This window comes from Paenibacillus chartarius (assembly GCF_042432825.1).
GTDB classification, from domain to species: domain Bacteria; phylum Bacillota; class Bacilli; order Paenibacillales; family NBRC-103111; genus Gordoniibacillus; species Gordoniibacillus chartarius.
In genome coordinates, this window is the sequence record NZ_JBHLWN010000077.1 from 1 (window position 1) to 57541 (window position 57541).

At 57.5% G+C, this 57541-nt stretch carries 55 protein-coding genes (1 of these 55 cut by a window edge); 4 read left to right on the plus strand and 51 right to left on the minus strand.

What is annotated here, in order from left to right:
* Positions 1–971 precede the first annotated feature (971 nt).
* The 6 genes from ACFFK0_RS19755 to ACFFK0_RS19780 form a co-directional block, all read right to left on the minus strand.
* A complete protein-coding gene (locus ACFFK0_RS19755) occupies positions 972–1355 on the minus strand; it encodes a PaaI family thioesterase (RefSeq protein ID WP_377472428.1) in 384 nt (127 codons plus the stop codon).
* Positions 1356–1447: 92 nt separating this feature from the next.
* Entirely contained in the window at positions 1448–3118 is a 1671-nt protein-coding gene (locus tag ACFFK0_RS19760; protein ID WP_377472042.1) for a long-chain-fatty-acid--CoA ligase, read from the minus strand.
* Between the two features lie 51 nt (positions 3119–3169).
* Complete coding sequence (locus ACFFK0_RS19765; RefSeq protein ID WP_377472043.1) at positions 3170–4948, minus strand: acyl-CoA dehydrogenase FadE; 1779 nt, start codon at positions 4946–4948, stop codon at positions 3170–3172.
* A 37-nt stretch (positions 4949–4985) separates the two neighbouring features.
* The gene (locus ACFFK0_RS19770; protein WP_377472044.1) at positions 4986–6170 is read right to left on the minus strand and encodes an acetyl-CoA C-acyltransferase; all 1185 of its coding nucleotides are present in this window, start codon (positions 6168–6170) and stop codon (positions 4986–4988) included.
* Positions 6171–6192: 22 nt separating this feature from the next.
* A complete protein-coding gene (locus ACFFK0_RS19775; protein ID WP_377472045.1) occupies positions 6193–8598 on the minus strand; it encodes a 3-hydroxyacyl-CoA dehydrogenase/enoyl-CoA hydratase family protein in 2406 nt (801 codons plus the stop codon).
* 33 nt (positions 8599–8631) lie between these two features.
* Positions 8632–10803, minus strand: a complete 2172-nt coding sequence (locus ACFFK0_RS19780) for a (Fe-S)-binding protein (RefSeq protein ID WP_377472046.1) — start codon at positions 10801–10803, stop codon at positions 8632–8634.
* Positions 10804–11050: 247 nt separating this feature from the next.
* Here ACFFK0_RS19780 and fadR point away from each other — a divergent pair, with 247 nt between their 5' ends.
* From fadR to ACFFK0_RS19800, 4 genes are all read left to right on the plus strand, one after another.
* Complete coding sequence (gene fadR / locus ACFFK0_RS19785) at positions 11051–11635, plus strand: fatty acid metabolism transcriptional regulator FadR (RefSeq protein ID WP_377472047.1); 585 nt, start codon at positions 11051–11053, stop codon at positions 11633–11635.
* Positions 11636–11663: 28 nt separating this feature from the next.
* On the plus strand, positions 11664–12434 hold the full coding sequence (locus ACFFK0_RS19790; protein WP_377472048.1) for an electron transfer flavoprotein subunit beta/FixA family protein: 771 nt from the start codon (positions 11664–11666) through the stop codon (positions 12432–12434).
* A 23-nt stretch (positions 12435–12457) separates the two neighbouring features.
* Complete coding sequence (locus ACFFK0_RS19795; protein ID WP_377472050.1) at positions 12458–13438, plus strand: electron transfer flavoprotein subunit alpha/FixB family protein; 981 nt, start codon at positions 12458–12460, stop codon at positions 13436–13438.
* Positions 13439–13548: 110 nt separating this feature from the next.
* Positions 13549–14319 carry a stalk domain-containing protein gene (locus tag ACFFK0_RS19800; RefSeq protein ID WP_377472052.1) on the plus strand — a complete coding sequence of 257 codons (771 nt, stop codon included), beginning with the start codon at positions 13549–13551 and terminating at the stop codon, positions 14317–14319.
* Positions 14320–14334: 15 nt separating this feature from the next.
* Here ACFFK0_RS19800 and ACFFK0_RS19805 read toward each other — a convergent pair whose 3' ends face one another.
* From ACFFK0_RS19805 to ACFFK0_RS20025, 45 genes are all read right to left on the minus strand, one after another.
* Positions 14335–14985 carry an S-layer homology domain-containing protein gene (locus ACFFK0_RS19805; RefSeq protein WP_377472053.1) on the minus strand — a complete coding sequence of 217 codons (651 nt, stop codon included), beginning with the start codon at positions 14983–14985 and terminating at the stop codon, positions 14335–14337.
* A gap of 39 nt (positions 14986–15024) precedes the next feature.
* Positions 15025–15969 carry an alpha/beta hydrolase gene (locus tag ACFFK0_RS19810; RefSeq protein ID WP_377472054.1) on the minus strand — a complete coding sequence of 315 codons (945 nt, stop codon included), beginning with the start codon at positions 15967–15969 and terminating at the stop codon, positions 15025–15027.
* Positions 15970–15993: 24 nt separating this feature from the next.
* A complete protein-coding gene (locus tag ACFFK0_RS19815; RefSeq protein ID WP_377472055.1) occupies positions 15994–16506 on the minus strand; it encodes a TetR/AcrR family transcriptional regulator in 513 nt (170 codons plus the stop codon).
* A 154-nt stretch (positions 16507–16660) separates the two neighbouring features.
* On the minus strand, positions 16661–17419 hold the full coding sequence (locus ACFFK0_RS19820) for a response regulator (RefSeq protein WP_377472056.1): 759 nt from the start codon (positions 17417–17419) through the stop codon (positions 16661–16663).
* A 2-nt stretch (positions 17420–17421) separates the two neighbouring features.
* Positions 17422–20361: an ATP-binding protein gene (locus tag ACFFK0_RS19825; protein WP_377472057.1), complete on the minus strand. Its 2940-nt coding sequence runs from the start codon at positions 20359–20361 to the stop codon at positions 17422–17424.
* On the minus strand, positions 20358–21644 hold the full coding sequence (locus ACFFK0_RS19830; RefSeq protein WP_377472429.1) for an adenylate/guanylate cyclase domain-containing protein: 1287 nt from the start codon (positions 21642–21644) through the stop codon (positions 20358–20360). Before ACFFK0_RS19830 ends, ACFFK0_RS19825 begins: the two co-directional genes overlap by 4 nt.
* Positions 21580–22344: a response regulator gene (locus ACFFK0_RS19835; RefSeq protein ID WP_377472058.1), complete on the minus strand. Its 765-nt coding sequence runs from the start codon at positions 22342–22344 to the stop codon at positions 21580–21582. The genes ACFFK0_RS19830 and ACFFK0_RS19835 overlap by 65 nt, the downstream gene beginning before the upstream one ends.
* A 116-nt stretch (positions 22345–22460) precedes the next feature.
* Complete coding sequence (locus tag ACFFK0_RS19840; RefSeq protein WP_377472060.1) at positions 22461–22673, minus strand: YezD family protein; 213 nt, start codon at positions 22671–22673, stop codon at positions 22461–22463.
* Between the two features lie 51 nt (positions 22674–22724).
* The gene (locus tag ACFFK0_RS19845) at positions 22725–23552 is read right to left on the minus strand and encodes an alpha/beta hydrolase family protein (protein WP_377472062.1); all 828 of its coding nucleotides are present in this window, start codon (positions 23550–23552) and stop codon (positions 22725–22727) included.
* Between the two features lie 23 nt (positions 23553–23575).
* Entirely contained in the window at positions 23576–24637 is a 1062-nt protein-coding gene (locus tag ACFFK0_RS19850; protein ID WP_377472064.1) for a sulfate/molybdate ABC transporter ATP-binding protein, read from the minus strand.
* On the minus strand, positions 24634–25545 hold the full coding sequence (gene cysW / locus ACFFK0_RS19855) for a sulfate ABC transporter permease subunit CysW (protein ID WP_377472065.1): 912 nt from the start codon (positions 25543–25545) through the stop codon (positions 24634–24636). Before cysW ends, ACFFK0_RS19850 begins: the two co-directional genes overlap by 4 nt.
* A 12-nt stretch (positions 25546–25557) precedes the next feature.
* On the minus strand, positions 25558–26394 hold the full coding sequence (gene cysT / locus ACFFK0_RS19860; protein WP_377472066.1) for a sulfate ABC transporter permease subunit CysT: 837 nt from the start codon (positions 26392–26394) through the stop codon (positions 25558–25560).
* Between the two features lie 47 nt (positions 26395–26441).
* Positions 26442–27542, minus strand: coding sequence for a sulfate ABC transporter substrate-binding protein (locus tag ACFFK0_RS19865; protein WP_377472067.1), 1101 nt, complete (start codon positions 27540–27542; stop codon positions 26442–26444).
* A 276-nt stretch (positions 27543–27818) separates the two neighbouring features.
* Complete coding sequence (locus ACFFK0_RS19870; protein WP_377472069.1) at positions 27819–28604, minus strand: TIGR00266 family protein; 786 nt, start codon at positions 28602–28604, stop codon at positions 27819–27821.
* A 69-nt stretch (positions 28605–28673) separates the two neighbouring features.
* Positions 28674–28889, minus strand: coding sequence for a hypothetical protein (locus tag ACFFK0_RS19875; protein WP_377472070.1), 216 nt, complete (start codon positions 28887–28889; stop codon positions 28674–28676).
* Between the two features lie 92 nt (positions 28890–28981).
* Positions 28982–29314, minus strand: a complete 333-nt coding sequence (locus ACFFK0_RS19880) for a hypothetical protein (RefSeq protein WP_377472071.1) — start codon at positions 29312–29314, stop codon at positions 28982–28984.
* A gap of 112 nt (positions 29315–29426) precedes the next feature.
* Positions 29427–30122, minus strand: coding sequence for a hypothetical protein (locus tag ACFFK0_RS19885; RefSeq protein ID WP_377472072.1), 696 nt, complete (start codon positions 30120–30122; stop codon positions 29427–29429).
* Between the two features lie 133 nt (positions 30123–30255).
* Entirely contained in the window at positions 30256–30414 is a 159-nt protein-coding gene (locus tag ACFFK0_RS19890; protein ID WP_377472073.1) for a hypothetical protein, read from the minus strand.
* A gap of 62 nt (positions 30415–30476) precedes the next feature.
* Entirely contained in the window at positions 30477–30947 is a 471-nt protein-coding gene (locus ACFFK0_RS19895; RefSeq protein WP_377472074.1) for a hypothetical protein, read from the minus strand.
* Positions 30948–30950: 3 nt separating this feature from the next.
* On the minus strand, positions 30951–32033 hold the full coding sequence (locus ACFFK0_RS19900; protein ID WP_377472075.1) for a Gfo/Idh/MocA family protein: 1083 nt from the start codon (positions 32031–32033) through the stop codon (positions 30951–30953).
* Between the two features lie 31 nt (positions 32034–32064).
* Positions 32065–32472 carry a kinase-associated lipoprotein KapB gene (gene kapB / locus ACFFK0_RS19905; RefSeq protein ID WP_377472076.1) on the minus strand — a complete coding sequence of 136 codons (408 nt, stop codon included), beginning with the start codon at positions 32470–32472 and terminating at the stop codon, positions 32065–32067.
* 2 nt (positions 32473–32474) lie between these two features.
* Positions 32475–32795 carry a thioredoxin family protein gene (locus ACFFK0_RS19910; RefSeq protein ID WP_377472077.1) on the minus strand — a complete coding sequence of 107 codons (321 nt, stop codon included), beginning with the start codon at positions 32793–32795 and terminating at the stop codon, positions 32475–32477.
* Positions 32792–33331 carry a hypothetical protein gene (locus tag ACFFK0_RS19915; RefSeq protein WP_377472078.1) on the minus strand — a complete coding sequence of 180 codons (540 nt, stop codon included), beginning with the start codon at positions 33329–33331 and terminating at the stop codon, positions 32792–32794. The genes ACFFK0_RS19910 and ACFFK0_RS19915 overlap by 4 nt, the downstream gene beginning before the upstream one ends.
* Positions 33332–33441: 110 nt before the next feature.
* On the minus strand, positions 33442–35055 hold the full coding sequence (locus ACFFK0_RS19920) for an ABC-F family ATP-binding cassette domain-containing protein (protein ID WP_377472080.1): 1614 nt from the start codon (positions 35053–35055) through the stop codon (positions 33442–33444).
* A gap of 156 nt (positions 35056–35211) precedes the next feature.
* Positions 35212–37134, minus strand: coding sequence for an ABC-F family ATP-binding cassette domain-containing protein (locus tag ACFFK0_RS19925; protein WP_377472082.1), 1923 nt, complete (start codon positions 37132–37134; stop codon positions 35212–35214).
* Between the two features lie 19 nt (positions 37135–37153).
* The gene (locus ACFFK0_RS19930; protein ID WP_377472083.1) at positions 37154–38203 is read right to left on the minus strand and encodes a M42 family metallopeptidase; all 1050 of its coding nucleotides are present in this window, start codon (positions 38201–38203) and stop codon (positions 37154–37156) included.
* Positions 38204–38256: 53 nt separating this feature from the next.
* On the minus strand, positions 38257–39879 hold the full coding sequence (locus ACFFK0_RS19935) for a DUF6382 domain-containing protein (RefSeq protein ID WP_377472085.1): 1623 nt from the start codon (positions 39877–39879) through the stop codon (positions 38257–38259).
* A gap of 16 nt (positions 39880–39895) precedes the next feature.
* On the minus strand, positions 39896–40402 hold the full coding sequence (locus ACFFK0_RS19940; protein WP_377472087.1) for an A24 family peptidase: 507 nt from the start codon (positions 40400–40402) through the stop codon (positions 39896–39898).
* Between the two features lie 16 nt (positions 40403–40418).
* Positions 40419–41087 (minus strand): TadE/TadG family type IV pilus assembly protein, encoded by a 669-nt coding sequence (locus tag ACFFK0_RS19945; RefSeq protein ID WP_377472088.1) that lies wholly within the window; start codon positions 41085–41087, stop codon positions 40419–40421.
* A gap of 16 nt (positions 41088–41103) precedes the next feature.
* Positions 41104–43350, minus strand: coding sequence for a hypothetical protein (locus tag ACFFK0_RS19950; protein WP_377472089.1), 2247 nt, complete (start codon positions 43348–43350; stop codon positions 41104–41106).
* Positions 43337–44347, minus strand: coding sequence for a hypothetical protein (locus ACFFK0_RS19955; RefSeq protein ID WP_377472091.1), 1011 nt, complete (start codon positions 44345–44347; stop codon positions 43337–43339). The genes ACFFK0_RS19950 and ACFFK0_RS19955 overlap by 14 nt, the downstream gene beginning before the upstream one ends.
* Positions 44308–44535 (minus strand): Flp1 family type IVb pilin, encoded by a 228-nt coding sequence (locus tag ACFFK0_RS19960; RefSeq protein WP_377472092.1) that lies wholly within the window; start codon positions 44533–44535, stop codon positions 44308–44310. Before ACFFK0_RS19960 ends, ACFFK0_RS19955 begins: the two co-directional genes overlap by 40 nt.
* A gap of 15 nt (positions 44536–44550) precedes the next feature.
* The gene (locus ACFFK0_RS19965; RefSeq protein ID WP_377472094.1) at positions 44551–45417 is read right to left on the minus strand and encodes a type II secretion system F family protein; all 867 of its coding nucleotides are present in this window, start codon (positions 45415–45417) and stop codon (positions 44551–44553) included.
* Between the two features lie 21 nt (positions 45418–45438).
* Entirely contained in the window at positions 45439–46305 is an 867-nt protein-coding gene (locus ACFFK0_RS19970; RefSeq protein WP_377472095.1) for a type II secretion system F family protein, read from the minus strand.
* Positions 46302–47558 carry a TadA family conjugal transfer-associated ATPase gene (locus ACFFK0_RS19975; RefSeq protein WP_377472096.1) on the minus strand — a complete coding sequence of 419 codons (1257 nt, stop codon included), beginning with the start codon at positions 47556–47558 and terminating at the stop codon, positions 46302–46304. The genes ACFFK0_RS19970 and ACFFK0_RS19975 overlap by 4 nt, the downstream gene beginning before the upstream one ends.
* Complete coding sequence (locus ACFFK0_RS19980; RefSeq protein WP_377472097.1) at positions 47540–48679, minus strand: CpaE/TadZ family protein; 1140 nt, start codon at positions 48677–48679, stop codon at positions 47540–47542. Before ACFFK0_RS19980 ends, ACFFK0_RS19975 begins: the two co-directional genes overlap by 19 nt.
* Before the next feature lie 212 nt (positions 48680–48891).
* Positions 48892–50484: a serine/threonine protein kinase gene (locus ACFFK0_RS19985; RefSeq protein WP_377472098.1), complete on the minus strand. Its 1593-nt coding sequence runs from the start codon at positions 50482–50484 to the stop codon at positions 48892–48894.
* Between the two features lie 209 nt (positions 50485–50693).
* On the minus strand, positions 50694–51347 hold the full coding sequence (locus tag ACFFK0_RS19990) for a class I SAM-dependent methyltransferase (RefSeq protein ID WP_377472100.1): 654 nt from the start codon (positions 51345–51347) through the stop codon (positions 50694–50696).
* Between the two features lie 9 nt (positions 51348–51356).
* Positions 51357–52412, minus strand: a complete 1056-nt coding sequence (locus tag ACFFK0_RS19995) for a 23S rRNA (cytidine(2498)-2'-O)-methyltransferase RlmM (RefSeq protein WP_377472101.1) — start codon at positions 52410–52412, stop codon at positions 51357–51359.
* Positions 52409–53197 carry an ABC transporter ATP-binding protein gene (locus ACFFK0_RS20000; RefSeq protein ID WP_377472102.1) on the minus strand — a complete coding sequence of 263 codons (789 nt, stop codon included), beginning with the start codon at positions 53195–53197 and terminating at the stop codon, positions 52409–52411. The genes ACFFK0_RS19995 and ACFFK0_RS20000 overlap by 4 nt, the downstream gene beginning before the upstream one ends.
* 61 nt (positions 53198–53258) lie before the next feature.
* Positions 53259–53597, minus strand: a complete 339-nt coding sequence (locus ACFFK0_RS20005; RefSeq protein ID WP_377472103.1) for a cyclic-phosphate processing receiver domain-containing protein — start codon at positions 53595–53597, stop codon at positions 53259–53261.
* 25 nt (positions 53598–53622) lie between these two features.
* Complete coding sequence (locus ACFFK0_RS20010) at positions 53623–54486, minus strand: deoxyribonuclease IV (RefSeq protein WP_377472104.1); 864 nt, start codon at positions 54484–54486, stop codon at positions 53623–53625.
* Between the two features lie 13 nt (positions 54487–54499).
* Positions 54500–55315: an Fpg/Nei family DNA glycosylase gene (locus ACFFK0_RS20015; RefSeq protein WP_377472430.1), complete on the minus strand. Its 816-nt coding sequence runs from the start codon at positions 55313–55315 to the stop codon at positions 54500–54502.
* Positions 55316–55381: 66 nt separating this feature from the next.
* Positions 55382–56953, minus strand: a complete 1572-nt coding sequence (locus ACFFK0_RS20020; RefSeq protein ID WP_377472105.1) for a ribonuclease H-like domain-containing protein — start codon at positions 56951–56953, stop codon at positions 55382–55384.
* Between the two features lies 1 nt (position 56954).
* Positions 56955–57541: the 3' portion of a DEAD/DEAH box helicase gene (locus ACFFK0_RS20025; protein ID WP_377472106.1), read on the minus strand. 1693 nt of this gene lie beyond the right edge of the window; 587 of the gene's 2280 nt are visible here — the last part of the coding sequence; its start codon lies off the right edge, out of view — the gene reads right to left on this strand; it ends in the stop codon at positions 56955–56957.

Below are 57541 nucleotides of genomic sequence, written 5' to 3' on the forward strand. Positions count from 1 at the left end.
AATATATCAAACAAATGTTCGCATGTGAAGGATTTGCTGAGGCAACTTGATATTCAAATTTTTTATTAAACGATCTCCCTGCCCTACGAAGCCCAAGCAAATTGTGACGGTTCATTAGGTACTTGGAAACTTCATTTGCGAAAAAACTCGTCAAATTGCACACCAAGTCCTTCCAACCATAGTCCCGCCGCATTGGACAATGATTAGCCCTAACGTCTCATTTTTCGAATCCTTCTCGTATGGAATGCGGAAAACCTTGTGAGCTTTAACGGTTTCCGGAACCGTTATTTGGCTCGAGACTTGATGCCCTACAGTAAGTCCCTCCAAATCCGTTAACGAACGCATCAGCCACGCCAAACCTCTGTAGAAAAAAGTCGTGGTCATATGACGACCTGCCAGTGAACATGTGTCTTTCTTCATAATGGAAAAGCCGAAAATGGAAAGTCGGGTCACCGGGTATTGAGGCGTATCGCCGTTGTCCCAATCAAGTTCCCGTTTGGTTTCCTTGTAGGTGCCGTCTTCAAAAATTGCTTGAACGGTTAACGGACTTCCGGTATGGAAGTACTATAAATCATTCGATTTGAGTAAAGCAGCCGCTCTCCTTTAAACCGAACGGATAATTGATTATCGGTAATCGGTTCCTCTGCTTGATTATCAAGATCGGGCTTTGTGATTCACAAGAAAAGCGGATAGCCATCAAAGCCTGCATACAACCAGGAATCACTCGAACAGCCAGATTGCCCGATTTTGATGACTGTGAACATGCAGGCATTTGAGTTACGCATCCATAGACGCCTCTTCGTGGAGAAGGCAGCCTTAGGATTTCTCCACAAGATGCCTGTCAGCTACGAGGTGACTTGGCTCTTGCCTCGATCGGACATGGCTGGTTATGACTAGCTTGGCCAGGCGCGCAAACAACAAAAAAACTGCCGCACGCCGGTTCCCCGTTCGTGCGGCAGCATGCTAATCCGTTATTCGATAATCCGAAACGTTCCCGTCCCCATCGCTGTCAGCTGTCCCGCTTCGCCGTACACCGATCCCGTAGCGGTAATCATGCGGCGCGACTGATGTACGATTTCGGCCGAGACCGTAAGCTTGCCGCCGCGGAGCGACGAGACGAAGTGGACGTTTAAATTCGTCGTCACGACTTTGCTGTCGGGTCTTGCCAGCATGACGGCGATTCCCATCGCATTATCGAGCAGCGACGAAAGCACGCCGCCATGAATGATGCCCAGCATGTTCAGATGATGCGGCTGGATGTCCAGCCCGATGACGACCCGGCTGCCGTCTTGCTCCGCCGAGACGAAGCGGCAGCCGAGGTACCCCCAGAAGGTGGGCTCGGCTGCCTCTCCCATCGTCTGCAGACGACGCACCCACTGTTCCTGCGTATATCGAAGAGGTTCTGCAGCGGCCTCGCTTCTGCCGTCGTCGATCCGTTCCGCCATCGTTACTCCCCCTTCTGCTCCTCCTCGAACAGCTTGCGCCGCAGTACTTTGCCGACCATCGTTTTCGGCAGGGACTGGCGAAATTCGTAGTGGCGCGGCACTTTGAATGCGGCCAGCCTCTCCCGGCAATGCTTCTCGAGCTCCTCCGCCGTGACGCTGGCGCCTTCCTTCAGGACGATGAACGCTTTGACCGTCTCCCCCCGGTATTTGTCGGGAATACCGGCCGCCGCACATTCCTTCACTGCAGGATGCTCGAACAGCACCTCTTCGACTTCCCGCGGATAAATATTAAACCCGCCGGCAATAATCAAATCCTTCTTCCGGTCGACGATTTCAAAGAACCCGTCCTCATCCATTCTCGCCATATCGCCCGTCAGCAGCCAGCCGTCGCGCAGCACCTTCTCCGTCTCGTCCGGACGGTTCCAGTAGCCGAGCATCACCTGCGGCCCGCGGACGATCAGCTCGCCGAGCTCGCCGACGGGCGCTTCTTCGCCGGTCTCCAGATCGACAACCTTCGCATCCGTATCCGGAAACGGAATGCCGATGCCGGGCTTGCGCTTCTCCCAAATGTTGTTGGCGTGCGTAACCGGAGACGCCTCCGTAAGACCGTAGCCCTCGATCAGCCGTCCGCCCGTCACCTTCTCGAATTGCTCCTGCACCTCGTGCGGCAGCGGCGCCGACCCGCTGATGCAAGCGCGAATCGAGGACAGATCGTAGCTTGCGATGTCCGGATGATTGATCAGCGCGACATACATGGTCGGGGCTCCCGGAAACAAGGTCGGCCGTTTGCGGGCGATGAGCTCAAGCACCGGCTTCGTTTCGAATTTCGGCAGCAGCAGCATTTCCGCCGCGCGATATACGGCCTGCAGCATAATGACAGTGAGCCCGAATACGTGAAAAATCGGAAGAGCGGCCAGAAACCGCTCCTTCCCCTCCTCGCATTTGTACGCCCAGTGGACATTCTGCACCGTATTGGCAATCAAGTTCGAATGGCTCAGCATGACGCCTTTCGCTATGCCGGTCGTTCCTCCCGTATACTGCAGCAGCGCCAAGTCGTTGTCGGCATCGACGGGCGCGATTTCCGGCGACGGCGATGCGGCATGCAGCAGCTTCGTCCAGCTGAGCACCTCGTCGTTGTAGGCAACCGTTAGATCGGTGCCGTCCCGCTTCATTTTGAGCGGATAAAGGAGGTTTTTGGGGAACGGCAAGTAGTCCTTAATCGACGTAACGATAATGCGTTCCAGCCTCGTTTTCGCTTTGACGGACAGCACCCGCCGGTGCAGCAAATCCAGCGTCACGATGAGCCTGGCGCCGGAATCGGCGAGCTGGTGCTCCAGCTCGCGTTCCTTATACAGCGGATTCGTCATGACGACGACGGCCCCGACCATGAGCGTGCCGAACGTCGCGGCGACAACTTGCGGACAGTTCGGCAGCATAATGGCGATGCGGTCCCCGTGCCGGATGCCAAGCGATCGCAGTACATTGGCGAAGCGGGCCGCCTCCCTCGCCGTCCGGTCGTAGTCGATCGATTTTCCTAAAAAATACAGCGCCGGATGCTTCGGGTACCTTCGCGCGGAAGCGAGCAGCATCGAAGCTACGTTCATTTTCGGGTAATCGTAAGTCGGAGATACCTCTTTGGGATAATGTTCAAGCCAAGGCTTAGCAGAGGCCATCGCACGATCATCCCTTTCCGATAAGTTGACATGCGGTCGTCGGTATGCTCTTTACACGATGTACTTTTCTCCTTGAATGACGCGGGCGGCGATGCGGCGCTTAACGGCTACGGTATCGAACGGATTCATACGGGTCAGCTTCTTCAGCACGGACAACTGCGTACGCAAAGTGTCTCCCGTTTCCATCGTTGAAAGCGCTTCCCTGGCACGTGCTTCGACGATGGCGAACGACTCGCGGATGAACGCCTGCGTCATATCGATCGCATTCGCCGCCTTCGCTTCACCGGATTTGGCGATCAGCTTGCGGGTGCGCAGCAGGGCGCTTTCCGAAGCGAACACCTGGATCATGATGTCGGCAAGGTTCGCAAGCACTTCCTGCTCCTTCTCGAGCGCCATCTGGTATTTCTGCACAGCGATGCCGCCGACCATCAGGAAGATGTTCTTGGCCATGGCGAGCAGATGCACTTCTTCCGCCAGCACGCCGTCGAACGTCTGTACTGGGACGATCGACAGCAGCTCGCGCTGCAGCGCCTGCACCTTCTGCAGCAGCGGCAGCTCGCCCTTAAGCGCCTTCTTGACGAGCGTTCCCGGAATGAGCAGCCGGTTGATTTCGTTCGTGCCTTCGAAGATCCGGTTAATGCGGGAATCGCGGTAAATGCGTTCGATTTTGTATTCCTGGATAAACCCGTAGCCGCCATGAATTTGCACGCCCTCGTCGGCTATGAAGCTGAGCGCCTCGGAAGCGAACACTTTGTTTATGGAGCATTCGAGCGCATATTCGGCGATCGCCTTGGCCGACTGCGTACCGGCATCGGGAGCGGTATAATCGAGATGCTGGAGCGCTTCGTCAAACAGTCCGGCCGTGCGGTACACCATACTTTCCATGACATAAGTCATTATATTCATTTCCGCCAATTTTTTACCGATGAGCGGAAATTTTGCGATGGGGCTGTTGAACTGCTGGCGAGTGTTGGCGTACCGGCTCGACAGCTCGATCGCCTCCTTCCCCGCTCCGACGCAGCCGGCCGCCAGCTTAAACCGGCCGATGTTAAGGATGTTGAATGCGATCAAATGCCCCTTGCCGACTTCACCGAGCAAATTTCGGGCAGGAACGTGCGCGTCCTCGAAGAACAGCGGGCGGGTCGAAGAGCCTTTGATGCCCATCTTCTTCTCTTCCGGTCCGAGCGTGAACCCGGGTGTACCTTTCTCCACGATGAATGCGGAAAAATCCGTGCCGTTCACCTTGGCATAGACGATGAACACGTCGGCAAAGCCGGCATTCGTAATATACAGCTTGGAGCCGTTCAGGATGTAGTGCTGGCCGTCGTCGCTCAGGCGGGCGGTCGTCTTGGCGCCGAGCGCGTCGGAGCCGGAGGTCGGCTCGGTCAGGCAATAGGCGGCGATCAGCTCTCCGGTAGCGAGCTTGGGCAAATAGTTGTCTTTCTGCTCCGTCGTACCGAAGAAGACGATCGGCAGTGTGCCGATCCCGACATGAGCGCCGATCGAAAGGGCGAATGAGGACGCCTTGGCCAGCGTTTCGTTGATGAGCGTCGAGCTGATTTTGTCCAGACCGAGTCCGCCGAAAGCCTCCGGAACGTCGGCTCCGAGCAAGCCGAGCTCCCCGGCTTTGCGCATCAGCTTGACGGTCAGCTCGTAATCGAGCTTCTCAATATGCTCGTCGTTCGGCAGCACTTCGCCTTCGATAAAATCGCGGGTCGTGTCGCCGATCATGCGCTGTTCTTCGCTGAAGTCCTCCGGCGTTGCCACGCGGGAGGCGTCAAGCTCGTCGATGATGAAGCTGCCGCCGATGATTTTACCATTTGTCGCCATAGAGTATCGCTCCTTCGGATAGTTTCGTATGCTTCGCCTACCCTGCATGCACCTCGAACACCCCGGCCGCGCCCATGCCGCCTCCGATGCACATCGACACGACGCCGAAGCCCCCGCCTCTGCGCCGCAGCTCATAGATGAGGCTTGCCGTCAGCTTCGCGCCGGTGCAGCCGAGCGGGTGACCGAGCGCAATCGCCCCGCCGTTCACGTTCACCTTGCTCTCGTCAAGTCCGAGCTCGCGCACGATGTGCACGCATTGCGACGCGAACGCTTCATTAATCTCATACAGATCGACCTGCTCCGGGGTAATGCCGGCCATGCGCAGCGCCTTCGGAATCGCCTTCACCGGGCCGACACCCATAATTTCCGGCTCAACGCCGGCCAGCGCGAACGAACGGAACGTCGCCAGCGGCTTCAATCCGAGTGCGGCCGCCCGCTCGCGGCTCATGATGACGGCGGCGGCCGCCCCGTCGCTCGTCTGCGACGCGTTGCCGGCGGTCACCGTACCGCCCAGTGCGAATGCCGGCTTCAGCCCGGCCAGCACCTCCACCGTCGTATCCGGCCGCACGCCTTCATCGGTGTCGAATACGAGCGGCTTCGTCCACGCCCTGCCCTTCTCGTCGACACCGTGCAGACGGGCCGCAACCGGGACGATCTCCTCGCGGAATTTGCCGGCCGCAATCGCCGCAGCCGCCTTGCGGTGGCTTCCCGCAGCGAACGCATCCTGGTCTTCGCGGGAAATGTCGAACCGCTTCGCCACCTCCTCCGCCGTATGGCCCATCGTGATATATACCTCCGGCATTTCGCTGACGATACCCGGGTGCGGCGACAGCTTGAAGCCGGTCATCGGCACATGGCTCATGCTCTCCACGCCGCCGCCGATCACGACGTCCGCATGACCGAGCATGACCCGCTCGGCGGCGAAGGCGATCGCCTGCAACCCCGAAGAACAGAAGCGATTGATCGTAATGGCCGGCACCGTCACCGGAAACCCGGCATAGAGCGACATCGTACGGGCGAAGTTCAGCCCCTGCTCGCCCTCCGGCATCGCGCAGCCGATAATGACATCCTCCACATCGGCTTTGTCCAGCCCCGGCGCCCTGGCGACAGCCGCCTCCAGCACCGTCTTGCCGAGATCCTCCGCCCGCGTATGGGCAAGACTGCCTTTCTTGGCGCGGCCGACCGCCGTGCGTGCGATGGAAACGATAACTGCTTCCCTCATATTCGTTCCTCCTCCCGGCTCATTAGTTGCGAAGCGGCTTTCCTGTAGCCAGCATATGCTGCATCCGCTGCTGCGTCTTCGCCTCGCCGCACAGGCTGAGGAACGCCTCCCGCTCCAGATCCAGCAAATACTGCTCCGTTACGAGCGTTCCCTCCGGCACATCCCCGCCGGCAATCACATGCGCCAGCTTGCTCGCAATCACATAATCGTGATCGCTGATATAACCGCCGCGCTTCATCGTGTATGCCGCCATCTTCAGTACCGCTTTCCCGGTATCGCCTACGACGCGGATGCGCTCCTGCGGCGCACTCACATAACCTCCGGCATCGAGCTCCAGCACGTGACGCTTCGCCTCGAACACCCGGTAGTCCGGATTCATGACGACGGTGTCGCCGCTTCGCATATACCCGAGCCTTGCCGCATCATGGCCGCTCGTCGTCGTCTTCGCCATGGCGATCGTCTCGAACACTTGATTGATCAGCGGCTGCAGCTCGGCATCCGGCACGGCGCGCAGCAGCTCGCTTTGCCGCTGCGCCATCTGCATGCAGCCGCCGCCCGCCGGTATCAACCCGACACCGGTCTCGACGAGGCCGAAATACGTTTCTGCGGCAAATACGATCCGGTCCGCGGGCAAGCAAGCCTCCACGCCGCCGCCGAGCGTCATGCTGTGCGGCGCCGCAACGACGGGCTTCTCCAGTCCTTTGAGCAGCATCATCGCGCCCTGGAACTGGCGAATCATGAAGTCGATATTATCCCACTCTTCGTCCTGCGCCTCCATCAGCATCAGCATCAGGTTCGCGCCGACGCAGAAATGCCGCCCTTCGTTCGCGATGACGAGGCCGCGCCAGTTGCGCCGCACCTCCTCCACGCCCATCTGTACCATCGTCAAAATATCGGCCCCGATCGCATTGTTCGGCGAATGGAACTCGAGACAGACGACATCGTCGCCGATATCGATCAAGCTGGCGCCGGCATTCGATTTGACCGTCTTCCCCCGCTCCTTGAGCGCCTTTAGCGAAATATGCTCGGGTCGCTGCTCCACATCGATGTAGGCACCGCCGTAAGCAGCCGACAAGCGCCCGCCTTCCCGGCGGTAGAACGTTTCATGCCCGGCCGCCAGCCACTCCTTTACCCAAGCCGGAACGACGACGCCTTCCGCTTCCATCCGCTGTACCGAGCGGGTGACACCGATCGCATCCCAGGTCTCAAACGGCCCGAGCTCCCAATTGAAGCCCCATTTCATCGCGTTGTCGATATCGACGATCGAATCCGCGATTTCGCCGAGCCGCTCCGCCGCATAAACTAGCACCCGCTTCAATACGTTCCATGCCAGCTCCGAATACCGGTCGCCTGCACCGAGCAGCGCCTTCAGCTTCCCGGCCGCTCCCTTGGCCGCCTTCGCCGCTTCGATCGCCGCTCCGCCCGGCTTCTTCGCAGGAGCATAGTCCATCGTCGTCATATCGAGCGCCCATATTTCCGACGCTCCGCCTCCAGCCGGCTTCACCTTTTTGTAGAAGCCCTGCCCCCTCTTCTCGCCGATCCAGCCGCGCGCCACGAGCTCCCGCAGTACGGACGGCACCTCAAATACGCGCCGCTCGCTCTCGTCCGCAACATGGTCATGCACGTTTTGCGCCACATGCACGAACGTATCGAGTCCGACCAGATCCAGCGTACGGAACGTCGCGCTCTTCGGCCGTCCCATCGCCGGTCCCGTCACCGCGTCGACCTCCTCCACCGTATAGCCGTTCGCCGCCATCTCCCGAAGTGTGACGAGCAAGCCATACGTGCCGATCCGGTTGGCGATGAAATTCGGCGTATCTTTGGCGGTTACGACGCCTTTGCCGAGCGTCCGTTCGCAGAACCGCGTCATGAACCGGACGACCTCCGGATCCGTATCGCGGCCCGGAATGACCTCCAGCAGCTTCATATAGCGGGGAGGATTGAAGAAGTGCGTGCCGAGAAAATGCTTCCGCAGCTCCGGCCCGCATCCGGCGCTCATCGCCTCGATCGAAATGCCCGACGTGTTGGAGGAAACGATCGTGCCCGGCTTCCACACCGTCTCGATGCGCTGCAGCAGAGCGCGCTTCACGTCCGCATGTTCCACGACGACTTCTATAATCCAATCGACATGAGCCAGCTCGGTCCAATGATCCTCCACATTGCCCGGACGGATGCGATCAGCGAAAGCTTCGCGGTACAGAGGCGCCGGATTCGTCTTCTTCAGCCGGGCAATCGCTTGCAGAGCAAGCCGGCTGCGCACCTTCGGGTGTTCGAGCGTCAGCCCGGCCTTCTCCTCCTCCGGCGTCAATGCGCCGGGTACGATATCGAGCAGCCAGCAGGATATTCCCGCATTGGCGAGATGAGCGGCGATTCCGGAGCCCATTACGCCGGAGCCGATCACGGCTGCACTGCGAATCGATCTGTTCATGGAGCTTCCACCTCCTGGTAAGGTTTGGATCAACTATGAAATCAGCGGAGCGGGAGCCGGACCGAAGACAGCCTGCTCAAGCAGCTCTGCGATATCGCGGGCTTTCACCTGCGTCTCCATCTCTTTCAGCTTCGTGCCGTCCTCCATCATCGTCAGGCAATACGGGCAGGCCGAGGAAATGACTGTCGGCTGCACCGCCAAGGCCTGCTCCGTGCGGGCCACATTGACCCGTTTGCCGGCCGTTTCCTCCATCCACATCATGCCGCCGCCGGCTCCGCAGCACATTCCGTTGTCCCGGGAGCGCTCCATCTCCACCAGCTCGACCCCGGGAATGGCGCGAAGCACGGCTCTCGGCTGCTCATAGACGCCGTTGTAGCGGCCGAGGTAACACGAATCGTGATACGTAATCCGCTCGCGCACCTCATAGCGAGGCTGAAGGCGTCCTTCCTTTACGAGCCGGTCCAGCAGCTCGCTGTGATGCAGTACCTCCACATCGGGGCCGAGGCCGAAGTCCGGATACTCATGCTTCAGCGTGTTGTACGTGTGCGGACAGGCCGTGACGATCCGTTTCACCCCGTATTTATCGAATAGGGCGATGTTCTCGGCGGCGAGCTGCTGGAACAGAAATTCGTTGCCGAGCCTGCGCGGCGTATCGCCGGAGCCCTTCTCCTCGTTGCCCAGAATCGCGAAGGAAACGCCGGCTTTATTCAGCAGCCGGACGAACGCCTTCGTTACTTTTCGGGAACGGTTGTCGTACGAGCCCATCGAGCCGACGAAGAACAAATAGTCGAAGTCCGGATTTTCCTTCACCGTCGGTACACGCAGCTCGCCGCACGGATCGATGTCCTTCACCCATTTGATCCGGTCGTTGCGGGAGATCCCCCACGGATTGCCCTGCCGTTCGATGTTTTGCAGCGCCCGCTGCCCGTCGTGAGGCATGCTGCCCTGTGTAAGCACGAGGTAACGGCGCATATCGACGATTTTGTCGACATGCTCGTTGCCGACCGGACATTGATCCTCGCAGTTGCGGCACGTCGTGCACGACCACAGCTCCTCTTCGGTCATAACGCCGCCGATCAGCTCCACCTCGGAGATCGGCCGGCCTCCGGCCGTCCAGGCCAGCTTTTGGGCTTGCAGCGTAGGACCGATGTCGGTAATCCCCGTTCCACGCCAAGCGCCAAGCGGCTCGCTCAGCCGGGTAACGGTATGCACCCGCTGAGCGCCCCCGCCGAAAGCGAACCGGGGCACCCACGGCGATTTCGACGTGACGGCTGCGCCCTTCTCCGTGAGATGGTCGCGCAGCTTGACGATGAGATGCATCGGCGACAGCATTTTACCGGTATTCGATGCGGGACACACGTTCGTACAGCGCCCGCATTCCACGCAAGCGTACAGGTCGAGCAGCTGCTTCCTGGTAAAATCCTCGATCCGGCCGACGCCGAAGCTCTCCGCCTCTTCATCCTCGAGATCCAGCTTGCTCAGCTTACCGGGCGGATCCGTGCGGCGCAGCCAAATGTTGACCGGAGCCGTCACAATATGAAAATGCTTCGACTGCGGCACATAGACGGCAAACGCCAGCAAAATCAACAGATGCAGCCACCACGTTATATAAAACCCCACTGCCGCAGCCCCCGCTCCCATTCCGCCGAAACCGGCGGCCAAGAGCGAAGAGACCGGCGCATGCGCAGAACCTGGCAGCCCGTGCATGACCCGCTCGAACGCTAACGTCAACAAGACCGACAGCATCAGTCCCCATATGAAAAAGATGACCAGACTCGGCTTCCAGCCGCGCTTCAGCCGTTTCAGCTTCTCGCCGTAGCGGCGATAGGCGGCGTACGCCATCGCCAGCAGCACGAGCGCCACCGTCACCTCCTGCACGAGCCCGAAGGCGTCGTAGCCCGGCATCGGCAGACCGCGCCCGATCAGCCCTTTCAGAATCAAATCGATCGCACCGAGCTGCAGAATGAGGAAGCCGTAAAAGATGACGATATGCATGATCCCGCTTTTGCGATCCTTGAGCAGCTTGGTCTGACCGAAGGTCTGCACGATGAACGTGTGCAGCCGCTCTTTCGCTTGACGCTCTACATGGACGGGCCGCCCGAGCTTGATGTACAAGTACCGATGGTACACGGCTTTGTAACACCAATAGGCGCCTAGCCCAACCGCCGCAAGGAATAATAGAAGCTGTAATGCCTGCCACGCCATCGTTTCCACCATCCTTTCGCAATGTGGGACAAGCTTGCAACCGCTTTCAAATTGTGAAACGCTTACATAACCCCCAGCGATTCCTCCTCCTCTTTCTCCTATGCCTGCCCCGGCGTATTCATGAATGAAGGAGAAAGTTTCCAAATTTGCCGTTGACACGCTTCCAGCAGTGTCCTAAGATGGAGTTACAGAAATGAATGAGTATTCATTCACCCGATATCCATATACTACCACCGGGGTGAAGCCGATGACAAGTAGGAAAAATGAAAAGTATGACGCCATTCTACGCGGAGCCCTCGAAGTATTCGCCGAGCACGGCTTCCACCGCTCCCAGGTGTCGAAAATCGCCCGCGCCGCCGGCGTGGCGGACGGCACCATTTATTTGTACTTCAAACGCAAGGAAGACATTCTGATCTGCTTATTCCGGGAACGGCTGGGCGAGCTGATCGACAAGTTCACCGCCGGCATCGAGCCGATTGCCGACATCCGGGAAGCGCTGCGCCAAGTGTGTTATATCCACTACAGTGAGCTTGAGAACGATGTCAACTTTGCCTATGTCACACAGATCGAGCTTCGTCAAAGCGATCTCGAGCTGAGAAAAGAAATAGGCGAAGCGTTCAAGCCATATATTAAGTTAATCGAGCAATTGCTGGTGAAGGGGATCGAGCAAGGCGTCTTTCGTCCCGACCTTGACGTGAAGCTGACGAGGCTCCTGCTGTTTGGGGCTATGGACGAAGTCGTCACCTCCTGGCTCATCTCCGGCCGCAAATATTCGCTCGTCTCGCAAGTCGAAGGTACGGTGACGTTTTTCCTGCAGGGGATTGGAAAGTAACGAACTTCGGGTAAAGGAGCTGGGTGCGATGAATCTTCTTGTATTGGTGAAGCAAACGTTCGATACCGAGGAGAAAATTACGCTGGACGGCGGTGCCGTATCCGAGGACGGCGTCAAATTCGTCATCAATCCGTACGACGAATACGCCGTCGAGCAAGCGCTCCAAATCCGCGACGAGCTCGGCGGCAAAGTGACCGTCGTCTCCGTCGGACCGGAGCGTGCTGCCGAAGCGCTGCGCACAGCGCTCGCTATGGGAGCGGACGAAGCGGCGCTGATCGAGTGCGATGCCGCCGCTGCCGATGAAGAGGCGATTTCGCGCATCCTCGCCGCTTATGCCAAAGGGCAGCCGGCCTTCGATCTGATTCTCGGCGGCAACTTCTCCGTAGATAACGGAGCCGGCCAAGTCGCGGTCCGCCTTGCACGCCTGCTCGGCATTCCGCACGTTTCCTCGGTAACGAAGCTGGAGCTCGGCGGCTCCGCCGCCGTTGCCCATCGCGACGCCGAGGGTGACGTAGAAATCGTCGAAGTGCCTCTCCCCGCCCTGTTCACCGCCCAGCAAGGCTTGAACGAGCCGCGCTATCCGTCGCTGCAGGGCATTATGAAAGCGAAGAAGAAGCCGTTTGCCCGCTTGACGCTTGACGAGATCGGCCTCTCCGCTGCGGAGCTGCAGCCTGCGGTAACCCGCCTCGAGCTGTCGCTTCCTCCCGAGCGCCAAGCCGGCAAAGTGCTGAAGGGGGATATGGCGGCGCAGGCTGCCGAGCTTGTTCGCTTGCTGCGCGACGAAGCGAAGGTTATCTAAGCCATTTCAGGGAGGTTACCGATATGAGCCACATGGTTCTCGTTGTAGCGGAAGTGCGGGCCGGCAAGCTGCGGCAGGTCTCGCTGGAAGCGCTTCAAGCCGCCAAGCTGTCCGCGCAGCCCGGCGATCGCATCGCCGCCGCACTGCTTGGCAGCGGCACGGCCGGGCTCGCCTCGGAGCTGGCGGCGGCAGGAGCACAGTACGTATATGTCGTCGATCACGCGGCGCTGGAGACGTATCACCCGGAAGCGTACTTGGCCGCACTCCGCGCCGTGATCGATGCCGCAAAGCCCGCCGCACTCTTCTTCGGTCATACGGCAATCGGGCGCGATTTGGCGCCGGCCGTTGCCGCCGAGCTGCAAGCCGGGCAAATCTCTGATGTGACGGCGATTCATCGCCAAGGCGACCGCATCGTCTTTACGCGTCCGATCTATGCGGGCAAAGCGTTCGAGTCGGAATCGTTCGAACGGGCTCCCTGGATCGTGACGATCAGGCCCAACAATATTAAGACTGTGGGAACTGACGGATCGGGTGCGGACGATCAAGCCGAGCTCGTCGCGGTCGAGTATCCCGCCCCCTCCCTCCGCTCTGTAGTGAAGGACGTTGTGAAGAAGATGTCCGGCAAGCTCGATTTGACCGAAGCGCGCATTATCGTCTCCGGCGGCCGCGGTGTCAAGAGCGCCGAAGGCTTCGCCCCGCTGGAAGAGCTGGCGAACGTGCTCGGCGGCGCGATCGGCGCCTCCCGCGGCGCTTGCGACGCCGGCTACTGCGACTATGCGCTGCAGATCGGCCAAACCGGCAAAGTGGTCACACCGGAAATCTATATCGCCTGCGGCATATCCGGCGCGATTCAGCACTTGGCCGGCATGAGCCAGTCGCGCATTATCGTCGCGATCAACAAAGATCCCGAAGCGCCGATCTTTCAGGCTGCGGACTACGGCATCGTCGGCGATCTATTCGAGGTTGTCCCGCTTCTTACCCAAGAGTTCCGCAAAATCGTATAACGTACGGAATCATCGTAGTTCTCGCCCTGCATCGGCATTTTCGGTGCGGGGCTTCATTTTTGCTAGGGGCGTGATAAAATGATAGTAACGATAGAAAATGAGGTGACGAAATGAAAAAAGCCGCAGCTGCCATTGTGCTGTTCGCCATGACGTTCGGCGTAGCCGGGGCATCGAGCGTGAACGGGGAATTCGAAGGGAATCCGGTTGTGAAGGTTCAGTCGGGCGGGAAAGAGCTGCAGGTGGAGGATGTGCCGGCGACCATTTATCTGGGGCGTACCGTCGTGCCGATCTATATGCTGAAGCAGTTGGGCGCTGAAGTAACGTGGAATGCGGACGCGTATACCGTTAATGTTACGATGCCGACAACCCGCTCCGACAAGCCGAGTGCCCCGGAGCAGGTGACGGACAAGCCGAATGCCGCAGCACAGGAGAAGATCAAGCTTCGCAAAGCATACAGCTGGCTCAAGGATACCGATATGGCTATGCTGACCTTCGTTCAGCAGCTTCAACTGCTGACCACTCTCGAGGCGGATGATTCATTCTTCGCGCTGATGGAGGAAGACTTCAAGAAGCTGCAAAACGATTACAACGCATCGATGCAAATGGCGTTCGACCTAACTTCTAAGGTAACCGCGTATGAAGATCTTCGTTCGATCATGGACAGCCAGACGAAGACGATGGATCAAATTCGTTCCGCCAAAAGCTTCTTCAGCATTAAACAAACGAACAATGCCGCCGAAATTGCCAAAGGCGCTCAGATCAGCATCTATAATGCGCTCCGCATGGCCCGACTCAATCTGCAGCACACGACGGAGCTGCTGCGCCAGCTTGATCTGATCGAGCCGGCCGCCGGCACGACAACATCCCCCGCCAACAGCTGACGGGGGATGTTCGCATTATTGAACGATGAGGCTGTAGAACCGGCTGATGACCGCCGCCGCTTGCGCGCGCGTGGTCGGACTGTCCGGCTCGAATAAGCCGGCGTCGTTCGTGGACATCAAGTTCCCGTTCAGCATCGCCGCGACGGATTCCTTGGACCAGCTCAGCTTGCCCGCATCCTTCAGGTCCGACATCAGCTCCGCTTGCCCCGCTTCATCCGGCTTCACCGCAATATGCGACGCTTCCAGCGCGCGAACGACGATCGCCGCCAGCTCCTCCCGGCTGACCGACCGGTTCGGCTGGAACGTTCCGTCTTCGTAACCGTTCACGATGCCGGCCGACGCCGAAGCATTAACCGATCCGGTATACCAGTCGTCCTTCTTCACATCGCTGAAGTACACCGCGCTCGTCACGCTTGTATCCAGCTTCATGGAGGCCGCGATCATCGCGGACAGCTCGGCGCGAGTCAGCTGCGCATCCGGCTCGTAACGGCCGTCCGACTTGCCGTTCGCAAGCCCGTTTTTCCCCAAATATTCGATGTACTTCTTACCCCAATGGCCATCAATATCCGTAAAGCTGTTCGTTGCAGCCGTGTCGGCAAATGCTGCAGCAGGCAGCATGATTGAAGCAGCGAGAATCATAGCGGCAATTTTGACATTGTTCTTCACTCGAGATAAACTTCCTTTCCAACTCTAGTAATCGGCCTTCTAGCTATCATACCACCCTTCGAAGGTGCGAACAACATCTTCCAGCACGCCATCGCGCCCCCGCTCGTTAAAAATCTCGTGGCGCATGCCCGGGTACAGCTTCACCTTGACATCTGCGGCGCCCGCCATCCGGTACTCCCGTTCCAGTGCGGCGATCTCTTTCCCTCCCGAGCTCATCGGATCTTCCGCACCCGCCATGATCATAACCGGCAGTGAGCGGTTGAGCTGCGACCACAGCCGGGGCGAATACAGCAAGCGAAGCCCTCGCAAAAATTCCCTGTAAAATATGGCAGGCATGACGCTGCCGCACATCTCATCGGCGATATACAGATCGACCTGCTCAGCGTCGGAGGACAGCCAATCGTACGGCGTACGCGCCGGCTTAAAGCTCCGGTTGTAGGCGCCGAACGTCATTCGATCGAGCAGCCGGCTCGGCGCCCCTTCTTCCCGCCGCAGCGCCAGCTCGATGCGGGCGACTCGTTCGCCCAATGCGAGCAGAGGCCCCTTCTTATAGCCGGCGGCACTAAGCAGCAGCCCTTGATAACGGTCGGGGTACAGCAGCGTCGCGAGCTGGGAGACGAATGAACCCATGCTGTGACCGATGAGGAAAATCGGCAGCCGGTCGCCCGCTCCCCGCTCGCTTTGCTCCCGATCCGCTTCGTCCGCAATCTGCTTCGCGTTGTCCGCCAGCCGGCGGAAGCCGCCATTCCCCAGATCGCCCCAATAGCGCCCCTTGCTCCGCCCATGTCCGAGGTGATCCGCCGCATATACCGCATAGCCGGCTTCCGTCAGCCGCTGTGCCACGCGCCTATACCTGCCGGCATGCTCGGACATGCCATGGGCGATTTGGACGATGCCGCGCACCGTCCCCTGTTCCGGTTCCCAGATATAGACGCCTAGCTCACGGCCGGATGGGTCCGTCACCGAACGCTCCCTCTCCTTCATTCGAATCGCCTCGCTCTCCCGGGATTAATCCTTCTCGCAATATGGCGACAGCTCCTGCAGCTCCAGCACCTCCGCCATGACCGAAGCCAGACCGAGACCGATGAAGCTCTTGGCTTGAAATCCGGGATCGGGCAGTCCGGACTGGATGAATTTGCCCTTCACCACACGGTATATATGAGCGAAGCCTTCCTGCACGGCCTCCCGAATGACCGGCTCCGCCGTCGTGAACGACTGCATCGAGAGCAGCGTTTCGTCCCGGTGTGTGGCCAGCAAATTGAAGAAAGCCTTCCCCATCGTGTCAATCAGCTGCTCCGGCGGCGCTTCCACCCGTCCGAATACGTCGGCAATCCGGATTATCGATTGTTGAAGAACGGCAATGAACAGCTCTTCCTTCGATTTGAAAAAATGAAACACATACGGCTGTGTAACCCCTACTTCTTTCGCGATGTGGGCCGTTGTCGTCTTGTAATAGCCTTGCTTGGCGAATACGGCAACCGCCGCTTCGAGAATTTGCTGTTTGCGATCGTCTTTAGGCACTTCGTGTTAGTCTCCCAGCATTTAATTTATTGATTAATAAATACACCATATTTCAATGTAAAGTCAAGCGTTTTTGCCAAACAGCCGTTGCGAACCTGCATCAAATACGGCCGTATCCCGTTTAACCCGGGAATACGGCCGTATTGGCTTCGACCTATAAAATCACTTGCCCCATATCCGTGTGGATCTTGGCGAACAGCGCTTCGTCCGCCGACTTCAGCTGTTGAACGAGCTTCGGATTATGGCAGACGACCCGTACCGTGCCCTCAGCCTCTTGAATTTGCAGCATGTAGGACTTCACCCGTTCGACGACGCCAGGATCAAGCTCCTCCAGCTCATCGAAATTAAATATGACTTTGAGCGGCTTTACGAACAGGAAGCCCTGCAGCGCCATATGAATCGAGGTCAGACTGGACTCGTCCGGCGCAGCGTACAGCGACACGATGAACACGCCGTTCTTGTTGTCGATCGCAAACGGTGCGGCTTGCGCGTCGCGCGGCTTGGGCGAAGGCTGCAGCGCTGCCGAGTCGGAAACGGCTTTGCCGGCGGCCGGCTGATCGAGGACAAGCGAGATCGTCTCCAAAATTTTTTCCAGCGTAATCGGCTTCAGGATGTAATGCTTGGCGCCGTTCTGGATCGCCTCGAACACCATGTTTTTTTGGTCGAGAGCGGAGATCATGATGATTTTCGCGTGCGGGTATGTCACGATAATTTTTTTGAGCGACTCCAGTCCGTCCATTACCGGCATCGTGATGTCCATCGTGACCAGGTCCGGCTCGTGCTTCGCATATTCCTTGTACGCCTCCATGCCGTTGGACGCTTCCGCGACGACGGTATGCCCCGCTTCCGTCAGCAGCATCCGCAAATTGCGGCGCATCAAGATCGAATCATCGACGATTAGTATCGTTGCCATTGTTATCCCCTTTTCGTAAGCGCGAAGCTGATCTGCATCGCTCCGTGCTCGGAATGAAAAGCGCACGTCCAAATATCCGCATCCGCATATTTGATCGACGCCCCTTCGGTTTGCATCGTGATCGGCGGTTCCATCAGAATGAAGTCGGCGTATTGCTGGAACATCGAGAAGGAGTTGCCTAGAACCGTATTCGCCGTTTCGGCCAAGCTATCTTCAAGCAGCTCGCCGAGCTCCTGCTCGCTTATCGGATCGAGCACCGTGCCGCGAACGATCGCTCGCGACAGCGTCTCGTCGACACTCATAATAAACATGCCTTCGACCGCCCCCTTGAGCGTAATGAACGCGGTCACCTTCCGCAGCGCCAGCTTGTCTCCGGGATGCGGCAGGAACGTCTCGTCCGCCGTCAAGCTTACTCCCATGAACCGGGCAAAATAATGCTGCACCGTGCCGATCGACGGCAGCAGCAAATCCGGATATTCGACCTGCGGCGCCGCGTCGAGCTCCTCGTACGGAAGCGTGAACCGGAACGTCGTCCCCCGTCCGGGCGCTGTAATGACATCGACGGTGCCGCCAAGCTTCTCGGCTTCCGCTTTCACGGATGCGAGCCCGATGCCCCGCCCCGAGATATCGCTGACTTCATCCTTCGTCGAAAACTCGTCGCGGAAAATCAGCCCGACGGCATCTTCGTCTCGGAGCGACGCCGCCTCCCCTGCAGTAAGCAGTCCGCGCTGCACCGCTTTGGCCCGCACGGCCTCCGGATCGATGCCACGGCCGTCGTCGGAAATTTCCACGACAATGTGCCGCTGCTCGAGCTGAACCCGGCAGGCGATGGAGGCCATTTCCTCTTTGCCCAGGGCGGTTCGTTCCTCAGGCGGCTCTACTGCGTGATCGAGAATGTTGCGGAACACGTTCACGAGCGAGCGGCTGAAATCGTAATATTTTTCCGTGTCGGCAGCAAACTCTTCGCCTTCGACCGCAATCGGCAGCACAAGCTTCTCCATCCGCTCGGCGAGCCCGGCCACGTAATCGGGATAGCCTTTGAGCAGCTCCTTGAACGGCTTGTAGCGCAGCTTCCGCAGCTCGGGCAGCAGCAGCTTGCACTCATTGGGCGACAGCAGGGCGAGCATCTTCTTCTCGATCTCGATAATTCGCATTTTGTCGATCATGAGCAGGTCATCCTGATTGAAGAACGTATCCCCGATCACCGATTGGAGCACGGCCAGATCGTCGTTGAGCCATGTTTCAATATGCAAACCGCCGACGCGGGCCAGCAGCTCGTCCGCGCTCAGCTCATCCGCCTGCTTCAGCCAGGCCGACAGCTGAGTTTCAGCCTCATGCAGCTTGCGGGTTATATGCGGCAGTCCGAATTGCGAGAAATTGCCTTTATACGTATGGATGTCCCGATAGACGGAGAGAAGCTTCGACTTGACCGACTGCTCGCTGAGCAGCGTCTCCGGCAGCTCCGATTCGGCGAACAGCTTGAAGTCGCGGACGCATTCCGTAAAATCGCCGTAGCCGACGATGACCTTAACGACCATCTTCAAAATGTTGCGTTCGATTTCGACCTGGCTTTCCAGCTCGCGCTTCTCGGTGATATCGGTCAAAATGACCATGATCGCTTCCGCGCCTGGAGCCGTTTCGATGAACTTGTAGTCCAGCTTGATGGTGAGGCCGTTAACCTGCAGCTCGTCGACGAGCAGCGGCAAGTACATCGCGCGCCGGCCTGCGTCCCGCTCTTGAAACAGCTTCTGCAGCAAGCTGTCGAGAAATTTGCGCTGCTCGTCGTCGCCGAGCGCCAGCAGCGCCGGGAACGGAACCCCCGCGATATCCCGACCGAACAGCACGCGGCATTCGCGGCTGTATTCTTCGCCGATTCGCAGCTCCGGCCCGAACGTCAGGAAGCCTTGGCCGGCGTTGTCGAGCAGACTCCGGATCGACCGGTCGCTGCGCAGCAGCTTGTCCTGCGCCTCCTGCAGCCTCGACTTCGACAGCGTCAGCTCCTCGTTCTGCGCCTCCAGCTCTTCGTTCTGCTCCTCCAGCACCTGCTTCTGCTCTTCGAGCGCCGCCTTCTGCTGTTGGAGCTGATTGGAGTACAGCTGCATTTTGCTCATAATCAAATTCGTCGCATCGGCCAGCTGTTCGATTTCCCGCACCGCCTTCGGGATCGTAAGCGGCTTGTCCCATGCGGCCGACTCCTGCGACAGCTCGTTCATCCTCGCAATCGCCTGGTCCAGCGGCTGGAGGACGGGTCTGGAGATAAGCATCGAGATGAATTTCGTCATGGTCAGCGCGACGAGAACGAGAATGAGCAGCATGAAAGCGATCGACAAGTACATGGCGAGCACGATCTCAGGCGTAATGAACGCCTCGACTTCGCCGATCACGGTACCGCTCGCGTCCGTCAGATCGGACTTCGTCCGAACGATAAAATAACGGGTGATCGCATGCAGCGGCCCCATCTCTTCGATCTTCATCTGCCGCATAACGTTGCTGTACAGCAGCTTGCCGCCGGCTTCGACGTGGATCGATACGAATTCGAATCCGGGGTTGAAGCTGAACGTCGCCGCCGCATCTTGAGCCTCCACAAACGCTTCGGCGGTTTTCGCCTGGACGTTCTTCGGCAAATACGTCTCCAGCTTGGCCATGTGATCCAGCTTGTTCACCCATTCCGTACCCTTCTCCCCTTGCGGGTCGAACTGGCGCAGATCGGCGATGCCGTGCTGCGCAAGGAACATGCTGCTGTTCAGTTCATCCGCGATCGTGCGGGAGATCAAGCTGGAGGCAAAACCGGACACCGGCTTCAGCGAGAAGGAAAGAGCTCCTAAAATAAGAACGGTAAACAGCAAAATGTTAATGAAAGACGTTAAATAAATCGTTCGCCTCACCCGGCTGCGGAGCGTCCGGCGATTCGGCCTTTTGTGAATATTCGACTGTGCGCTCATCGTTCACCTCGCAGCTTTTGCTGGCATTTCTCGATGTAAAATCCGGCCACTGCATCGTCCCTCGCGGCTGCGGCACACGCTTCGAAGAGGCGCAGCGCACCTTCCGCATCATCGCTATGAAACAGCTCGACGGCACGCTCGAACTCGCTTCGGGTCCGCAGCTTGATCTTGCATAGAGGCGCCGGATCCGCATCGAACACCTCATATATCGCCAGCTGCTGTTTGCGCCCCTTTACGGACACTTCATCGATGCGCCGAATGGCGAACCGCTCCGGCCGTTTCAGTCTGCGGTACGTCCCTTCTGCGATGAGAATCGAAGTCCCGGCATACCGCTTGTTCAGCTCTTCGACCCGGGATGCGACGTTGACGCTATCGGAAATGACGGTTCCCTCCATCCGGCTCTCTCCACCTACAATACCGAGCATAAGCGGACCGGTGTTCAGACCGATGCCCGCACGGATCGGCGCATATCCCGACGCTGCGCGGCTCAGGTTGTAGGTTTCCAGCTCCCGCATCATATCGACCGCCGCCTGAACGGCGCGATCGGCCTCAGCCTGAAACAAGGCCATGACGCCGTCGCCGATGTACTTGTCGATAAAGCCCCCGTGCCGCTTCACGACCGGATCCATCCGCCGCAGGTAAGCGTTAAGAAGCTTGAACGTTTCCTGTGTCGTCAATTGCTCAGACATCGTTGTAAACGAGCGGATATCGGAAAATAACACCGTAAGCTCAGCTTCCACATGATCGCCAAGACGCACGTCAATGATCGATTTCTTGCTGAGGAACGAAATGAATTCGTGCGGCACGAACCGTTCGTACGCGCGCGTCAGCGCCTCCTGGTGCAGCTTGGCGAGCCGTTCCTCCTCGTAGCCCTGCTCGAGGTTATCGACGGTGCGGGACATCATCCGGTTGATGTCGAGCACCTGCTCGAAGGCGCGGACGATGCGCGGGTCCGCATCCCGCAGGCGCTCGTACGGCACGGCGTCCGTCAGGAAGCCTTCGGCGAGATCCTCGAGCGCCGTATGAAACTCTTGGAGCGGCCGGGCGAAGCGGCGCCGGTATTCTCGGACCAAGGCAACGGCACCCACGGCGATTGCGAACGCGCCGCTCGCCGCCATTGCCGCCACAGCCGATGCCGAGTCCGGGCTCGCCCAGATGAGCACGACAGCGGAAACCGTATAGACGGCGGCAGCACATAGAACAATTAGGCGGATTCCTTTACTCATGCGTCTCGACCGGAATAGCGGGGTATAGGCTTTGCAGGCGCCGGCGGAGCGCTTCATGGCCGGCAACGTAGACGGTGCTTCCTCCTGCCGCACGTACCGGCTTCAGCAGATCGTCAAGCAATCGCAGGAGCGGCTCGGACATCTCGGCCATGTCCCCGAAATCGACGCAAATGCGAAGCGGACGGATGAAGAGCAGCCCTTGCAGAGCAGGACGAATCGCTCCCAGCGCCGCTTCCGACGTTTCCGCCGTCAAAGCGATGAAGAACGTCCCCTCTCTGTTTTCAATAGAGACGGGCGGCTGCTGTGCCAGCGCATTCGATTGGCCTGCTTGTGCCGAATGCAGTTCCGGCGTGTGCGGCGCAGCGGACACATCGCCGGAATTGGCGGAAGCCGGCGCCAGCAGCAGCTCCTCGACCGCTCTCAGCAGCTTTTCCGCCGTAATCGGCTTCACGATGTACTTCTTCGCCCCTTTCTCCAGCGCTTCGAACAGCATGCTGCGCTGGTCGAAGGCGCTGATGACGAGGATGACGGCCCTAGGATCGTAGGCGACGATTTCGCGAACGGCATCGATTCCGTTCATAACCGGCATCGTCACGTCCATGGTGACCAGGTCGGGACGATGCAGCTTGTAGGCTCTACAGCCCTCATCCCCATTCGAGGCCTCGGCGGCAATCTCATAACCCGCCGCCGTTAGGATCGAGCGTAAGTTTCTGCGCATAACGGGGGAGTCGTCGATGATCAAAATTCGTTGTGTCATGTTAGCTCACCCATTTTTATGTAATACTGTCATTGTATCGTTTTTTGTCGAAGCCGACAACAAAAAACACCCTTCCGGAATAGGACTCTATTCCCAGAAGGATGTTTATTTTTGGATTATGAATGAGATTTCGACTTGCGGCGGGATTCCGGCACCGCAGAGATCGCGGCTCGTGACGTCTCTGCATCGAAACGCCTGCGTTCCGTGCGGTCGATCTGCATGATGTTCCCGTCGTGTACGACGATCTGCACCGTACCGTACTCCAAGCCGTTCAGACTGACTGCAATGCGTTCCAACCAAGCTTCATCCACGATCAGCGGTTTCGCCATATCGTATCCCTCCATCGATTTATGATCAGTAATTTCTCCTTGTACCTATTCCTATATCGTCCAATCGTGCCAATCCCGTTTCCGCTGGTCCGCACGGATCAGCCACTTCGACGTCACATCCAGCAGAGCTCCGCATGCGGCACTGCTTGAGAACGTATGATCCGCTTCGTCCACCAGCTCCACATCGCATTGTCCCTCGCTGCGGAGCCAGAACATTTGCCGGTACATGGGCGCATAATCAACCGGTATCACCTCATCGGCCTTACCGTGAACGATCAACACGTCTCCGCTGAATTTGCGGAGCTGCTCGAGCGGATGATGTCTCGCCAGCGAATCGAAAAACTCGGCGCTTAGAAGATAGCCTTGATGATCGACCGGACGGCCCGGCTTTGCCTTCAAATACGATTCTTTGCCGACAATCCGCACAATATCGTAATGAGGATGGGCTACGGCGGACCACAGAATCAACGATTTAACGCGGGAATCTTTGGCCGCCGTCAGCACTGCTACCGCTCCGCCCAAGCTGTGGCCGATCACCGTAATACGGCTTACGTCGACGCAGTCGATGCTTGCGGCGTAATCCAGGACCGCCCGCGTTTCGTCGATCAGCGTGTCGAGACCGCCTGCTCCATAGTCGCCGGTGCTCTCGCCGCAGCCGCCGTAATCGAAGCGCAGCACCATATAGCCCTGCTCGCATAACCGTCTCGCCGCCTTGACGAACAAGCGATTGACGCCGGTCTTGCTGCCGATGAAGCCGTGGCAAACGATCAGCAGCGGCCAACGCGTGGCGGTCTTCCCGCTCTCCGGATCCGACTTCGGGTAATGCAGCGTCGCCGCCAAATCCCGGTTTCCTGCTCGTATCGTAATCGTATGCTCCATGGCGGCGTCCTCCTTATGTGTAGTTAAATGTGAACCGGCAGCGGATCGTTCTTGAGGCGATTTTCGACAACCGATACTTCCTGATCCGCAAACAAGTAGGCGCGATGAACCAGAACATGCGTCCGATCTCCTTGATGCAGCGCCGGCTGCTCCAAATCTCGGTAGCCGAACAATCGGTTCGGGCCGACCTCAACCTCCACCTGCCAGTGCGTCCCCCGGAAATACGTCGCTTTCACGACACCTTCCTGTGCGGCCGACGGATAGCGAAGCTCTTTGGGAAAGCCGATCTCGATAAATTCGGGACGAATGATCGCCTGCACGCCGGGGGCGCTGTCTTCGAAGCCGCGCAGCGCGGAAATCTCGCTGACCGTGCTGGATTCGCCGATGAACCCGGCGACGAACGGGGTGCGCGGCGTCGTATAAATGTCCTTCGGCGTCCCCTTCTGCTCCAGGCGGCCTTGATGAATAATCATGATTTCGTCGGCAACCTCCACCGCCTCTTCCTGATCGTGCGTCACGAACACGGTCGTAATGCCGACCCGATCGATCATGTCGCGCAGCCAGGAGCGCAGCTCCTTGCGCACCTTTGCGTCGATGGCTGCAAACGGCTCGTCGAGCAGCAGCAGCTGCGGCTGCGGGGCAAGCGCCCGGGCGAAGGCGACACGCTGCCGCTGCCCGCCGGACAGCTGGCTCGGCAGACGCTTCGCCAGGCCCCCGAGTCCGGTCAGCTCCAGCAGCTCGTTCACCCGGCGCTGGATGTCCGCTTTCGGCTTCTTCTGCACGGCAAGCCCGAAAGCGATATTATCGTAAACGTTCATATGCCGGAATAATGCATAATTTTGGAATACGAGCCCGATTCCGCGCTTCTGCGGCACAACATCGTTGACCCGTTCGCCATGGAACCGAATATCGCCGGCGTCCGGCTGCTCCAGTCCCGCAAGCATTCTCAGTATCGTCGTCTTGCCGCCGCCGCTTGGCCCGAGCAGACCGATCAGCTGCCCCTTCTCGATCGTAAAGCTTACGTCGTTCGAAGCCAGGTGCGCTCCGAAGCTCTTCGTAAGTCCGCTTACCGCAATATGGCTCATGGCCGATCCCCGCTTTCCCCCGTGCCTGCCCGGACGGTCTGATGATGCTTCCATTCGACGACGGATTTGATTATCAGTGTTACGATACCCAACAAGACCAGCAAAGACGCAACCGCGAAAGCAGCATTGAACTGATACTCGTTGTACAAAATCTGTACGTGGAGCGGTATCGTATTCGTCTTGCCGCGAACGTGTCCGGACACGACGGATACGGCGCCGAATTCTCCCATTGCACGGGCATTACATAAAATGACGCCGTACAGGAGGCCCCACTTGATGTTGGGCAGCGTCACCTTCCAGAAGATGCGCCAGCCGGAAGCTCCCAGGGTGGCCGCCGCTTCCTCTTCCTGAACGCCCTGCGCCTCCATCAGCGGGATCAATTCGCGGGCGACGAACGGGAAGGTTACGAAAATCGTAGCGAGCACAATGCCCGGTAAAGCGAAAATAATTTTGATATCGTGCTCGGCAAGCCACGGCCCGAACCAGCCGCGGGCGCCGAACAGCAGCACGAAGACGAGACCGGCAATAACCGGCGATACCGCGAACGGCAAATCGATCAGCGTCAGCAGCAGCTGTCTGCCGCGGAAGCGGAATTTGGCGATCGCCCACGCGGCGGCGAGTCCGAACAGCATGTTAAGCGGTACGGCAATCGCCGCGGTGTACAGCGTCAGCTGGATTGCCGATAAGGCCGCTTTATCCTTGAACGCCGCAAAATACAGCGCAATGCCTTTACCAAATGCCTCAACAAATACTAGAACTAACGGCAATACGAGAATGAGTCCGAGAAAACCGAGCGCGACGGCGATCAATGACCATCGCACCCAGCCGCTTTCCGTCAAATGCCGGGCAGGCCTTGCTTTCGGGGCGAAGGACCGGCCGGCTGCAGCGGTAGGAACTGCTCCTGCCATCGGTATTCCCTCCTAACCCGAAATCAGCTTGCGCTGGGATCTTGCTTGCAATACGTTCGTCACCAGCAGCAGAATGAACGAGATGATCAGCATCACTGCGGCAATCGCCGTCGCTCCCGCATAGTCGAACTGCTCCAGCTTTGTCATGATCAATAGCGGTGTAATTTCCGTCTTGTATGGCATGTTGCCGGAGATGAACACGACGGAGCCGTATTCGCCGACGGCGCGGGCGAACGCCATCGTCATGCCGGTTATGAGCGCCGGAAGCACTTGCGGAAACAGAACCTTGAAAAATGTCCGTCCCCGGTAGGCGCCGAGACTGACAGCCGCCTCTTCCGTCTCTTTGTCAAGCTCCTCCAGGACCGGCTGCACCGTCCGTACGACGAACGGAATGCCGATAAACGTCAGGGCGATCATGATGCCCAGCGGCGAGTACGCCGTCTTGATGCCGAGCGGCACGAGCAGCTTGCCGATCCAGCCGTTCTCTGCATACAGCGTGGTCAGCGCGATGCCGGCAACGGCCGTCGGCAGGGCGAACGGCAGGTCGACGAGCGCGTCGACGATCTTCTTGCCGGGAAACGAGTAGCGTACAAGCACCCAAGCGACGATAAAGCCGAACACGCCGTTCACGAGTGCGGCGACCAGCGAGGCGCCGAAGCTGAGTTGGTACGAAGCGATGACCCGGTCGTTCGTGACGGTTTCCCAGAACACCGGCCAAGTTAGACCCGCCGCCCGAAGGAACAGGGCGACGAGCGGAATCAGCACGATGAGTCCGAGATACAGCAGCGTGAACCCCATCGACAGTCCGAAGCCGGGGATGACGCTGCGGGACTTTGGCAGTTTAAGCATGGAGGTCTCCTTTCGAAAGGTAACCGAACGGTTTTCTTTTCACGTCGTTATTTTTTGGCAGGGGTATAGATTTGATCGAAGATCGCGCCGTCTTTGAAAAATTTGTCCTGAACCTTCGTCCAGCCGCCGAAGTCCGGGTCGTCGATTTTGACGAGATTCAATTTAGGGAACTGGCTTTCGTATTTCTTGGCAATCGATTCGTTACGCGGACGGTAGAAGTTTTTGGCGGCGAGCTCCTGGCCTTCATCCGAATACAAGTATTTCAAATACGCTTCAGCCACTTCGCGCGTACCTTTCTTATCGACAACCTTGTCGACGACGGATACCGGCGGCTCGGCGAGAATCGACAGCGACGGAACGACAATCTCGAATTTGCCCGGCGATTCCTTCAGGGACAGGTGCGCTTCGTTCTCCCATGCGATCAGCACATCGCCGATGCCGCGCTGGGCGAACGTGTTCGTCGAATCGCGGGCGCCGGAGTCGAGTACAGCTACATTTTTATACAATTGGCTGACGAACTCCTTCGCCTTCGCTTCGTCTTTGTTATTCTTCGACAAGGCGAACGCCCAGGCGGCGGCGAAATTCCAGCGGGCTCCGCCGGAAGACTTCGGATTCGGGGTAATGACCGAAACGCCCGGCTTCACCAGATCGTCCCAATCTTTGATTCCCTTCGGATTGCCTTTGCGAACGAGGAACACAATCGTCGACGTATACGGCGTGCTGTTGGTTTCCAGACGCTTCTGCCAGTCTTGAGGAATGAGGCCGGACGGAACTAAGGAATCGATGTCATAAGCCAGCGCCAGCGTGACGACATCGGCTTCAAGGCCGTCGGCGACGGAGCGCGCCTGCTTGCCGGAGCCGCCGTGCGACTGCTGGAACGTAACCTCTTGGTTGTTCTTTTCTTTCCAATATTTCGCGAACGCTTGGTTGTAAGCTTCGTAAAGCTCGCGTGTCGGGTCGTAAGATACGTTCAGCAGTTCTATAGGCTTTTTGGCGGGGGCCGACGAGCCCGCAGAACCGCCCGCTGCCGGGGCAGCTGCATCTCCGCTGCCGCATGCGGCCAGTGTGGCGATGAGCGCTGCCGACACGACGGCGGCACCGACTTGTTTCCAACCTGCATGATTCCATATGTGACGAATTGCTTTCATCTTGATCCACCCTCTCCATTGATACAAGCGTAATTTTGTGTATGAATGACTGTTTCCGGTCGTCCGGTCAACGATTATAAATAATTCCTATAGTTTTACTGTGATTTCGTTATGAGTATATTAGCATTGCGCCCAAAAGGTGTCAATCGGTTTGAATGATTTCATTTTGACAAAAAGTATGGGGTTAGTCGGATTTAATGTCGGCGCATAAAAAAACGGCAGCTCTCTTCGTTCGAGTAGCTGCCGGTCTTCGAAAATCCGTTATGTGCGAGGAGATCAATCCCCGTCCAGCAAATTGCCTAAACCGCCGAGAATGCCGCCCTCTTCCTTGCGTCCGCCAGGGCCTGCTGCCGAAAGTACGCGATCGGCGAGACGGCTGAACGGAAGCGACTGAATCCACACCGTACCCGGTCCGCGCAAGGTGGCGAAGAACAGCCCTTCCCCGCCGAACAGCGCCGTCTTCACGCCCTTCACGAATTCGATATCGTAATCGACATCCGGTGTCATAGCTACAAGACAACCGGTATCGACGCGGATCAGCTCGCCCGGACGCAGATGACGCTTCGCGATCACGCCTCCGGCATGGACGAACGCCAAGCCGTCGCCTTCGATTTTCTGCATGATAAAGCCTTCGCCGCCGAAGAAGCCCGCACCCAGCTTGCGCTGAAATTCGATGCCGACCGACACGCCCTTCGCCGCGCAAAGGAACGAATCTTTCTGGCAAATGAGTTTGCCGCCCAGCTGGGACAAGTCCATCGGCAAAATTTTACCCGGGTATGGGGACGCGAATGCGACTCGCTGCTTGCCGTAACCGCGGTTCGTGTATACCGTCATGAACAAGCTTTCCCCCGTCAGCAGGCGCTTGCCTGCCCCGAACAGCTTGCCCATCAAGCCTTGATTGGAAGAGCTTCCGTCTCCGAAGATCGTCTCCATGGAGATGCCCTCGTCCATCATCATGAATGCGCCTGCCTCGGCGATAGCGCTCTCCTGCGGATCCAGCTCAATCTCAACATATTGCATTTCGTCGCCGATTATTTGATAATCGATTTCATGTGCGTTCATCGGTTTACCGCTCCCTTGTCACTATGTATCCCCCATAGTTTACCACAAGCGAGCGGCATTGCGCACTGCTCAATCTTCTTCCTCGGACTTGCCCTCTTCCGGATCTTCGTCGAAATCCAAATTCAGAATGACGGTATAATTCGTTGACGTGTGCGGAATGACTTGGGCTACTTCCACAAAGGGCGTTTCAAACTCGGCCTCGGCATCGTTCACCAAATCCTGAAGCGACTCGCTTAGGGAGTCGTTCGGTTCCAGTCGAATGTCGGCAAAATATTGCTTAATCATAGCGCAGCCTCCCTTTATTGTTCATTCAAATATGTATGACAAGCCACGCTTCGGCGGGAGCCAAAGCGTGGCGCGATACGAACGTATCGAACTTATTGACGGTATGCGCTTGTATTGTAGGATTGATTTTGCAACGCCTGGTTTGCATTGAATGCAGCGATTTGATTGACGGCTTGCTCCAGCTGATTGACGATTTGCAGACATTGCTGCATGTTTTGAATCGCCACATCATGGCCTCGCAGCGCTTGTTCGATGATTTGTGTAGCTTGACGCTCACGCTGCGCCAGCTGCTGCAGCATGTTGGCGTTCTGCGACTCTTGCTGGATCATCATCTCATACGTGCGGCTTGCTTGCTGCGTCTGCTGGATCAGCTGATTGACGATTTGTCTTGCCTGCTGCGCTTGCGCTTGTACGTTCTGGATCATTGTGGTTGTTGCCTCCTCAAAAATAGTGGGTGTATGAGCTCTTGGAGCCGACATTTATTATGCCTATCGCATTCATTACTACTCGCTCTGTGTCAAATTTTCCGTTTGACATTTAACGGTTGGAGGCACTGGAGTTGCTTGGGAACGCATAATTGGTCATCGTGTTGAATTCGTTGATAAACATATTCATCGACGTGCCGCTCCGCGCTTGTTCGGCATAATAGCTCATGCGGCGCACAAAATTCGGATTGGAGGATACGAAAATATTCGCCTTGCTCGGAGCGAGCTCATGCAGCACGGCGGTAATTCGGCCTTGCTGAGCGGTGGTCAGCCCGTCCTGCGCCCGCCAATCCAGGGTCGGGCCTTGCCCGGTTCCGAAAATGCCCGCCTGGCTTTTCCCGTCCGGCATCGGTCCCTGCATATCGGCCTTCGTTCCCGACAGGCTTTGCGCCTGTAAGCCTTTCAGCTTGACGGCCGCATAAATGTTGCTCTCCGTCAGCGCCACATGCGCCTCGGCCAGCTCAGGCAGGCGTGCCACCAGCTGTTCGCCGAGCACCCGATTCATGGAAAGCCGGGAGTTGTAATGGAACTCCGTTTTGTCGACGCTATCGTGATAGGGCAGGGCGTCGGTTTGTCCAGGCAAGCTTTTGGCGCCGAGCGTGTCGTTCTCGTTGTTACGGCTGTCCATATCGCCGTAGGCGATCGGGGATGCGTTCTTGTTCTCATTGCCGCTCGTGCAGGCCGCAAGCCCGAGGGCAATGAGCAGCGCCGCGCCAACTTTCACAGCCGAGCTGCGCGATTCGGTCATGGTGGTGTCCCCCTATTCGTTAGCCCAATCTATCCGTTAGGATGTGGGAATAACGGGAAACTATGCATGACGAGGCAAAAAAAGAGCCGCACCGCGGCATGCGGTACAGCTCCTGATTGAAAACCCCGTGCTGCTATTCGGTTTGTACGCCGGCCGGCTCGCCTTTGGTATAAGCGATCAACGTTATATCTTTGCCTAGCTCCCTTTGTAATCTTGCTTCGAGCTCGGCAATTTCGGCCACTAGCTGGTCGTTGTTTTCCAAATCGGCAAATCGGTAAGCACCTGTTTCCATATCGGCTTCAACCTCCTTGTCGGCAGCAACTATAGACTCAGGATGCCGAAACCGGCTTCGTTTCATTCACGCGGATCCAGCTCTTCCAGCAGCTTTCTGACAGATGCTTCATCGAAAGCGCCGTTTCGCTTGAACTGCTCCATTTTTTCGCGAATCCGCTGTCCCTCCAGCTCCGCTAAAGCTTCTTCGCTCGGCTGTCCCGGATCGAACCAGACGTAGTACCCTTCCGGACCGTTGCGGAGAAACGGGCTGCGCCAGTATTCGGGATACGCATACGGGTCGTCATTGAAAAGCAGTCCCAGCACACTGTCGCTTGATAACGGAAGCAGGTGGTGGAAGCTTTCTTCCGCCGACATATCGGCCACGTTCCGATGCACATACGCATAATGCAAGTAATGCTCGCCCGTCGCCCGATCCTTTACGATTTCGTACAGTTCCAGCTCCGTCTTCGTCAGCTCCCGCACCGGCTCAAGCCGTTCGGCCAGCAGCTCGGCCGGCACTTTGCCGATGTCCTGCAGCGATGTTTCGTGCATCACTTACAGCTCCCAATCCAGCATGACTTCCCGTCCGGTCTCCGAGGAACGGCGGATGGCGTCAAGAATCAAATTGTTCGTATAGCCCGACATGACCGACGTAATCGGCTCGCTGTTGTTCCGGATGCACTCGACAAAATGGCGGCTCATCCGTACGCGCGATCCTTCGTCCTGTCCCGGTACGCTCAGCTCGATCGTCGCTTCGCGGTCGAACTGCTCGCTCATCAGCTTGCCGCTGCTTCCTCTCAGCGATGCGCCTCCCTCGGAGCCAAGCAGGTGCACATACGGCTGGTTATCGGTATCCGTGAGCGCCGCCCAACTGACATCAAGCGTCAAGGTAGCTCCATTGTCCAAGCGAATCAGCGCCGTCGCGAAATCCTCCACATCGTACACGCCATTCCAATCCGGCTTGCCCCAAGTTCCAATTCCGCGCTTGCGTGGACCGAACTCGGCATAGGCAGCCCCAAATACCGATACCGGCTTCGGATTGCCCATCAAATAGAGGGACAGGTCGAGCATATGCACACCGAGATCGATGAGGGGACCGCCGCCCGATTTGCTCATTTGGGTAAACCAGGTGCCCCAACCCGGGATTCCCTTCCGTCGCACCCAGCCGGCTTTCGCGTGGTAAATACGGCCGAGCGAGCCTTTGTCCGCCTGCTCCTTCACTTGCATGGCTACGGATTCCCAGCGGAGCTGATGCGGTATCATCAGCACTTTGCCGGACTCGCGCTGGGCCTTCACGATCGTCTTGGCCGCTTCCAAATTAATCGCCATCGGCTTTTCCAGCATGACATGCTTCCCGGCCTGCAGCGCCTTCACGGCGATCGGAGCGTGCCATTCGTTCGAGACGGCAATGACGACGGCATCGATGCCCGGATCGGCGAGCATTTCGTCGGCGGTTGCATAAACCTTATCGATATTGTGCTGCTTGGCGCGGCTTTCCGCGAGCGGGGCGAACACATCCGTTACTCCGGCTAGCTGAACGCTGTCCGCGATTTTGCTGAATACTTCCATATGTACGTTGCCGATATTGCCTGCACCGATAATGCCGAGCCGAATCTTTGCTTGCTGAGTCGTCGTCATGATCATTAAACCTCCTAATTTTCGGGAAAAATTATTTGATCTTTTTGTACTCCTGTTCGAGGGCTTCCATTTCGGCTAAAGCCCGTTCAGCCCAGCGCTTCAATTGGTCGAGCTCCTGCTTGTGCAGGTCGACCGATTCGCGCAGAGATTCGTCGTATTCCGGTACTGGACCGTCGTATCGTTCAACGGTGTTAAGAGGCATCAGAGCAATTTCGCGATGTGCGAGCGCCTTGCGCTGATGAAACAGCGGAACATCGGCTTGCATCGGGTGATGCAGATCTCCTTGCTCCGGATGCTTCACGACCGCTGCGATTTGAACCGCGGCCTTGCGTGAGTTCGTCAGCTCGACGATCGTGCCGATATACCGGCCGCTCTTGTATTCGGCGATCACCGTATCGCCGACCTGAAGCTGCTGTTCTTGTTCTCGCGGAAAATTCATGATTAGCTCATCCCCTTGATCGGTTCGTCGGTTTCTTCGGCTAGTCTTTGCCTCATCCAGGTCAGAATCGTATCGACGGAAGAGATGCGGTACAGCATGCCGCTTACTTCGCCTTTACGTACGCGGACCAAGCAAGGAACGCTGCCTACACGCCACCGCTCGGCAAGCTCCGGCCGTACGTTCAGATTAATCCGATCGGCATGCAGCGCCGGATCCGCCGCTTCCACGACATCCAGCATGCGGAGCGCTACCTTGCATGTACCGCATAAAGGCGTGTACAGCATAACGAATGAGCTGGTTCCAGGCGTCAGCGAATCCGTCACAAGCCTGTTCCTCCCCGGGATGATGCATAATCATTCAGCCATCGCAGGCTATGAGCGGCAGCCTGCACCAGCTTCGGGAAGTCGGCGGCATGGCTCTCATCGACTTTGCGCCGGAAATCGAGCGAAATGTGAAGCTGGGATGCTGCCGTACTGCGCGGCCATTGGTAAGAGACCGTTTGCACAACGTCCGGCCGATCCTCCCAAATATCCAGAAGCGCCTTCTCTACGGTCGGACAATCGTGCTGCGGATCGGTAGTGAACGTCTCAAACCTCACGGTGAGCACGCATCCGGGCACGATATGTTCCTGTTCGAGCAGCTCGGCGGCCAGATCGGCAAGCTCCGTATGCAGTCCGAGCTCCGCTGCAGCCGCCCCACCGTCGATTTCACGGAACCGGATCGAGCAGCTGCGGGCCATGGAAGCGAGTTCAACGCGGTCCGAACGATTCGTGACAAGTATTTTCCCGTCAAGATCGAGGTCGTACACGCACCCCTCCAGCACTACCTTCAAATTGTCATAGATGGTCGGGTCGAACATAAGCTGCTCCTCCTTGCAGGTCGGGGGCTCATCGAAGGCTGACGGCAGATGCGACGAAAGACGCCTGGCTGCCTTGCGGCAGCCGACGCCTTAACTTGTCGGCCATCTATTTAAGCGTACTGCGCCTCGCGCTGGCGCTTGATGTCTTCGCTTTCGAGGTACTCGTCGTACGTCGTCATTTTATCGATCAGACCCGCCGGCGTAATTTCCATAATCCGGTTGGCGATCGTTTGAATGAACTGGTGGTCATGGGAGACGAACAGCATCGTGCCGTCGAATTCAATCAGGCCGTTGTTGAGCGCCGTAATCGACTCGAGGTCAAGGTGGTTCGTCGGCTCGTCGAGTATGAGTACGTTTGGTGCGCTCAGCATCATTTTGGCGAGCATACAGCGAACCTTCTCGCCTCCGGATAGAACGCTCGACTTCTTCATCGCTTCCTCGCCGGAGAACAGCATGCGGCCCAGGAAGCCGCGGATGAACGACTCATCCTGATCCTTGGAATATTGACGCAGCCAGTCTACGAGCGTCAGATCGTTATTGAAATAGTCCGAGTTATCCTTCGGGAAATAGGCCTGCGACGTTGTAATGCCCCAAGAGTACGTGCCGGAATCGGCTTCAAGCTCGCCCATCAGAATACGGAACAGCGTCGTCTTCGCCAGCCCGTTCGGCCCGACGAAAGCAACCTTGTCACCCTTATTGATTGTAAACGACAAGTTGTTCAGCACAAGCTCGCCGTCAATCGTCTTCGACAGCCCTTCCACCTGCAGCAGCTGCTTGCCTGCCTCGCGTTCCGGCTGGAATTTGATGAACGGATACTTGCGGTTGGACGGACGAATATCTTCCAGCGTCAGCTTCTCCAGCAGCTTCTTCCGCGAAGTCGCCTGCTTGGATTTCGAAGCGTTCGCGCTGAAGCGGGCAATGAACGTCTCCAGTTCCTTGCGCTTCTCTTCGATCCGCTTGTTGGCGTCGCGGGTCAGCTTCAGGGCGAGCTGGCTGGATTCGTACCAGAAGTCGTAGTTACCGACGTACAGCTGAATTTTACCGAAGTCGATATCGGCGATGTGCGTACATACCTGGTTCAGGAAGTGACGGTCGTGAGATACGACGATAACGGTGCCTTCAAACTTGGAGAGGAAGTTCTCCAGCCATTGAATGGACTCGATATCCAAATGGTTCGTCGGCTCGTCGAGCAGCAGGATGTTCGGGTTACCGAACAGCGCTTGAGCGAGCAGGACGCGAACCTTCTCGTTGCCGCCGAGATCTTTCATCTTCATGTCGTGCAGCGACGTCGGAATGCCGAGACCGATCAGCAGCTCCGCCGCATCGGACTCTGCCTGCCAGCCGTCGAGGTCCTGGAACTCGCCTTCGAGCTCGGCCGCACGCATGCCGTCCTCTTCCGAGAAATCCGCTTTTGCATACAGCGCATCCTTCTCCGTCATAATGTCATACAGTCTTGCATGCCCTTTAATGACGGTTTTCAGCACTTCAAATTCATCGAATTCGTAATGGTTCTGCTTCAATACCGCCAGCCGTTCGCCCGGCGTGATGAACACTTCGCCTTTCGATGGCTCGATCTCGCCGGATAAAATTTTCAGAAACGTCGACTTGCCGGCGCCGTTCGCCCCGATCAAACCGTAGCAGTTGCCCGGCGTGAATTTGATGTTGACGTCTTCAAATAGCGCACGTTTGCCGTAACGCAGCGTTACGTTCGATACTGTAATCATAGTGTCCCTGCCTTCTTCGCTCATTTGTTGTTCTTATGAGCCGTTTACTTATCCCTATTATCGACTTTGAAGTCCAATAACGGTATGAATCCGATTACGCCTTATCGCGTTCATGATACACGGCATCACCGGGATTGTCAAAGGCTTCAAGCTCGTTTATTTTCGCTTTTCAATCTGCTCGACAAGCTCCGACAGCTCGGCCCAGCGGGTCATGGCAGCGTCGATTTGATCGCTGAGCTGCTTGTCTTCCGCCGTAAGCCGCTGCAGCTCCATATAGTCGGAGCCTGCGTTAGCGATAAGACTGCGCACAGCTTCTTGCTTCGCCTCCAGATCGGCGATCAGCGGCTCGATCCCTTCCCATTCCCGCTGTTCTTTGTACGAAAGCTTGCGCGGCTTGTCTAGACTCGATGCTGCCGGAGCCGGCTGCTGCGGTGCGGCTTGCTTTACTGCCGCTGCGTTGTGCAGCGATTCCTGCGCTTTATCGGCCTCTACCTGCTCCAAATAATCGGAATAGCTGCCTTCATATTTGCGGACCGTACCGCCGCCTTCGAACGCGAACAGCTTTTCCGCTGTCCGGTCGAGGAAATACCGGTCGTGGGATACCGAGATTACGGCTCCCGGAAAAACATCAAGATACTGCTCAAGAACGGTAAGCGTCTGAATGTCCAAATCGTTAGTAGGCTCGTCGAGCAAGAGCACGTTCGGTTCCCCCATCAACGTGCGGAGCAGATACAGCCTGCGGCGCTCTCCCCCGGATAAGCGACCGATCGGGGCCCACTGCAGGTTCGGCGAGAATAAGAACCGTTCCAGCATTTGCGCCGCGCTGACCTTATCGCCGTCCGACGTCGTCACGATTTCCGCAGCTTCTTTAATATAGTCGATGACGCGCTGCTTCTCGTCCATCTCCGTGTTTTCCTGTGTGTAATATGCAATTTTCACGGTTTGGCCGACATCGATCGTACCTTGGTCGGGCTGCAGCTTCCCCGCGAGCATATTCATCAGCGTAGACTTGCCGCTGCCGTTGGGGCCGATAATGCCGATACGGTCTCCGGGTTGAATAATGCAGCTGAAATCGGCTATAAGCGTTTTGCCTTCAAAGCTTTTGCCGACGTGCTCGAGCTCCAGCACCTTCTTGCCGAGCCGCGAGCCGCCGATTGCAATGTCAAGCGCCTCTGCCTGCTTGGCCGTTTGCCGGTCGCGCAGCTCCTCGACCCGCTCCACGCGCGCTTTTTGCTTCGTCGACCGGGCTTTGGCGCCGCGGCGCAGCCACGCGAGCTCGCGGCGGAGCAAATTTTGCCGTTTGCTCTCTTCGGCTGCCTCGCGCTCCAGGCGGTCCGCCTTTTTTTCCAAGTAATCGGCATAATTGCCGTCGTAGCTGTACAGCTTACCGCGGTCGAGCTCGATAATGCGATTCGTCACCCGGTCGAGGAAATACCGGTCGTGAGTGACCATCAGCAAAGCGCCCTTCCATTTCGTTAAGTACTGCTCCAGCCAGGCCGCCGTTTCATTATCGATATGGTTCGTCGGCTCATCAAGAATAAGCAGATCGGCCGGCTGCAGCAGAGCTCTCGCCATTGCTACGCGCTTGCGCTGACCGCCGGACAGCAGGCCGACGGCTTTGTCCGTTTCCGTGATGCCTAGCTTGCCTAATACGGTTTTGGCCGCCGCATTCGCTTCCCATGCGCCAAGCGCCTCCACGCGCTGCTGTGCGGCGAAGAGCCGCTGCTGCTGACGTTCGTCCTCGGGCGCTTTCTCCAGCGCTTGAAGCGCTTCCTCGTAAGCAAGAAGTGCCTGCATGACAGGCGAATCGCCGGCGAACACTTGCTCCAGCACGGTAGCTTGAGAATCGAACTGCGGATCTTGCGGCAAATATTCCACCGTGAAGCGATTGGCGTGAACAAGCTTGCCGTCGTCCGGCTTCTCGAGGCCTGCAATCAGCTTCAGCAGCGTTGATTTGCCTGTACCGTTCACGCCGATCAAGCCGATCCGCTGTCCCTCGTTAATGGCGAGCGTGATGTCGTCAAACAGCACTTTGTCCCCGTAGCTCTTGGTTATTTTCTCCAATGTGATGATGTTCATTTGACCGCAGCCTCCTTCTTCAGCGCTCTGCCGGATCGAGCAAGTAGGCCGTGAGCAGCGCCGTCGTACCGACGATCGCATCCACATGTGTCCGCTCCATGCTGTGCGAAGCGTGAACGGCCGGGCCGATGAGTGCGGCGCGAATGTCGGCCCCGCCTTTAAGCGCTGCCGAAGCATCGGAGCCGTATTGCGGATATATGTCAACAGCGTAGTCAATCTCTTGGCTCTCCGCCAGGGCGATCAGCTTCGATGTCATCCGATAATCGTAAGGACCTGACGAGTCTTTGGCGCATATCGATACTTGCCGTTCCGTTGCGGTTAAATCATCGCCCATCGCGCCCATATCGACGGCAATCAGTTCATCGATGCCTTCTGGCAATGAAGCCGCTCCGTGACCGACCTCTTCGTAAGTGGAAATAAGGATAACGACATTCACTGCAGGTACGAGCTGTTGGTCGCACAGCAGCTTTAACAGTCCCAATATCGCTGCAACGCTTGCCTTATCGTCCAAATGACGGGATTTAATAAAGCCGTTCTGTTTCACTTGCAGCCGGGGATCGAATGAAATAAAATCGCCGACCCGTATACCGAGGGCTTCCACGTCATTTTTCGAGCCTACCAGTTCATCCAAACGAACTTCCATGTGAGCATCTTCGCGCTTCAGCTCGCGAGCGTCGGGAAACACATGCACGGAAGGCTTCGTCGTTAAAATAGTTCCATCGTATGTTCGTCCGTCCCGGGTATGCACGACGCAATATTCATTTTCGATGCTGCCCATCATATAGCCGCCGACGTAGGTCATTCGCAGCGTGCCCTTTTCTTTGATGGACCGGACCATCGCGCCTAGCGTATCGACATGCGCCGATAAGGCGGTTGTACGGGAGCCGTCCGCTCCGGGAATCGAGATCAGCCCGTTGCCTTTATTCGTGATCGTCATCGTGTATCCGAGACGACGGACTTCTTCCTGCAGCTTGCTCATAATCAATCCGCAATAGCCGCTGGGACTTGGTGTGTTCAGCAGCATTTTCAGCTGCTCGATCATATATTCCGAATCTATGTAAGCTTTCATAGAAATGCCTCCTGCGTTTACGCCCGCCACGACGAAAGTCTCTCTAATGGATACTACACCGTTTTGCGTGCGTTCGCAACGAAGCGGAACCGCAGGTTCACATTAGCCAGTGTCAAACAGTCTCCTTCCTGCAGCGGATACGATTCGTAAGGGACCATCCGCTCTCCGTTCCAAAGCGTTCCGTTCGTCGACCCGACGTCTTTGGCTTCATAGCCTCGCTCCGTGCGGATAATCTCCAGATGCTGACGGGAAATCTCGCTGTCTTCCAGCCGATAGTCCGTATGCTCCTCGCAGCGGCCGAGCATAAAATGATCCTTGTTCAACTGAATCCGTTTGCCCTGCTGAGCTTCATCTATTTCCAGATAGGCATAGCTAAATGCGCTGCCGCCGGCTGATGGAGGACGAAGCATAACGGTCGCATCTGCGCCGGGCCTCAGCAGTGTCGTATGCTTGCCAAGCGACGCATAGTAACGATCCGCCGACATAGTCCCAGTGTTAGCATCGGCAGACGAAGTCGTAGCCGCCTGACGCGGAAACGGTATGACGACGGCAGAAGCCAGCGCTTCGTCGGGTTCAAGCAAGGTGTCGTCCAATATGGTAGAAGGATACAGGTCATTCTCATTCTTGTTATGCCATTCATCTTCCGGATCTCGATCGGCTTGTTCCATAATCGGATTTTGCCGGAACCTGCCGGAAAGCATGCAAAACCATCGGTTATTGCTTGCCGCGAAGCGGACAAACAGGCAGCTGATAATCGTAAGCAGCGTCGCCCCTATGGCAACCTCCATCGAGAGCGGCTGCGGCTCCTCTGTCCACCGGCTCCACAGCCAGCAAGAGATCAATCCCCCGGCAATCCCCGTCAATACGGTCATCCGGATCCTCCATGTATGAAGATCGTTACGAACCGTTTTCTCATGGAACGGCGAGACCGGCAGCACGCCTGGAATCGGAGACGGAGCTTGAGCCTTTGCCGGCGAAGCCGGAACTGCAGGCTCAGGCTCGAAACTATCGGTGGGCATGTGCATATGAATAAAAGAGAGCGGACGCTCAGCCTCAGGACCGACTTTATCCGCACTTCTTGATTCCCGTTTCAAAAGCGGGCTTGTCAACGATTCGATCAAACGCCTCTTCAACTCTTTCACCCGGAATGCGCCGCTTTCGCAATAGGAAGCAAACGGTTCCAGCATTTTCGCATCGTCGCTTGAAAGCTGTGCGGCTAAACACAATATAAGCTGTTTAAGCTCCGTTTCGACGGCCGGCGCCTCGTTTAAACATTGCAGCGGCAAATAGACAAACGCCAGGTCCGTTACGTCGCGATTCACGAACATCAGATTGTCCGTGAGCACAAATCCCCTCTCCCGGAGCATATAGCTCCTGCACTCCTCCAGTGTCGCCGCCACGCATACGAGGAGCTGAAGAGCCTGTGAAAGCTTGATCCCTTCTTTACGGAGCGCTTGCCGGAGCATCGTTCTCGATCCTACCTCATACTCCAGCGTATACATTCCGTCCGTCTGTTCCGCACGAAACGGCAAAATTCGGGATACTTGCCCGGTACTCAGCATTTTCGTCTGGATGCGGGACAACTCCTCCTCTTGAATACCGGCCTCTTTGTCAAAAATCAAGTACATACCCGACCTCTGCTCATACCGGTAGTGCATTCCGTACAAATGGCTCATTTTATTTGCTCCTTCATTACAAACCTAGAAAATATGCCGTTACGCTTCCGGGCGCCACAGCCAGCATGAATGGAAAATGCATCGCTGTTCCTCGCTTCCATCGGCTGATTACTTGAGAATCCTTGAAAGCAACGAGCATCGAAACGCTCACTGCGGCAAATCTAACCGTTGTCAGCAGTTTTCTTTTTACGACCAGGACGATAATGCCGATACAGGCTGCATACAAGATGGAATACGTCAAGGCCGACAGCACGAACGGCACACTGCTGAGCGCCCCGATGGCCCCGAACAGCTTCACGTCACCCGCTCCTACAGCCCCGACCGCATGCAGCAAAAGAACAATTCCGAAGCCCGTCAGCAGGCCAAGCACGGACCCCCAAGCTCCCTGCCACCCGAATAAAAATGATTGCAGCGCCAGTCCGCAGCCCGCTCCCCCAACCGTCAACCAATTCGGTATGCGCATCGTACGAACGTCGGATGCAAAAGCGGCCGCGATAAGCACGGCAAGCACGATTTCGGTCACTAGGTTTCGCCTCCTCTCACAAAGCTCCGATCCAACACCGTTCAACCGCTTTTTTCTTGATCACAACGGCAGTTGAAACGAACGGCAGTGCCAGCTTCATTTCGTATTGCGCTTCAATTCCTAGCCATGCTTGATCTCCGTTTTCGAGGTTTGGCCAGTCGACGGCCGTTACTTTCAGCCTGTCTTTCTTCAGGACCTTCGTGTCCGCAAAGCCGACAAGCACAGGCGTAACCGCCTCTTGGGCGATGCGCGCCGCAATGGCTTGCTTTGCCTCCTCAAGACGATCATTCGCGCCTTCTTCCATTGCCGTCCGATATCGTTTCTCCGCCTGAACGAGCCGGACCAAAGGCTCGGGGAGATAGGCCGCGAAATCTTCAACGAACTGCTCCGCTCCCTGCACCGTCCCCTGCGCCTGCTCCACACGTCCCGTTACGGTATCCCATATGACTCCGGGGCGGCCATTGCCGACGGCAGTTTTGGCTTCCGCATAAAGCAGCTTTATGGGATACATGTTCGCCGCTGCAGTCTTCACAGTCTCGGAAAGCGCGCTGCGAAGAGCAAGATCCGCCGCAGCGATTTGCATCAAAGCGATTACGCCCAGCAGCAGAAAAACGAACAACGGCAGCGTAATCGAAGCTTCAATAACGATGCTGCCTCTATCTTGTCTTATGCTGCTTCTGCTCATTTTCCATCCCTCCGGCTCAATATGTCCAAGTTGCATTGCGCTGAAGCACACAACGGCTCCCCTCTACCCGGCAAGGCGACATCCCCGTCAACCCCAGAAGCCTGACGCTCCCCGGCAAAAACCAAAGCTTCACCGTCGTTTCGGCCCTTCCGTTAACTTGTGTCGAAGCTTTCGTAAGATCGACGCCGGTATTCAATTCGATCAAAGCCTGTATGCGTTGAAGCTTGCGTTCTGTACCGCCATGAACAAAAAGAAGAAGTCTTAAATAGTCTTTATAATTCATACTGACGGCAGCGGCGAATTTGGTAGAAAGCTGTACTTCTTGACCCATGACAAGTCGGCTCATGTCCTGTAGCGCCTCTACCGCGCCTTGCGCCGCTGCAGCGAGCAGCATGAGCAGCGGCGAACCGAGCTGCAGCAGCTCCGTCTTCGGGTCGGTCAACCGCTCCAACGTACGGATTGCTAGGCGAATGGCGAAAATTTCTCCGTACGCAGCGCTAATGTTTGCCGTGCACGTGGGAAAACCATACAAAACGTACTCCGCCTCCTGAGCTCCCAAGACATGGCTTTGCGGCTCCGTTAAGGCAGCTGTCGGCTTCGGCTGACCGTTCGGAAGCTTCTCTAGCCCAAAGGTCCGGTAGTTAAACTTGGTCAGTGCGTATTCGTTGATGTAAGTCGAATCCCGCGCTCCTTCCAGCGCTTCGGCAATCAAGCCTCCCAGATTAAGCGCATCGGCTCCGATTCGTTTGGAATTGTTCAGCTCAACGACGGCTTCTCCGGCTGACGGCGTCTCGCCTGCATGCTCGTATTTCACTACGCTGGCCTGAAGCTTGTCGTACGCCCCGTTATCGGCGCCGGGCACGACAGGACAGCCTCCGATCGCCTGTCTGGCTCGCTGCAGGACATCGTCAATTTCATCCCAAAGCTTCTGTTTTCTTGCTTTCACCTTGTCGTTTCGTTCTTTTCGCTGCTGTTCCATGGGAAGCCGGGCTTGATACACGGCATTGCTCTTTGCTGCATAAGCGTCATTCTTAGACTCGTAAACGGCCGTTTGGCTGTCCGCATAGCTCACAGCCGCTTCAATATCGCTTGCGTAAGCATGAAACAGTGCCACCAAAGATGCTGTATCCGTTTGAAACTCTGTAAAAAATTCGTCAGGCAGCACACGTACAGCGCCGAATGACGTTTCGGCGTTTCCGTTTCCGCTGCCGCTTGCCGACGTACCGGAAGTTTCGCCATTGATCCGGTTCCATTCCGTCCGCAAGCTATCGTTCGCTTGCTTTGCCTCGGAGAGCGATTGATTGAACGCCGTTTGCAGCGGATGGATTTGAGCGGCTGCGGCCGCCGCTTCCGTACGGATCGTGACGATCAGCGCAGCGTATTGAAGCAGCAGCTGCAGCAGCTGCTCGAGTTCCCCCTTCTGAGTCAAAATGTCTTGCAGCTGCCGGGCAAGCGCTGCACGCGCCTCGAACAGCGAACGAAGCGCTTCACCCGCTTGTCCGGCCGCCGCAGCAGCGGCAATGGAGCTATCCAGTCCGCTCATCGATTGCCGCAGCGATTCGGCTTGCGCTTGCAGCTGTGTAATGGAGCTTCTTACTTGATCAACCGTATTGAGACCGACGCGGTTCGCAAGATTGTTCAGCTCGCGGAGTCGTCTGCCATTCGTTGCGTGTTCCGCAAGAAGAACATGATGAAGCCGTTCGAACACGTCCCAGGCTTCATCCAGTGCGTCTTCTCGGCGAACGATCAACGCTTCCAGCCGAGTTGCGTCTTCGCTGAACGTTTTGCCTTGCGTCAAGCTGGAGGCCATCCCGGTGTTCTTGAGCTTATCCGCAATTTCCAGCGTAAACTCAATCGGCGCCCGATATTTCATCTCCTCCAGCACCTGCTGCTTGAATACGTCGGGATAAGCCAAGGTAGCCATTGGCTGAAGCTTCACGCTACCGGGACGGATCATCGTATCGATATAGCCTCCGGGGCGTTCCGCAGCGGATACACTGCCGGAAGCAGCCGTTGCAAACAGCTGCTGGGCATCTTCCTCCGGAACCGTTAAACCGTAGAGCCCGTACGGCTGCAGCTTGGAATCGAATGCCGACATCGCCGAACGGACCCCCGCCTTAACCGCCAGCTCGGTCTCCCGATCGGCGGCTCCGATGCGGACAAAATCGATCAGTACGGTAACGAACAGGAAAATAGGCACAATGACGATAATGAGATAAACGGAGACCGAGCCCCGCTCTCCGCTGCGGTTAAGTATGGACAACGACGACGATCCCCTTTCGTTCCAGCTGGTTGCGAAGATTGGCGCTAGGCCCGCTTTTTCCCGGGGGCGCAAAGAAGTGCCATATGACCCCTTTCACTTGGCCAGTCTGCAAAAGCAACAGATCTTTGGGCGCTTGATCTTGCAAAAGCTGCGTCTCCGTATACGTATAAAAAGCCTGATGAGCAATACCGCCGGCATCTAAAGCATCGACGACACGGCTCTTCCCTTGCTCCATCGGATAAGTGCGCTGAGTGCCGCCGGTAACCTTCCGCAAATAGGCGGATGCTTGACGCTCGGAGCGGATCGATACCGCCCCGCCGTCTTCGCGCTGCGGCTCCTGCAGAACAGCCTTTGCTTGCCGGGGAGTAATGCGACCGCGAATGACGCTCGTATACGTGCGGGTCAAATCGACTAACCGGATCAACTCGGCGGGTTCGACGATGACGGCTTCCTTGTGTGCCTGATCAGCGGCAGGCAGCGTCCCAAACCGGTCAATCGCCCGCAAGCGGAATGCACGCTCGAAATGCGCCTCCACTTTACGAAACAGTACACGGTCGGCTAAACCGATATAACCTGTAATATCTGCCGGCAAGCGTTCAGCTGCCGCATAGAGCTTCGCCGTAACACCGCTGCCGCTTCCGTCACCGGTACCGGCCGCCGGAAGGTCAATCCGTCGGTCTCCCGATCCAGTCAGCGAACCGAACCAAGACATCATCCCTTCTCCAACCCGCCAATACAGCCCTCTACCGCTTTTACCTCCCGCATCCGCCCAGGTAAACGCCGCTCTCTCCGACCTTTCCGCCGCAGCTTGATTCAGCTGTACGAGACCGAACACATACAGCGCAAAGACAACAAGCGTCATAGTTGCAAAAATAAGCAGCGGAGCGGCTAACGATGCTTCCAGCGTAAAGCTTCCCTGCTCGCCCTTCGTAAATCGCCGTAACCGGCGAGCCCGTATCAAGGCGCCGTACAATCGGTGGTCGGGCCTGGTACGCATGGGCTCACCGTGCTATCCTTCAAATTGCCGTTCGCTTTCCCGAGAATGTCCTGGAACCAGCCCACAATCCACTTCCGGAATACGATCGCAATCGCAACGAGAACCGCCACAATCAGGAGCACTTCCAAAGTTCCAAGCCCGTCCTCATCGTTCCACAAGCGCTGTAACCTATTTTGAATTTCTGCCATTTTCTACTTGCCTCCTTAAGAATTCGCGTTCATCAGCATAACTGCAGGCGATGCGATCACGATTAAGATCACAACAAATACAATCACCATCGGAAATACGAGCTTGGAGGACGCCTCTTCTCCAAGCGTCCGCGAAAGCGATTTGCGCTTGTCCCACAGCTCTTTGGACAGCGTACGCAGCGCTACGGAAAGATCGTCTCCGCCTCGCTTATAGTGAAGCATGAGTGTGGAGACGAACACGGTCACCTCCTGAACGCCGCACCTCTTCTGAAAATCGTCCAAAGCCTTGGCAAGCGATACGTTCATTCGCAGCTCATGTATAGCTTGCGACAGCTCCTTCAAAAGCGCCCGATCGGCCCTGCCGTGACGTTCTACGACTAGCGCCAACGCTTGCTGCACTGTCTCTCCCGCATTGGTCAACAGCAAAATTTGCGTCACTAACTCCGGCAGCTCCAGCAGCATCGCTCGTTTCCTTCTCCGCAGCCGCTCGTCAAGCAGTCGCAAATGAATAAACGGAGTAACTGCAGCGGAAATCGCTCCAAACAACAGTACCTCGTGCGACGAATCCGATATAAAGCCCAAAAGCGTAAAGCCGACGAGTGAACCGTATGCCGTAAGCGCCATTCTCGCCATGGACAGCTTCGTCTCCGCAAGCGCATGCCGGGTTCCGATCAGAGCCGTATGCAGGTGATGCAGCCGGATCGACCATCCGGTTGCTCGCCGCCATACATCCAGCTTGTCCAGAGCATATAGGAATGCGGGTGTGAGACTGTTCCAACGCTGGGGACACGGCGATTCCCGGATAACCGCGGCATAAGCACGATGCGTTAGAAGATGAGCAGTAATAAACACCGCGATCTCTAACGTCAAAATCAACAGCATCGTACCTAGAACCTCCTTTCGTTACACGCCAATACGCATGATGCGTCTTGTCAGCGCAAAGCAGCCGATGAGCGCGAGCAGCGCAGCCGACATCGTGATTCTTCCGCCTCCTTCATACAACGGAGCCATATATTCGGCTGCAGTCACCCGCAGCACGGTGACGATGACGAGCGGCGCTGCCAGCAGCACTTTCGACTCGAATTTCTTCTGTGCGAGCAGGACGGCGATATCCTGTTCAATCTCCAGCTTCTCGCCGATAATTGTCGAGGTCCGTCTGACGATTTCGACCAAATTGCCGCCCGTCCGCTTACAAATCGAGAATACGTCGGCAAATTGCCTCGCATCCTCCAACCCGCTGCGGCGGCTGAAATCAGCTATTGCAGCTTCAATTGTTCCGCCTAGCTTCAGCTTCCGCAGCATGACCTCCAATTCTTCAATCATCAAGCTGGTCCCTTGCGGGTACAACAGCCGCATATCCTGCAATGCGTCGGCAAACGCTTGTTCCACAGATTTTCCTGCCCCTAGCGAAGAGGAGACCGAGTACAAAGCTTGCTTGAATTGGACCCGAAGCGTATGCACCCTGCGGTCACGAAGCAGAGCGGCTCGATAGCGCACCAGCCCGAACCCGCATGGCAAACCGAGCAGTACAATGACCCAGCTTCCGAAAAATACATAACTAATAGCGCCGCACATCAAGCCCCCAACCAGCACGGTTATCATCCGTTCCTTGGCAGTCAGCGTATATTCCCGATAATCGGGAAGAGAAGGTTGCGGTGAAGAGGCAGCGTTCCCCCTTTCTTCCGCCGCAATACTGCGCGATCGCTCCTTCCAACGAAGCAGCACCCAAAGCATGATCCCTATGACCAAAGCGGCGATGACCGTCATCATTCGTGTAATCCTTCCTCCGCGCCCAGCAATGCATCAGGAATGTTCAGCCCCGCTGCAACCAGCTTTTCCGTTGACCGGAGCCGCTGGCCTGTCGGAGTCAGATGTCCTTCAACCCGTCCGCCGCCGTCGCCGTGTTCCCTGAAAACAAACAACGGATTTAGCTCGATCTCGCCGTGCCGCAAACCGATTACCTCATGGATTTCGGTAATTTTCCGCGAACCGTCCCGCAATCGGGAGACATGGACGAGAATGTCCAGAGCCGAGGCGATTTGTCTTCGGATCACTTCCGTCGGCAGCGGCGCTGCGCTCAGCACCATCGTCTCCAGCCGGCTCAGCATGTCGCGGGACGTATTAGCGTGGCCGGTGGACAAGCTCCCCTCATGTCCTGTATTCATCGCCTGCAGCATCTCAAGCGCTTCTCCGCCCCGCACTTCTCCGACAATAATTCGGTTGGGCCGCATGCGGAGCGAAGCGCGGATCAAATCGCGGATCGTAATCTCGCCTTTGCCTTCCGCGTTGGCGTTCCGCGTCTCCAATGCTACCCAGTTCGGAATAGACGGTAACTGCAGCTCCGCGGAATCCTCAATCGTGACGATTCGCTCCTCGGCCGGAATGAATCCCGACAACGCGCCAAGCATCGTCGTCTTGCCGGAGCCGGTACCGCCGCTGACAAAGATGTTGTACTTCGCTTTCACAAGAGCTTTCAGCGCATCCGCAGCTTCGGCTCCAAGCGACCCCTTCATGATCAGGTCGGACATCGTAAACGGCTTATCCGGAAATTTACGAATGGTCAATGTCGGCCCCTTCAGCGCAACAGGCGGCAGCGCTACATGCACACGGGAACCGTCCGGCAGCCGGGCGTCGACAAGCGGTGATGCATCATTGACGACACGGTTGATTTGGGCGACGATCGCCTGAATGACATCCTCCAGCTTTTCCCGGCTCTCAAACCGAGCGTCCGCCCGCCTCGTCAATCCTTCCCGTTCGATAAATATCGTTTCATGATCGTTGACCATGATTTCCGTGACTGAAGGATCGTCAAGCAGCGGCTGGAGCGCGTCTAGACCGCGAAAGGAATGAAACAGCGTATAAACGGCTTCTTTACGCTGACGCATCGTCCAACCGCCGTCGCGTGCTTCCTGCATGACCGAAGCTTCGATTAAATCCCGCAGCTGGTCATCCGACAACGTGCCGGTATAATCGAGTCTTTCGTGAATGCGCTGCCTCAGCTCGCTCAAGACGGATCGTTCCACGTCGCCGCGCTCCTTTCCGGAACTTGAGCGATCCCTTGAAATGCCTCCCATAGCGTCTGGGTATAGAACGCCGCCTTCAGCAGCTCCTCCGGATGCTTGACCATTTTCCATTGGGGGACATATGGCAGCACGCCGGAAGGATCGATGCCGATCCGGTCGTATCCTGTAGGTGTAAGACCGACATATTTGCCGGCGATGAACGACAAGCGCCCGGCGAATTTGTCGATCACGCCGTCCGCCCGCCACAGCTCGAGCATCGCTTCCGTCTTATGTAAAGCGCCCGCATCGTCCGTGACGATCCACATGATGCGGTCGCTGCCCTGAAGCGCCCCGCGGTTTCGGCCGCTCCAGCCGGCCTCCAAATCCACAATAATCCAGGCGAATCGATTCGACTTCTTCAATGCATTCAACAACAGCTCGGCGTCCTCGGCGCTCATGTCCGCAGCATCATCCGGATGGGCGAAGGCATCGGTATAATACAAATGCCGGTATAAGCCTGGACGAATCAGCTCGCCGATCCGTTCGATCGCAGTGTGCGGCTTTGCTTTGGCGTAATACAACCACTCCGCCATACGCGGCGAAATCTCCCGCTTCATCCACAGAGCAGACGGCAGAGACTCGAGACTGACCAGGCATACGTCCTCGCCTTGCTGGGCAAGCCGCATCGCAAGGTTATAAGCAGCTGTCGACTTGCCGCTCCCTCCGCCGGCAGAAAACCAAGTAATGACCCGGCTTCTCCCGTCGCTCGCCTTCCCTGCGAAAGCATGACGGGAATTATTGCCGGAGGCTGTTAGCGCCCTGCGGACAGTTTGCATCAGCTGGTCTAGCGGCAAGTATCGAAACGCATAATGAACGCCGGTAGGCAAACGCCCAGTGTCGGTGAGCGATTCCAGCAGCAGAACTACCGGTCCTTCCCCCTTGTCGCCATGCGGCCACAAACGTTCGGCAGCAAGCAGCACTCCGCAATCATGAGCTTGCCGCAATGCCGCCAGTGCCGCATCAGGCTTTGAAAATACTTTAATCTCAATCATCCCGCCGTCATCCCGCGCTCGTACGTAGTCGCGGACTCCCTGCACATAATCGGCGTCATCATCTAGCAAAATCAACTCCAGCTTATTCATACAGCCCCCCGTTCCGCCGTAAACCGGCAAATCCTGCAATCGAACACCATATACCGGCTGCTGCCAGTATGATCACCATGCGCAGCATCAATCTCTTCGACATGCATCCTCCTTACCGAACGACAAAAAAGCACGCACTGACTCGGAGTAAATACTCTCCGGTCAGCGGTGCTTCCGCATTCGAATTGGTATGTAAGGGTAATTATACCAGATTATCCGGTTTTGACAAGTGATTTTTTTTCGATCCAGCCTGTAAATGCCGAAGCGATCAGCTTCCGATCTTTTCGTTCCAATGGAATCGCGCTTCCGCCCCATTGCGCCTCAAGCATGCATCGCGTATCGAAGGATGGAAGCGACACCGACGCCTTACCCGGCAGCATATCCAGCCACTCGCTGCGGCGGGCCGACCTCGCATCGCGGTTTGCAAGCCATGTTATTGCGGCGCCAGATTTTCCCTGCTCGTCTAACTGCTGCAGCACGGCGCGCACCTCGGAACGCTGCAGCTTTCCCGGTGACGGATCGACAACGACGATTCGCTCATCCGCCCTCGCCAGCAGCGGTGCCAAAGATCGTTGCCGCCAATGATGGCCGATATCAACAATAACAACGGAGTTTTGAAAGAGGCTCATCCATTCTCCGGTCAGCTCTTCATTCCAGGACTCGCAGGATAGCGTTGGATGAGACGGCAAATAGGTTGTATAGCCGCTCCTCCACTCTGCAGCTTGCCGCCGGTCGCCGGCGAGCAGAAGCTCGCTGAGAAAGCGGTATCCGCGGGGCGCTTTCCGTTCCCCGTCCAGCAAGGCGTAATGGTCCGAACCGAAAGGCGGAAATTCGGCGACAGCGTGCCGGACATGAGCATCTTCAAGCGCATGGGATAATGCAAACGACGCAAAGGTTGCGCCCGCCCCGGCGTACAAGCCGCCGACGACGATAACCTTCGTTAGAGGACGACGTTCCGGCCGATCTGCGCCCCCGTACAATGCGACGGTTTCCAGCGGCTTCCTTCGGCCTGCCTGCCGAAGCATGTCCATGACCTGCGCCGCATGCTGCGGCCGATCCGCGGGCTCCGCGGCCAACAGCCGATCGACGGTACCGAGCAAGGACGGATTCAAGTCCGAACGAAGCACGGCGAGCGGCTTCCCGGTCATCGCCGCATACTGCCCTCCGCTAAGCAAATAATATAGGACAGCTCCCAACGAATACAAATCCGAGCGAGGGTCGGTCTGTTCGCCGCGCAGCTGCTCCGGAGATGCGAATCCGACCGTTCCGAGAGGAACTGTATCCGCTGTTCGATCCGGCTTAAAGCGTCTGGCGATACCGAAATCAATCAGCTTGATGCGGCCGTGCTCGTCGATCATAATGTTGCCCGGCTTGATATCGCGGAACACGATCGGCTCCGGTTGATTGTGCAAATAAGTAAGCACACTGCACAGCTGCATGCCGATGGAGACGACGCTTTCCTCGCGCAGCGCCCGGCGGCTCTGCTGCATGACCGATTCAAGGGTCATTCCAGGCACGAACTCCATCACGACGATGTAACTGCCGCCGGGAACGCTAGGAGCTTCGTAATCGACAATTTGCGGCAGCAAAGGATGCTGCAGACCGGCAAGCAATTGCGCCTCCCGAAGGAAGTCAGCCGAATCGCCGAGCATCGGCGTCGTCTCCTTGATCGCCCATCTTTTGCCGGGCAGCCGCAAATCTTCAGCCTCAAAGACGCGGCCCATCCCACCTTCGCCAATGAGACGCACAATCCGATACCGGCCATTCACCAAATCGCCTGTTTGACGAGTCGAAATGTGACGCACAGCATCCCCTCCCGATAGGTAAATATTCCCTTTCAGTATAAGTGAATGCTGTCGAATTTTCCACAAACTTCTAAAGGCAGCGATGCATTCGACGGCAGCAAGCTCCGTCACCATTCTCCAATATTGGACAGCGGCAGCACCATTTCGGAGGGCACAGCATCATGCCGGTGCAGGCTTATTCGCTGCAAAGTGAACCGTTCTAGTTCCCGTTATGGGTGAAGAGAGGCACGTAAGGGAGGCATTGCGGCAAGCTCCCAGCACCTTTTAGGTTTGCCGTATCGCCCCATCTCCGTTTCCTGCAGCGACATCACATTCCACTCGGCGAACAAGCGGGATATATCGGCTTCGTCAAAAAAGCGCTTGCGCCTTCCTTTATGCTCATAATAATGCGGCTCCACTTCCGTGCCGGCCCCAGCCCCATAATGAACGTCGCGCACTGAATTGAGCCGGGCTAGCAAAGCGCCGCCGGGACCGATCACTCTGGCGATGTCGCGCACAATTTGAACCGTTACATCCCAGCGAAAATAATGCAGCGACAAATCCGCCACTATGAGCTTTGCCGCACCATCCTCAAACGGCAGCCCCTGCGTCATGTCAAACCGCCGCGTTTCGCAGCCGGGAAGCAGCCGGGCAATTCTGTCCAACGCCTCTTGCGAAAAGTCGCATGCAATCACGCTTCGGCCGTGTTCGGTCAAGTACTGCGTGTCGCCGCCGATGCCGCAGCCTAAATCAATGATCGGCACGTCGCCCGCAGCTTCAATCAGCGGAATATATTTATCGAGCCAACCGTCGTAGGACGGTGCCGATACCTCCAAGTCCGTGTACACGTCGTTCCAATACTGCTCATCCTTCCGGCCGCTCATTCCAGCACCTCATACACGCCTGAACAGCAGCGTCAGCTCGTCGCGGTTGTGAAACAGCTGCTTGGCACGGAGCAGCTCCAGCCCCCCGGTGAACATCGCCGTCAGCTCCTTCACAGTCTGAAACGCCTTTCCGTGCATCAGCTTTACGGTTATGATTGCGGTCCCGCCGGCGCGAAGCGCATAGAGGAGATCGCCGACGAGCTTGCCCATCATTTTCGGACTCCAGCTCATGTCGCATACGAGCAAATCAAACGAATTCGGCTGCAGCGTAATGTCGCCCGCATTTTTGCGCAGGTGGGTCAGCCGCTTGTCGGCTAATAGCGACGGATGCATCGCCGCCGGATCGACCGCCGTGACCCGCAATCCGCGCTCCAAGAGCAGCGAGCTCCAGCCGCCCGGCGCCGCGCCGATATCGAGCGCGTTCCGGTACTGCGTCAAATCGAGTCCGAACCGCTGCTCGGCTTCCAGCAGCTTAAATTTCGCCCGTGAAATTTGCTCCTCTTCGCGCTGAAAACGGACGGCGCCGCCCGACCAGTCCGATAAATTATCATCCGGACGTGACACCCCTGCATACAACACCGAAGCGGTGGCATACACCGAGACGATCCGGTCCGCTCCGCGTACGACGGTTTCGCAGCCGAATGCCTGCTCCAGCGCCTCTTGAACGACGGCTCTCGCATCCGCGGCGCTGTAAGGCAGCCCTGCTCCTTCCTGCTTCCGCACCTGCACGGCAACGCGAATGCCCCGTTCTATTCCCGCAGCCGTTTTGGCCCAGTCAGCTAGCGACTCCAAATCGCTCCCGTCCCCATGCCCGGCAAGATCGGCGTCAACCGGCTGGATATGCCGCAGAAAGATCGGCTCCCGCTCGCGCAGCAGCCGGGCGGCCTCCGAGGCGGGCACCGGCAGCTCCATCAGGAATATCTCCGCAGGGGCGAGATAACGCATCGCCGCGCCAGGGAACAACCGCCGCACTTCCTCCTGCGCCTGCTGAGCGTAGCCGTGATTAGACGTTCCGATGAACCGGGACAGCGCGGCTCCTGCGGAACGTTGTATCGATTCATTCACGCGTGCTCTTCAACTCCATTTTGGATTACTTTCGCCCATGGCCGGCCTTGGAACCACTCGAGCTCCAGCGGCACGTCGAAAACGCGGAGCAGCAGCTCCGGCTTCAACACCTCATGCTTTGGTCCTGCGGCGATGATTCGGCCCTGCTCAATTAGTGCAACATGCGTAAACAGCGGCATGATCTCTTCAATGTGATGGGTAACATACAGCACGGTAATACCGTGGCCGCACAGCTCCTGCACGCTTTTCAGCATGCGTTCCCGCTCATACAGATCCAATCCGGAGCAAGGCTCGTCCATAATTAGCACTTTAGGGTCAGCCATCAACGAACGGGCCAGCATCACCTTTTTGCGCTCCCCTTGCGATAGCGTTCCGAGCGGCTGATCCTTCAAATGCGACAGCCCGACCCGCTCGAGCAGTTCCAGGGCTTTCAGGCGCGCTTCCTCCGGAATCTCCTGATAAAACCGCAAATATGCGTATGCCCCCGTCGCCATGACTTCCCAAACGGGGTCCGCCCGGTTTAGCTTCTCGAACAGCGATTGGCTGATATAGCCGATGCTTCTGCGCAGCTCCCGCAAATCGACCGTGCCGTACCGGTGGCCAAGCACCTCTACCGTACCCGAGCTCGGAAAATGATACCCGTTCACCATTTCCAAAATTGTCGTCTTGCCCGAGCCGTTCCGTCCGAGGACCACCCAATTTTCGCCTTCGCGGATATGTAAATTCACGTCATGCAATATATGACGTTGTTCCCGTATAAAATTGATGTTCGACAGCTTGATCAATATGTCCCTCTCCCTTACCCCGTAATACTCTGTCTTACTGAACCTTACTCGGACTTACGCTCTACGTCGCCCGCCTCCTTGCCTCCGCAAGCACCTCGTCAGGCATCGGTCCGTAATTGAGCTCGACGTCCGCCGGCAAAACCGGCAGCAGCAGCGCGATCATGCGGTCACGCCCGGCGGAACTGGAGGTGTGAAAATACAACCTGCGGGGATACCGTGCTTCGGCGATCATCCACTGCACGATGTCCGATGCGTTCGGAGCATGCCAGCCGAGATCGTAATCCAGCGATAAAATATCGACCTCGCACTCCTTCAGCAGCAGGATGCACTCCTCCGCCGAACGCGCCAGCGTAAACCCTGCCGGGCAAGGCCGTAAATCGTCCAAATAGACATGGATCATCCGCGCCGCTCCTCCTTTGCCTTGCTTACCGTTTACCTGCGGCCAGCTCTCTAACGAAAGCGATTTCGGTGCGATGCGTTCCGTCGCCTCCCGTATCCGTCTCAAGCACAAACGGACAATGCGCCAAATGCGGTGACTGCAGCAATGCCTGGAGCCCGGCCAGCCCGATTTGTCCTCGTCCGATCTGTGCATGACGATCTTTACGCTGACCGGACGCGTACACCGAATCGTTTAGATGGACGGCCTTGACCTGGGCGAACAAATCCAGCTCTATTCCGCGCCGCTCCAGCTCCGGCCAATTTCGTCCGTCCCAGTAGCCGCTCGCGAACAAATGGCACGTATCGAGGCAAAATCCGACCTTATCCGGATAAGCGCACAGCCGGCGAATGTTAACCAGCTCCTCGAACGTCGTTCCGAGCTGGCCGCCTTCACCCGCCATATTCTCCAGCAGGAACAGCGCTTGGCCCCGATAGTCGGCGAGCACGCTATTGATTAATTGTATTATATTTTTGTACCCTTGTAACGGGTCAGGCCCGGAAAATTTGCCAAAATGCACGACTAGCCCGACAGAACCGCACGCGTCGGTAATGTCGAGCGCATTCAGCAGCGCGTCGCGCGTCGCCGCCTGCACCTGCGGATCCTCGGCAGCCAGATTGACCGGATACGGGGAATGTCCGATCGACAGCAGGCCGTGCTCCATGCTGTAAGCTGCGCAAGCGTTCGCATCGCTGCGGTCGAAATTCGGCTTCAGAGCGAGACTGCGAGGGTTTTTCGGAAAGTATTGAAAGGCATTCCCGCCGATCAGGTGCGCTGTCCTGGCAGCATCGGCGTACCCGCGCCGGATGCTGACATGGCTGCCGATGCGCGGCAAGCGGTTAGTCGTAATCATAGATAGGAGTCTCCTAGTGTTGGCATTGCGTGCAGAAGAAGCATTTGCGGGAATTCACTTCGGCGAATGCGATAGGACTGCCGCAACGGATGCACGGTTCGCCTTTCCGGTCGTACACGGCGCATAACGGATCAAAACCGCCGGTCAAAGTATCGCCCGCGAACAGCGGAACGTCCATATAACCGCCCCGCTCCGTCGCCGTCCGCAATACATGCCTCATTGCATCGTATAAGCTTCTCGTCTCACCGGCGTCCAGTTCCCCTGTCCGCCTCGTCGGCAGAAGGCCGGCGGCAAAACAAATTTCATCGGAATAGCAATTACCGATACCGGAAACGACAGCCGCTTGATCGACGAGCACCGACTTGAGCGTCCCCCGCTTGCGCCTCAGCAGCTCGGCGAACCGCTGCGGCGTCAGCGAAGGATCGAACGGGTCGGGACCGAGCTTGCCGAGAGCCTCCTGAAGCGCGGCCGGATCGTGAATATGCAAGTAGCCCAGCCGCAGCCCGTGAAAATACAGCTGCTTGCCGTCCGCAAAGCCAAGCGTCACTTGGGCGCTTCGGTCCGGCTTCTGCTCCTCCGTCCCGTAAAACATCGAGCCGCCCAGCATCAAATGCAAATGCAGCGTAAGCCCGCTTGACAACGGGAACAGCAAATGCTTGGCGCGTCTTTCGACGGTAGACATCACACCGCCCAATACGAGACGGCAGAACGCATCCGGCGGAACGTTCACCGTCTTCTCCCGCTCGACACGAACAGTCGTGATCGGCTTTCCAGCAACCAGCGGAAATAATGCACGCCGGTAATGCTCCATCTCCGGCAGCTCGGGCATCACGCACACCTCGCCTTGGCAGGTTTTCCCTCAGTGTGCGCCGGAGCCAGGTTTATTTATACATGACTAGACAAGACTTTCCCATACGTATTGCGGCGGCATTCTTTTCGTCCGCGGAGCGCCGGGACGGCGGGACGATGCAAGGGGCTGCGCCTCGCTATGCAAAATGAATGCTTTAACGTCCGCGCTGCCGGTCGGCCTGCACGCCCCATGTCCTTCCCGCTCGGCTCCGCGCCGCAGCTTGCCCTGCAGCCGGCGGATACGCTGCTGCAGCGACTCCACGAGCTCGCGCTGCCGGTCGTCGACACGGCTTAACGACATCCGTTTCCATACCCGGTTGAGCGCTTCCTCGGCATAGCGGAGTGCGTCGTCATGCTTGCGCTCCCGGTGTTCGCAGTGCATAGCCAGCTCGATGTAAGGCTCGACGGCGCAGGCAAAGCTCCCGCCCCGTTCGGCGACATAGGTGCGCCACAGCTCGGCGGCGGCATCGTAGGCTCCCGACTTTTTGTACGCGGCAGCCAGCTCCAGCAGCAGCCGGTCGCGTCCAGGACGGACACCTCCCTCCAGCAGTCTGCCGGCAAGCCCCGCTCGGGCCTTGTCGGCCAGCTCAGGCCTGCCGAGCTTGTCGAGCCATAAGCTCGCCCGCAGCAGCTCCTCGTCGCCGAGTCCGTCCGCCGGTTCCGGTCCGCTGAGCAGCTTGGCGACAACGACCGACAAAGCGGCAAGAGAGACGATATCGTGCTCGTTATGTACGAAGACGCCGTGCATGACACTCGGGTCGCGCTCAGCCAAATATTGCACATACAGGATTGGGGCCATAGAGCCGGGCACATCGTCCTTCCGCCGGAAGCCCAGCTTGCCTTCCTCTACGACGGCAAGACGGCATGAAGGCAAGCTTGTCTTCCACAAGCTTCGCGCCGGGTACAGCAGGTCGATATGGCGGCAGCGGCCGGTATCGGCCTTGCGCCGCGCCAGCACGAACCGGCTCTGCAAGATGGGCCAGTCGAACGAACGCCCGTTGTACGATACGATGTGATCAAAGCCCAGCAGCAGCTCCTCAAAGTAAGCGAGCATCGCCGCTTCCTCTGCCGGGTTGCGGATAAAGAGCTGCCTGACGGTGAAACGCCCCTCTCTAAAGAAGCCCAACCCGATCATGAACGGCACATTACCTGCTCCTATGCCCAAACCGGTCGTTTCCGTGTCGAAAAACAGCAGCTTTTCCAGTTCAACGCCGATTTCGGATTCCGCCCCCGACTCTGCCCCCGACAGCATTCCGTCCGCATCGGCCGCTCCCTTCTTTGCCGTCCGTTTCCGTCTCCGGCCGGAAGCTTGCCGTCCTGCCGGAGCAGCGCCGGCCGACAATGGCGATAACGCTCCGGCTAAGTCCTCCAAGTCGCCAAGCGTGCAATCGCCGTGACGGTATTCCGCATCGTAGATGCACTCGCGAAGCAGGAAACTGCCCACCGCGTTGCTCTCCGTCCGCACGCCGCCGAGCCGCTCCCAGCCTGATTCGACGACAGCTTGCGGATGGCCGGCGCCGGCCGCCCCAGCTCGCTCCGATGAACCGCCGGCGCCGGCGGAGGCGCCGTTCTGCGGCGTTCCCTTCAGTCTTTGCAGCCGCTCCTTTAATCCGCTCATGTTACGCCCCCACTTCGCTAAGCAGACTCAGCGCCAGCTGCTTGCCTGTCAGCCCGACCTCCTCGATCGGTCCAACGCAAGCCGGACAGCCGCTTAAGCATTTGCAGCCCGAGATGTGCCGTTTGGCCTCGTCCAGCAGCCGGCGGTGCACCTCGTACAGCCGCTCGCTCAGACCAATCCCGCCGGGATACCGGTCGTAGAAAAAAATCGTCGGCTTCTTATTGTGCAGCGCCTTCACCTGCGGTACGACCCGGATATCGAGCGGATCGCACATCAAATACAGCGGCGCAATATGGACCAGCACGTTCGCAATGCCGAGCAGCGCAAATTGCATGTCGTTCGCCGACCGCTTCGCCGTCACCTCGTCGTCGAACGTGAACCAATATGAGCTTGTGTGCAGCTCCTCTTCGGGCAGATGAATCGGTCCGGAACCGATATTTTCGTGGGTGCGGAGCTTGATTTTCTTAAAGATCGTCGGCTTCGCATTAACCGTCACGTCGCCGAACTGCCGCAGCAGACCGGCATATTGATCCTCCCGGTTTACGTGCAGCACCTTCAGCTCGACCGCCAGGTTGGCGTCCGTGTAGT

What these genes read in the sequence shown, in the direction of transcription:
- kapB (WP_377472076.1), bottom strand. Translation starts at nt 32,472, where the DNA reads ATGAATTTTCCGCGAGAACAAGAACAGCAGCTTCAGGTCGGCGATACG.
- ACFFK0_RS19775 (WP_377472045.1), bottom strand. Translation starts at nt 8,598, where the DNA reads ATGAACAGATCGATTCGCAGTGCAGCCGTGATCGGCTCCGGCGTAATG.
- ACFFK0_RS19795 (WP_377472050.1), top strand. Translation starts at nt 12,458, where the DNA reads ATGAGCCACATGGTTCTCGTTGTAGCGGAAGTGCGGGCCGGCAAGCTG.
- ACFFK0_RS19835 (WP_377472058.1), bottom strand. Translation starts at nt 22,344, where the DNA reads ATGACACAACGAATTTTGATCATCGACGACTCCCCCGTTATGCGCAGA.
- ACFFK0_RS19900 (WP_377472075.1), bottom strand. Translation starts at nt 32,033, where the DNA reads ATGACGACGACTCAGCAAGCAAAGATTCGGCTCGGCATTATCGGTGCA.
- ACFFK0_RS19755 (WP_377472428.1), bottom strand. Translation starts at nt 1,355, where the DNA reads ATGGGAGAGGCAGCCGAGCCCACCTTCTGGGGGTACCTCGGCTGCCGC.
- ACFFK0_RS19800 (WP_377472052.1), top strand. Translation starts at nt 13,549, where the DNA reads ATGAAAAAAGCCGCAGCTGCCATTGTGCTGTTCGCCATGACGTTCGGC.
- ACFFK0_RS19810 (WP_377472054.1), bottom strand. Translation starts at nt 15,969, where the DNA reads ATGAAGGAGAGGGAGCGTTCGGTGACGGACCCATCCGGCCGTGAGCTA.
- ACFFK0_RS19825 (WP_377472057.1), bottom strand. Translation starts at nt 20,361, where the DNA reads ATGAGCGCACAGTCGAATATTCACAAAAGGCCGAATCGCCGGACGCTC.
- ACFFK0_RS19970 (WP_377472095.1), bottom strand. Translation starts at nt 46,305, where the DNA reads ATGATGACGGTCATCGCCGCTTTGGTCATAGGGATCATGCTTTGGGTG.
- ACFFK0_RS20010 (WP_377472104.1), bottom strand. Translation starts at nt 54,486, where the DNA reads ATGATTACGACTAACCGCTTGCCGCGCATCGGCAGCCATGTCAGCATC.
- ACFFK0_RS19845 (WP_377472062.1), bottom strand. Translation starts at nt 23,552, where the DNA reads ATGGAGCATACGATTACGATACGAGCAGGAAACCGGGATTTGGCGGCG.
- ACFFK0_RS19850 (WP_377472064.1), bottom strand. Translation starts at nt 24,637, where the DNA reads ATGAGCCATATTGCGGTAAGCGGACTTACGAAGAGCTTCGGAGCGCAC.
- ACFFK0_RS19990 (WP_377472100.1), bottom strand. Translation starts at nt 51,347, where the DNA reads ATGAGCGGCCGGAAGGATGAGCAGTATTGGAACGACGTGTACACGGAC.
- ACFFK0_RS19760 (WP_377472042.1), bottom strand. Translation starts at nt 3,118, where the DNA reads ATGGCCTCTGCTAAGCCTTGGCTTGAACATTATCCCAAAGAGGTATCT.
- ACFFK0_RS19955 (WP_377472091.1), bottom strand. Translation starts at nt 44,347, where the DNA reads ATGCGTACCAGGCCCGACCACCGATTGTACGGCGCCTTGATACGGGCT.
- ACFFK0_RS19965 (WP_377472094.1), bottom strand. Translation starts at nt 45,417, where the DNA reads ATGCTGTTGATTTTGACGTTAGAGATCGCGGTGTTTATTACTGCTCAT.
- ACFFK0_RS19895 (WP_377472074.1), bottom strand. Translation starts at nt 30,947, where the DNA reads ATGCACGAAACATCGCTGCAGGACATCGGCAAAGTGCCGGCCGAGCTG.
- ACFFK0_RS20005 (WP_377472103.1), bottom strand. Translation starts at nt 53,597, where the DNA reads ATGATCCATGTCTATTTGGACGATTTACGGCCTTGCCCGGCAGGGTTT.
- ACFFK0_RS19880 (WP_377472071.1), bottom strand. Translation starts at nt 29,314, where the DNA reads ATGATCCAGAACGTACAAGCGCAAGCGCAGCAGGCAAGACAAATCGTC.
- fadR (WP_377472047.1), top strand. Translation starts at nt 11,051, where the DNA reads ATGACAAGTAGGAAAAATGAAAAGTATGACGCCATTCTACGCGGAGCC.
- ACFFK0_RS19840 (WP_377472060.1), bottom strand. Translation starts at nt 22,673, where the DNA reads ATGGCGAAACCGCTGATCGTGGATGAAGCTTGGTTGGAACGCATTGCA.
- ACFFK0_RS19920 (WP_377472080.1), bottom strand. Translation starts at nt 35,055, where the DNA reads ATGATTACAGTATCGAACGTAACGCTGCGTTACGGCAAACGTGCGCTA.
- ACFFK0_RS19770 (WP_377472044.1), bottom strand. Translation starts at nt 6,170, where the DNA reads ATGAGGGAAGCAGTTATCGTTTCCATCGCACGCACGGCGGTCGGCCGC.
- cysW (WP_377472065.1), bottom strand. Translation starts at nt 25,545, where the DNA reads ATGGCAGGAGCAGTTCCTACCGCTGCAGCCGGCCGGTCCTTCGCCCCG.
- ACFFK0_RS19925 (WP_377472082.1), bottom strand. Translation starts at nt 37,134, where the DNA reads ATGAACATCATCACATTGGAGAAAATAACCAAGAGCTACGGGGACAAA.
- ACFFK0_RS19870 (WP_377472069.1), bottom strand. Translation starts at nt 28,604, where the DNA reads ATGAACGCACATGAAATCGATTATCAAATAATCGGCGACGAAATGCAA.
- cysT (WP_377472066.1), bottom strand. Translation starts at nt 26,394, where the DNA reads ATGCTTAAACTGCCAAAGTCCCGCAGCGTCATCCCCGGCTTCGGACTG.
- ACFFK0_RS20015 (WP_377472430.1), bottom strand. Translation starts at nt 55,315, where the DNA reads ATGCCCGAGCTGCCGGAGATGGAGCATTACCGGCGTGCATTATTTCCG.
- ACFFK0_RS19820 (WP_377472056.1), bottom strand. Translation starts at nt 17,419, where the DNA reads ATGGCAACGATACTAATCGTCGATGATTCGATCTTGATGCGCCGCAAT.
- ACFFK0_RS19765 (WP_377472043.1), bottom strand. Translation starts at nt 4,948, where the DNA reads ATGGCGACAAATGGTAAAATCATCGGCGGCAGCTTCATCATCGACGAG.
- ACFFK0_RS19945 (WP_377472088.1), bottom strand. Translation starts at nt 41,087, where the DNA reads ATGAGCAGAAGCAGCATAAGACAAGATAGAGGCAGCATCGTTATTGAA.
- ACFFK0_RS19960 (WP_377472092.1), bottom strand. Translation starts at nt 44,535, where the DNA reads ATGGCAGAAATTCAAAATAGGTTACAGCGCTTGTGGAACGATGAGGAC.
- ACFFK0_RS19890 (WP_377472073.1), bottom strand. Translation starts at nt 30,414, where the DNA reads ATGGAAACAGGTGCTTACCGATTTGCCGATTTGGAAAACAACGACCAG.
- ACFFK0_RS19780 (WP_377472046.1), bottom strand. Translation starts at nt 10,803, where the DNA reads ATGGCGTGGCAGGCATTACAGCTTCTATTATTCCTTGCGGCGGTTGGG.
- ACFFK0_RS20020 (WP_377472105.1), bottom strand. Translation starts at nt 56,953, where the DNA reads ATGAGCGGATTAAAGGAGCGGCTGCAAAGACTGAAGGGAACGCCGCAG.
- ACFFK0_RS19930 (WP_377472083.1), bottom strand. Translation starts at nt 38,203, where the DNA reads ATGAAAGCTTACATAGATTCGGAATATATGATCGAGCAGCTGAAAATG.
- ACFFK0_RS19935 (WP_377472085.1), bottom strand. Translation starts at nt 39,879, where the DNA reads ATGAGCCATTTGTACGGAATGCACTACCGGTATGAGCAGAGGTCGGGT.
- ACFFK0_RS19915 (WP_377472078.1), bottom strand. Translation starts at nt 33,331, where the DNA reads ATGTTCGACCCGACCATCTATGACAATTTGAAGGTAGTGCTGGAGGGG.
- ACFFK0_RS19790 (WP_377472048.1), top strand. Translation starts at nt 11,664, where the DNA reads ATGAATCTTCTTGTATTGGTGAAGCAAACGTTCGATACCGAGGAGAAA.
- ACFFK0_RS19830 (WP_377472429.1), bottom strand. Translation starts at nt 21,644, where the DNA reads ATGAAGCGCTCCGCCGGCGCCTGCAAAGCCTATACCCCGCTATTCCGG.
- ACFFK0_RS19885 (WP_377472072.1), bottom strand. Translation starts at nt 30,122, where the DNA reads ATGACCGAATCGCGCAGCTCGGCTGTGAAAGTTGGCGCGGCGCTGCTC.
- ACFFK0_RS19980 (WP_377472097.1), bottom strand. Translation starts at nt 48,679, where the DNA reads ATGAATAAGCTGGAGTTGATTTTGCTAGATGATGACGCCGATTATGTG.
- ACFFK0_RS19865 (WP_377472067.1), bottom strand. Translation starts at nt 27,542, where the DNA reads ATGAAAGCAATTCGTCACATATGGAATCATGCAGGTTGGAAACAAGTC.
- ACFFK0_RS19875 (WP_377472070.1), bottom strand. Translation starts at nt 28,889, where the DNA reads ATGATTAAGCAATATTTTGCCGACATTCGACTGGAACCGAACGACTCC.